Raw genomic sequence first — 55,600 nt, 5'->3', positions numbered from 1 at the left:
GCTATCTTTCTAACTTCATCATAATCTATAACTTCAGTTTCCTTATCTACTCCATAAGCTATAAAGTTAAAGTAGGTTCCTGAAATATTAACTGGGCTGCCATGGGTTAAGTGCCCACCTTGTGATAAATTCATGCCTAATACCTTATCACCAGGTTTTAATACTGCAAAATACACCCCTAGGTTGGCATTAGAACCAGAGTGAGGTTGAACGTTTGCATGCTCTGCACCAAATAATTTTTTCAACCTCTCAATGGCCAAATTCTCTACCATATCCACATATTCACAGCCTCCGTAATATCTCTTACTTGGATATCCTTCAGCATATTTATTGGTCAACTGGCTCCCCATTGCTTCCATCACCTGAAGGGAAACAAAATTCTCAGAAGCAATTAGCTCAATATGTTCCTGCTGTCTTTTGATCTCTAATTCTATAGTTTCCATTACTTCGGGATCAAAATTCTTTAAGTTTGCAAATTCCATAGTTTAAAATTCTCCTTTCATAAGAAATTCTTAACAAATCTGTTTTATTATATCTTCAATCATAGTATAATAAGGGTAAGTATGCTAATAACCCTTACTCATCTATTATATAGTTAATTTTTATCAATTACAATATTATTAATCCCTGTGGAGTGAATTTTATGCAGAAAGATATGTATATTGACAATTTCGATGCCAAAAAACTCCTTTTATTGGCAATCTTGGCAGGTAGAACTATGCTGAAAAATGGAGCTGAAACCTATAGAGCTGAAGATACCATTGAAAGAATATGCAAATCTAGAAAAGGTGTCCAATATGCAGACGCCTTTGCCACCACTACGGGAATTTTTGCCTCTCTGGAATATAACGGAGAAATGATAACTTATTTTATACGGATTAAATCTACTAAGATCGATTTAAACACTATTAGTCTAGTCAATGAATTCTCAAGAGAGTTTGTAAATTCTAACATGTCTATTGATGAAGGATTAGACAGACTTAGAAGAATAAATAGAACAAAAAACTACAAAGAAACCACAAAAGCTGTATTTGGTAGTTTAGCCTGCGCCTTTTTTTCTTTGTTATTTGGTGGCACCTTTAAGGATTTCATTTCCAGCTATATTGTAAGCTTAATAGTTTTAATATTGATTAATAAATTGAATGATTATAAATTAACTTTTTTTATAAATAATTTTATTGGTGCTGCCCTAGCCACTATTCTATCCATTCTATCCATTAAAATTGGCATAGGTAAAAATATGGACACAATAATAATTGCCTCTATAATGTCTCTTGTGCCAGGTGTGGCCATAACCAACGCCATGAGAGATACCATCTCTGGTGACTTTATATCTGGCCTATCTAGAACTATGGAAGCCATATTTTCTGCATTGGCTATTGCTTTTGGAGTAGGGGTTGTCCTAAATATGTATTTTAAGGGAGTGGTCAGATGACCCTATTAAAACTAATTATATTTGCTTTTATTTCCTCTATGGGCTTCGCCATATTATTCAGCATCCCAAAAAACTCCATACTTAAATCTGGTTTTATAGGTTCTATGGGATGGATGGTTTATTATATAATGTCCGATATATTAAACGATAGTATTATAAGCACCTTTTTTGGTGCCATTACAGTAGGTGCATTAGGTGAATTGTTTGCAAGATATTTTAAAAAGCCAGCAACCATTTTTATAATACCTGGAATAATCCCACTGGTACCTGGTGCTGGCATGTACTATACCATGTTAGCATTGATAGAAAAGGACTTTTCTATGGCAGCAAATAAAGGAACTGAAACCTTCTTCATAGCAGCTGCCATATCAATTGGCTTAATAGTTTCAACTTCATTATCAAGATCTATAAAGAGAGTTAAGGACAAAGGTTAATTCTGTTTAGTATATTTAACCATGGTTGTAATCAATTCATCTAAGATTTGGTCTCCTGCTGCCCCATCTAGATATTTCTTTAAGCAATCCTTCATATGGTTCTCTAATATGATTCCACCTACTGAGTTCATAGCGGAGCGAACAGCTGCAACTTGAATTAATATATCGCTACAGTATTTACCTTCTTCTACCATTTTTTGGATTCCCTTAACTTGTCCCTCAATTCTTCTCAATCGTTTTATTATAGCATCCTTATCCTGAGTTCCTAAAGTCAATCTAATTCCTCCTTTACAGTTCCTCCATAATTTTTACCATTTCCATTGCATTTTCATTTCTTTTCTTAATTGAGTTATCTATTATCCTCACTATAATAAAAGAAATTGTTAAAAATATAGTCCCCATTAAAAAACCTAAAATCTCATAGTAATCTAAACCAATAGATTTAAACAAATTTACTCCAATTAGGATTCCTCCTATTAACATGACGAAAGGAATCATATATACAATTAAAGCATACTTAATGATATTTTTAGATTTTGCCCTAATTTCCACAATATCTCCAACCTTAGCTCCAATTTGATTTTCCATATTAACTACTATATTTGGTGCGCTACAACCTCCACAACTGCTACATCCTCCACCACATCCAGCAATCCGTCTTACTTCTACTTCTGCCATATTACCCTTTATCCTTCTTACATAACCTAGTTGATCCACCCGAAACACCTCCAATCACTAAGTCTTTTATCACTTCAGCAGCAAGAATCAATCCTGCTACTGAAGGTACAAAGGAAACACTTCCAGGTACTGCTTTTCTAGTACCCTCTTTCTCCAGATTGATCTTAATAGGTTTTTCAGCTGACCATACCACCTTAAGTTCCTTTATGTTCCTCTTTCTCAATTCACTTCTCATTACTTTTGCTAAAGGACAAGTATGTGTGCTATAAATATCCCCAACTTGGAGCATAGTGGGATCTAATTTGTTTCCCGCTCCCATAGAAGATACAATAGGAATATTTGATCTTTTGCAGTTTTCAATTAAACTAATTTTAGCAGATATCATGTCTATTGCATCTATTACATAATCGTAATCTTTCGATAATAACCTTTCCTTGGTATCATTATTATATATATCCTTAATTGCAATTACGTCTAATTCTGGGTTTATATCTAATAATCTATTTTTCATAACCTCAACCTTTGGTAAGCCTACAGTTTTAGAGGTAGCGTGTATTTGTCTATTGATATTGGTTATATCTATTATATCATAATCTATAATAACAATGTTGCCTAAACCACATCGAACCAGTGCTTCTGCTGTAAAAGAACCTACCCCTCCTATACCAAATATAGCTACTTTAGACTTTTTAAGAATTTCCATTCCTTCTTTTCCCAACAACAATTCGGTCCTAATAAATCGACTATCCATTTTTACTCCTTTCAAACGAGTTTAATCTTCTAGATCTATTCTAATATGAACTTCTTTCAACTGCTCATCAGTAACCGTAGAAGGAGCACCCGTTAGTAAACATGTAGCTGATTGGGTTTTAGGGAAGGCTATAACATCTCGTATATTAGAACTATTGGTAAGGAGCATAACTAATCTATCAAATCCATAAGCTATACCTCCATGAGGTGGAGTTCCGTATTTAAAAGCTTCAATTAGAAAACCGAATTTATTCAAGGCTTCTTCTTCTGAAAAGCCTAATGCCTTAAACATCCTCTGTTGTAACTCTGGGTCGTTTATCCGGATGCTACCTCCTCCAATTTCGTCTCCGTTAATAACTATATCATAAGCCTTAGCTCTTACCTTCTCAGGTTCAGTTTCTAAAAGGTCTATGTCTTCATCCATAGGATGAGTAAATGGATGATGTTTTGCTACATATCTTCCCTCTTCTTCATCGTATTCAAATAGGGGAAACTCTGTTATCCACACTAATTCCAATTTTGAATCATCAATTATATTAAGCCTTCTAGCCACTTCATTTCTCAAATTGCCTAAACTATCAAGTACAACTTGAGCTTTATCTGCTACAAATAGGAGTAAATCTCCTTTTTCAGCTTCCATCCTATTTAATATGTTATTCAATTCATCTTCAGAAAGAAATTTACCAATAGGAGAAGATACTCCCTCTTCAATTATCTTTATCCATGCTAAGCCTTTAGCCCCAAAGGTTTTAACATAATCTTCTAAACTGCTTATATCCTTTCTTGAAAACTTATCACCATAACCCTTAACGTTGATTCCCCTTACTTGACCACCTGATTTTACGATGCTACTAAATACCTTAAATTGAGAGTTCCTAACTATATCTGTAATATTCACCAATTCAAATCCAAATCTTAAATCGGGTTTATCAACTCCAAATCTTTCCATGGCTTCCTTATAGGTCATCCTTTTTATAGGAAGTTCAATCTCTATACCCTTTAGTTTCTTAAATAGTCTGTACAACATCCTTTCATTTATCTCTAATACATCGTCTACATCTACGAAAGACATTTCAATATCTATTTGAGTAAATTCTGGCTGCCTATTAGCCCTTAAATCCTCGTCTCTAAAACATTTAACTATTTGGTAATACCTATCCATACCCGAAACCATCAAAAGCTGTTTCATCAGTTGTGGAGACTGGGGAAGAGCATAAAAATGACCTGGATTTACTCTGCTTGGAACTAAATAATCCCTTGCTCCCTCAGGTGTTGGTTTAGTAAGCATTGGAGTTTCTATTTCTACAAAACTATTCTCATCTAAAAAATCCCTTACTACTTTTGCTGCCCTATGCCTCATCTTTAAATTATTCTGCATAAATGGCTTTCTTAGGTCTAAATATCTGTATCTTAGCCTCATATTTTCAGAAACATTGTCATCGTCCTTTATATATATAGGTGGCGTTTCCGCTTCATCTAAAATTCTTAACTCCTCTGCCAGCACTTCTATCTCTCCTGTTGGAATATCCTTATTAATGGATTCCCTCTTCCTAACAAGCCCTTTTACAGCTAAAACATATTCGGATCTAACTATTTCTGCCTTTTTAAATACATCTTTAGATACGGTACTATCGAATACAATTTGACAAATCCCTGTAGTATCCCTCAAATCAACAAATATCAAAGAGCCTAAATTCCTTTCCCTTTGCACCCATCCCATCAAAACAACTTTTTCATCTATATGGGTTGGTCTTAATTCCCCACACATATGAGTTCTCCTTAAAGTCCCCATTTTTTCTCTCATATTATTACCTCCCTCTAAATTATAAAACCTCTCATCTCTGAATTTCAGGGACGAGAGGTTGATTCTCGCGGTACCACCCTAATTAGGTATATACCTCACTCAAATAGCATAACGCTCCACGCGAACAAAGGGTTAGTTAAACCCATTTGTTAACTCCAAGGTGTCTTCATTAAATATTAGCATCAGGTTTCCACCAGCCCTGACTCTCTATAGCTAAGGGATTTAATTACTCCTCCTCTTCATTGTTCCCTATGTTTTTTAATCATTATAAGATATATTCTTCCCAAAGTCAAGATAGGATAAGGGCCTTTCTGTTCACCATTTCTTCAACCCTTTCCAAATATTCTTCTAAGGATTTTACATTTGGTACCCTCTCAATCCTATCTTCTTCTGGAAAATAAATTTTAGATACTGCTCCCATTCCTAAACCAATTACAGTTTCTTTTTCCTCCATCATCTTAATATTATATATGCATTCCTTACCCTCTTTAGCATATCCTATATTTTCAAAATTACCCATGATTTGTTTTTGCCTATAGAGATAATAAGGAAGTAACCCCTTCTCTTTTGCAAAAATTTCAGTTTCCCTTAACATATCTTCAATTATATTTTGCCCCTTCATTTGATTCTTATATCTATCCATTGTATTAATAAATTTTGAACCCCTCTTAATAGATAAAGTGTGTACGGTCAAATTTTCAGGGCTTAATTTCCCTACGATATCCAATGTATATTGTATTTCCTTTAAGCCTTCAGAAGGTAAGCCAACTATTAAATCCATATTTATTACATCAAATCCTATTTCTCTAGCATCATAATATGTGCTAATTATATCTTGACTGCTATGCTGCCTACCTATTAGCTTCAAAGTACTATCATTCATGGTCTGAGGATTTATGCTAATTCTATCTATTCCATTTTCCTTTAACATCTTTAGCATACAATTACTTATTGTATCAGGTCTTCCAACTTCTACGGTAAACTCTTTAATGGTATCCTCATGAAAATTCTCATAAACGGCTTGTATAATCCTTTCTAACTGACTTGTAGAAATAGCACTAGGAGTACCGCCTCCAATATATACTGTTGTAATAGTCTTATTGGACATTATCTCTCCTACTCTTTCTACCTCATATATAAGCTTATCTATATAATCATCCACCTTATCCCTATACCTGTTAATATTTAAGGAAGGAAAGGAACAGTATAAGCATCTTGTAGGACAAAATGGGATACTTATATATAGGCTAAACCTATTGTTATCTAGTGGATATAGGTATTTACGCTGTTTTTTACCTATATCCAAAATCAATTGAGCCTTATTAAGATCTAATCTATATTCTTTAGTTAAAATACCAATTATTTCTTGATTTGATTTATTCTCATCTAGTAAATTATGAACAATCTTAACAGGTCTAATTCCAGTTAATATTCCCCAAGGTGCTTTAACATTAGAAATACTCAATAAAGCGTTATAAATACTTTGCTTAATTCCAATTCTTATCTTCTTTCTTATACTTGACTTATCAACCTTTACCTCATCTATGTCCACTACAGTGCTTTCTAAAATTAAATTGTTATCTTCGTAAATATCAGTCCTAGCCTCTAATTTACCATTTACTTCAGTTAATCTATTTACAACTAATAAACCTTTTTCATACTCATTTAAATCTTCTACAAATATTATTTCCTCATCAAAATAAAACACCTTTATTAGTTCGTATACTTCATTTACTAAATCGTGACCTACCAAATTGATATAAATCATATTTACTCCCCTTGATAATCTTTATAATAGTCCTTCATTATCCTTCTTATATAGGCTTTTGAAATGCCCAATTCCTTAGATATTTCATCTTTATCTAAACCTAATTCTATTAACTCGTATAAATCGTGTAAATCGATTCCATTTTTATCTCTATTAGAAAAAAACTTTAGTCTATTATTCAATTAAGCCACCTCCCAGAGTTAGCTTACCCTAAAAGATGGCTTTACATTCTATTGTTTTATAAAAGGATTGGAAGCCTTTTCATTTTTTATAGTAGATGAGGGCCCATGGCCTGGATATACTTTTGTATCATCTGGATATATTATTAAACGATTTTTGATTGAATCCATGATGGTTGCAAATGAACTCCTTGGGAAATCAGTTCTACCTATTGAGCCAGCAAATAAAGTATCCCCTGTAAATAGGCTATCGCCAATTTTTATGGTTATACCACCAGGAGTATGACCGGGAGTGTGGATGATTTCTGCCTTTAGATCTCCAAAAATTAGCTCATCTCCATCCTCAAGGAGTATATCCGCATTAAGCTCTATAGTACCCATTACCATAGTGGATGAAAAGTTAGCCATTCCATCCTTTAACATATATTCATCATCTTTATGAACTGCTACTGGTGCCTTAGTATATTCTCTAATTCCTTTGACGCCGCCAATATGATCTCCATGACCATGGGTAAGAATTATATATTTAATATTCAACCCTAATTCTTTTATATGAGACATGATATCATCTACATCTCCACCTGGGTCAATTACAATGCCCTCCTTACTATTTTCTGAATAAACTATATAACAGTTTGCAGCATAGACTCCTGCTGGTATCCTTATTACTTTCAATACTATCCCTCCTAAAAAACTTTTTTGCTATCTATTAATATGGTCACTGGACCATCATTAAGTATACTTACCTCCATATGAGCACCAAAAACCCCTTTCTCTGTCCTTATACCCTTCTCTCTGCATTTTTCAATAAATTGCTCATAAATTTCTTCTGCTAATTCTGGATAAGCTGAAGAAGTAAAGCTTGGTCGTTTTCCTTTTCTAACATCTCCATAAAGGGTAAATTGGGATACAACCAATAATTCTCCTCCAATATCCATTACGGATAGGTTCATTTTATTATTTTCATCTTCAAAAATTCTCAGCCCGAGGACTTTATCCACCATATATTCTAGATCCTTTTCACTATCATCTTCTCCCACCCCTAGGAAAACTAATAGACCTTTAGAAATTTCACCGACCACATTCCCTTTAACTTTAACATTAGCCTCTGCTACTCTTTGTACTACCGCTCTCATATATACCTTCCTTTCATTATACGGTTACTCTGTAAACATCAATTACACCTTTTAATCTTTTTATCTTTTTCATCAATTCCTTTAATTGTTCTATATCCTTAATCTCTAAAGTCATATTTATTATCGCCAACTTTTCCTTATTAGTTCTTGCATTTAATGCTAATAAAGATAGTTGGGCCTCCGTGATTTTTTGAGTAATCTCTGTCAATAGGCCTGGTCTGTCGGTTCCCTTAATTTGGATTTCAGCAGGATATTCCGCCCTTTCATCAGTATTCCAAAATACTTCTATAAACCTTTCCTTTCCTTCAATAGTTGTTAAATTAGGACAATCCTTTCTATGGACTGATACCCCTCTTCCCCTAGTAATATATCCAATTATATCATCTCCTGGTACTGGGTTGCAGCATTTGGAGAACTTTACCTTTATATTATCAACTCCTTTGATACTAACTCCTTGAGACCTATTTCTATCTCTTATAGGCAAAACTTGTTCATTGGCTTTTTCCATGAGAGTCTCAGAGTGTTTTTCCTTATGATTTTCATTAAAATACTCTTTTAGCCTTGACATGACCTGGGAAATAGTAATGCTCCCATAGCCTAAACTTGCATATAAATCTTCTGTAGTATTTAAACTAAGCTTATTTGCAATATTTTTAATCCATTCCTCTTTTAATATATCTGCTAACTTAAATCCCTGTCTTTTTATCTCCTTTTCTAATAGTTCTTTACCCTTTGCAATATTAGAATCCCTCTGTTCCTTTTTGAACCATTGGCGTATCTTGTTCTTAGCTTGGCTACTCTTTACAATCTTAAGCCAATCCCAACTTGGCCCACTACTATTAGCAGAAGTCAATATTTCAACTATATTTCCATTTTTTAGCTTGTAGTCTAATGGCACAATTCGACCATCTACCTTAGCTCCAACACAATTATGCCCCACAGCAGTATGAACCCTATAAGCAAAATCGATTGGTGTTGAGCCATTAGGTAGGTTGATGACGTCACCTTTCGGTGTGAAGACAAATACTTCATCAGAAAAGAGGTCTATCTTTATAGTCTCCATAAATTCTCTCGGATCTTTTAAGTCCTTTTGCCATTCTAATAGCTGCCTTAGCCAAGTTAACTTTTCATCAAAATTATCCGTCTTAACATTGCCTTCTTTATACTTCCAGTGAGCAGCAATTCCGTATTCTGCAGTCCTATGCATATCCCAGGTTCTAATTTGAACTTCAAATATTTCTCCTTCTGGCCCTATTACGGTAGTATGAAGGGATTGATACATATTAGGTTTAGGCATAGCAATATAGTCTTTAAATCTACCGGGAATAGGCTTCCACATTGTATGGACTATGCCCAGTACTCCATAACAATCTTTTATACTATCTACAATAATCCTTATGGCTGTTAAATCGAATATCTGCTCAAAACTTTTATTTTGATAAACCATCTTTTTATATATGCTATAAAAACTCTTAGGCCTCCCACTAATATCTCTAGGTATGTCCATCTCTTCCAATTTTTCATCTATTTCTTTTATTATCCTTTGAATATAAGCTTCCCTTTCTCTCCTGCGTTTAGATACCTTCTCCACTAAATCATAATAACCCTCTGGATCTAAATATCTCAAGGACAAATCCTCTAACTCCCATTTAATCTTTGATATCCCTAATCTATGAGCTAATGGAGCATAGATTTCCAAAGTTTCCAATGCCTTTTCCTTCTTCTTTTCCTCGCTCATATATTCTAAAGTCCTCATATTGTGGAGTCGATCAGCCAACTTAATTATTATTACCCTAATATCCTTAGCCATAGCTAATACCATTTTTCTTAAATTCTCAGCTTGATTTTCCTGTTTAGTCTTATATTTTAACCTTTTTAACTTTGTAACGCCATCCACTAAATTAGTTACTTCTTCTCCAAATTCTTTAATTAAAGTTTCATACGTTACATTAGTATCCTCCAGTACGTCATGAAGCAAGCCTGCAGCTATTGTCGTTCCATCCATGTTTAATTCTGCCAAAATCATAGCCACATTGAAAGGATGAACAAAGTAAGCTTCGCCAGAATTCCTAAGTTGCCCTCTATGTGAAGCTTCCGCAAAATTGTAGGCTTTAATAATTGTCTCTAAATTTATATAAGGGTTGTATTCTTCAATTCTTGATAGTAAATTTTCGATCATACGTTTCACCTATCTCATATTTGCACTGTTTTAATATTCAATAAATTTCAATTAACTGCGGATAGTTTGATTGTTAAATCACTAAATTACTTTTAATACTTCCTTTATAGTAAATAAAATATAACCGATTTTGCAATTATATTTTATAGCAATTATACCCCAAAATTTAAGTATTTTCATCAAATTCCTAAAAATATCTTTGTATAACTATCTATAATTATGTATTATAACCTGTAAGGTCTTATTTCCCATATATTCGTTAATATTAGGTGTATATACAATATCAATTGTTATTCTATTATCTATACCCTTATACATTTTATCCAATTCTTCCTTGCTAAACTTTTTAGATATTTTTCTTTCAAAATCTTCAATATTTCCAAAATACAAGCCATCTATGATTCTTCCTTCTCCAGTAACTAATAATAATTTTAATACATTATTATTCCTTCCAAGAATAAATCCTCTTTTTATGCCAATATTTTTAGCACCAAATAAGGGTTTTGGATTTCCTTTTCCAAAAGGTTCTAAAATCTTTAGTTCTTCCACAAGATTGAAATTAATATATTCTAAAGGCAATTGGATATCTATATATACTTTAGGAGTAAGGTCTTCTTCAGTTAAACTGGCTTGTCCATTTAATCTCTCTCTAAAATTATTTAAATTAGATTTTTCCAAAGATAATCCTGCTGCCATTGGATGTCCCCCAAAAATAGTTAAAAGCTCCTTCAACTTAGATATTTCTTCAAACATATTGTATTCCTCTATAGACCTGCCAGAACCCTTTATTTTACTTTCATCTTTTGACTGGGTCAGAAGAATAGTTGGTCTATAATACTTATCCTTTATTCTTCCAGCAATTATTCCTGCAATGCTTTCATGAACCTCCGGTTCATAAATGACGATTACCTTGTGTTCATCATATCCCTTCTGTTCTATCTGATTAATTGCTTTTTCAAATCCCTTTTCTGTCATTCTCTTTCTTTCTTCGTTTAATTTGTGTAATTCTTCTGCGTAATGATTTGCCAAATTTGAATCCTCTGTTAAAAACAGCTCGACTGCCATTTCTGCACTATCTAACCTACCAGAAGCATTGACGGAAGGGCCTAATATAAACCCTAACGAAAAGGTGTTTATTTCTTTCCCCTCTAGTCCTGTAGCCTTAATCAATGCCTTTAACCCAATATTCTTTGTATTATTTATCCTCTTAAGACCTTCTATTACTATTATACGATTTTCATCTACTAGGTCCACTACATCACAAACCGTTCCCATGGCTACAAATTCAAGTAGTTCATAAGATTCTTCGATATCTATATTAAACTCTTCATATAGAACTTGTATAAATTTAAATGCTACTCCAGCACCAGATAGATGCTTAAAGGGATATTTACAGTCCTTCCTTTTAGGGTTTATAACAGCATCTGCCTCAGGCAAAATGTATTTTTTTCTTCCCATACTATCTTCCATAAAACTTATATCATGGTGGTCAGTAACAATAACTTTTATGCCCAGTTCCTTTGCTAATTTCACCGCATCAAAAGCAGCTATACCATTATCACAGGTAATTAAAAGGTCAATTCCATCTTTTTTAGCCTCTTTTACAATTCTTTCATTTAAACCATATCCATCATTTATTCTGTGGGGGATTACATAATCTACCTTACCATTACACCTTCTAATACCCTTCAACAGGGTAAGGGTAGCTGAATTGCCATCTTGATCATAATCTCCAGCAATCCTTATTCTTTCACCTTTCAAAATGCTATCTTTAGCTATTCTAACTCCTAATTCCATATCCTTCATCAATCTTGGATTATAAAGCCTATCTAAGGTTGGACATATAAAATTTTCTATGGATTTCAAATCACTTATATTTCTATTAGCCAATATCTTGACCAACAATTTGCTTATTCCCAATTTTTCCGATATTAAGTCTAAATCTACTTTCGGATTCCTTAGATACCATTTTTCCAAAATAAATCCACTCCTATTAATTCAATTAAGTAAAATCAACATATAAAACTGCCATAATGGCAGTTTGAAATAATGCCTAATTCTCCTCATTTGCTAAAATAGAAATTGCACATTCTATTCTCTTTTTTTCCATTTCGCAACCTATTTTATAAGGTTTCATTATATCCCCATTAGTATGGTAAGCATTAGCATGACAACCTCCACTACAATAAAATCTAGCCCAACAGTTCCTACATTCTTCTTTATTAAAAATATTAGCTTTTTTAAATCGCTCTCTTAACTCTTCCTTTTCAATGCCAGTAAACACATTGCCTATCTTGAATTTCTCATTTCCAACAAATTGATGGCATGGATATAGATCTCCTTCAGGAGTCACAGCCATATATTCTGCTCCAGCTCCACATCCTACTGCCCTTTTTGCTAAACAAGGTCCTTGATCTAAATCTATCATAAAATGGAAGAATAAAAAATCCCTGTCCTCCCTCTTAATTCTAATATAGTCCTTTGAAAATTTTTCATATTCTGCTAAAACGGCTTCAATATGCTCTTCCTTTAAGGCATAATCCTTATCTGGCTCTGTTACTACTGGTTCTATTGAAATTTTTTTAAAACCTTTCTCATAGATATCTAATGCATCCTTAGAAAAATCTAAATTGTAGCTAGTAAAAGTGCCTCTAATATAGTAAGCCTTATCCTTTCTCTTATTAATTAGATTTTTAAATTTAGGCAATATTATGTCGTAACTTCCATCTCCTGATACTGTCTCCCGCATATTGTCGTTTATCTCTTTTCTACCATCTAAACTTAAAACCACATTGTCCATATGCTCATTTATAAAATCAATTTTATCATCGTCTAATAATAAACCATTGGTAGTTATGGTAAACCTAAAATGCTTATTGTTCTTCTTTTCTAGCTCCCTTCCATAATGGACTAACTCTTTGACTAGATCGAAATTCATTAAAGGCTCTCCACCGAAGAAATCTACCTCCAAATTTCTTCTATTGCCTGAGTTTTCAACTAAGAACTCCAAAGCCTTTTTGCCTATCTCAATATTCATTAAAGATCTGTCTCCTTCAAAATCTCCTTGGGAGGCAAAACAATATTTACATCTTAAATTACAATCGTGAGCCACATGTAAACATAGTGCTTTTACTATATTATCCTCATTGTATTTTATATCCATCCTATTGGCTTGCTCAGAATATAGAATTCCCCTATCTACTAAAATCTTAATTTCCTCATAAGCCTCAGTTATAGTCTTTTCGTCAAATCTATCTTCTAATAATGCAATAATGTCCTCCAATTTCTTATTATCATAATAATCTAAAATGTGATAAACAACATCTTCAACAACATGAACTGCTCCACTATTAATGTCTAACACAATATATTTATTATTTAGATTAAATTTATGAATCCTTTCTCTCATTTTATATACTCCTTCCAGAATGGTCATAAATTAAAAAGGAGTGGTTAGAACCACTGCCTTTTAGTCTATCTGTTCTCACACTTCTGATTTCCTACTGTACATGAAGTCTTGCAGGCTGATTGACAAGAAGTTTGACATTCACCGCAACCGCCCTTTAATACAGTATCCTTAAGGTTATTCCCAGATATGGTCTTTATGTATTTCATCTAAAACCCTCCCCTGCATGAGTAATACTGAAATGATTATACCATAAATGTATCCATATTTGAAGTTTTATTTTATATTTATGCCTATTACTCCTCCAATAATTCCGGTCACCAAGGCTACAAAAAATTTGCTAAGCGAATATATATCGAATACAAAAGGCTTTATAAAGAAATAATTCAAAAGTACTAATAAAACAAAATATAAAGCTCCCACAATCCCTCCATAGAGCCATCCATTTTCTTCCATCTTAATGGCCATGTACATGCTTCCAAATGTAATACTTATAATCATTATTACAGTATTCAATAAAGGTATCTTCGATTCTTTAAGAGATGTATAAGTTAATAGCAGAGAAATTATTAAAATCAGCACTAACGTTATTGTAAAAGATAGTACTAAACTCTTCCCAATGTTTATTCCTTTAACTAAGGTTTTTTCCTTCATCGAACCACCTCCCTTTTACTTTAAACTTATTAATAAGAGGTGGAATTTATTACTATATCTTATTTTGAACATATAATTGGGAGATAAAAGAGCAAAGCAATTGCAAAAAAACTTCCTTAAAGGAAGTTTTTAGCTATTTTCTTCGCTATCTTCTTTTGATTCTTTTGTCTCTTTTCTGTTGATAACTGCACCTATTGCCCAGCGGGTTACATCAATTTTAGTCTTATTAGCACCTACTTCTATGGTAATAATCTCATCCTTGATTTTTATTATTTTACCATAGATGCCACCAATAGTAATAACCTCATCACCTACTTTTAAACTCTCTCGCATTTCTCTAATTTCTTTTTCCTTTTTCTTTTGAGGCCTTATTGCAAATACATAAAAGAATATCAATATAGCAATAGGCAGAATAAGACCCCCTAAGCCTGCTCCTCCTGCATTTGCTGCTGCCATATAACATCCTCCCTTTCATAATATCTATATTATTTATTCAACATAAAATTTAAAAATCCTCTTTTATTAATCAATATATCCATAGTTTTTGTAAAATTCTTCCCTATATTCTAATAACCGGTCTTCTCTAATAGCAGTTCTAATATTTTCCATCAACTTGATTAAAAAATACAGATTGTGGATTGTGGTAAGTCTAAGACCCAATATTTCATTCACATTAAATAGGTGTCTAATATAGGCCCGAGTATAATTAGTACAGGTATAGCAATCGCATTCTGGATCTAACTTGGTAAAATCCCTAGAATATTTAGCATTCCTTATATTAATTCTACCAATGCTTGTCATCACTGCTCCATTACGGGCAATTCTAGTTGGCATTACACAATCTGCCATATCTATCCCTCTGATTACAGCTTCAAATAGATAATCTGGAGTACCTACTCCCATTAGATATCTAGGTTTATCTTTTGGTAGAAGGGGAGTTGTAAAATCCAGCATCTCGCACATTAACTCTCTAGGCTCCCCTACGCTTAATCCTCCTACTGCATAACCAGAAAATCCAATGTCAGTAATGCCTTTAACGCTTTCTTCCCTTAAATCCTTATACATCCCTCCTTGGACAATACCAAAGAGAGCTTGTTTTTCCCAGTTTTTATGGAAATCCTTGCATCTTTTAGCCCATCTAGTAGTTCGTTCCATAGATTTCTTCACATAATCATAATCTGCAGGATAAGAAACACATTCATCAAAGGCCATCATAATATCCGAGCCCAATGAATTTTGAATCTCAATTGATTTTTCAGGACTTATAAAATGGGTAGAACCATCGATATGGGACTTAAACTCTACCCCCTCCTCTGAAATTTTACGCAGATCACCAAGACTAAAAATTTGAAATCCACCACTATCAGTTAGGATTGGGCCATCCCAATTCATAAATTTATGAAGGCCTCCTGCTTCCTCAATTAGTTTATGCCCAGGTCTTAAATATAAATGATAAGTATTGCTCAAAATAATTTGAGCTCCCAAATCCTCAACCTCTTCAGGCGTCATAGTTTTTACAGTTGCTTTAGTGCCGACGGGCATAAATATGGGAGTCTCAACAATTCCATGAGGTGTTTCTAGCTCCCCAAGTCTTGCCATACATTCCTTTGACTCCTTTATAAGCCTAAACCTTACTGTCATTCTGCTCCTCCTCGTTATTTAATAAACATTGCATCTCCAAAGCTGAAAAATCTAAATTTGTTTTCTATAGCGTACTTATATGCATTAAATATATTGTCCTTGCCAGCAAAAGCACATACAAGCATCAAAAGAGTAGACTCTGGCAGATGGAAATTCGTTATCAGTCCATCAATTATTTTAAACTCATAGCCTGGATAAATGAATATATCAGTCCAACCCTTGCTTGGTATAATCTCACCTTTTTGATTGGCTACTGTTTCGAGAGTTCTAGTACTCGTAGTGCCAACAGCAATAATCCTACCTCCCTCACTTTTAGTCCTATTAATGATGTCAGCTGCTTCTTTGGAGACTTCATAATATTCAGAGTGCATATGGTGTTCTTCAATATTTTCCACTTTTACAGGTCTAAAAGTACCCAAACCTACATGTAAAGTCAAATAAGCTATATTAACTCTTTTTTCTTCAATTCGCTTTAGTAATTCCATGGTAAAATGTAGACCAGCCGTAGGTGCTGCCGCAGAGCCCTCATGTTTTGAATATACAGTCTGATACCTTTCTTTATCCTTCAATTCTCCTTTAATATATGGGGGTAAAGGCATCTCTCCTAATTTATCCAGTATTTCTTCAAATATACCATCATAAATGAATTTTACATTCCTAGTCCCATCTTCATTAATGGATAAAACATCAGCTATTAATAACCCATCTCTAAAAATTATCCTGTTATTAGGTTTAACTTTTTTACCTGGCCTTACCAGAGTTTCCCACGTATCCCTTTCAACCCTCTTAAGTAATAAAAATTCAATCTTCTCTTTTTTGCCTTCTCTACTGCCAAACAGCCTAGCTGGTATTACCCGAGTATCGTTTAATACCAAGCAATCCCCGGGATAGAAATAATCTATTATATCCTTAAATATCCTATCCTCTAATTTGCCAGTTTTCTTGTCGAGGACTAGAAGCCTAGACTCTTCTCTATCCTCAATAGGATATTGGGCAATTAGTTCTTCTGGTAAATCATAATAAAAATCTTCAGTTTTCATTGCATCATCCTCTACCTATTATTAATTGTAATATCAATTCCACTATAATAATGCTTTAATATATCTTCATAAGAATACCCAAGTTCCGCCATCTTCTTAGCTCCCCATTGACTCATACCTACTCCATGACCATATCCCTTTCCTTCTATTATGAAACTATTAACCTGTTGAGAAACACTACTATCATTTCCTACTATTCCATCTCGGTTAATAAACCTACTGGTAATACCTCTGGAAGATCTTCGTTCAAAACTGCTATCAATTACTTTTACATTATTTAAATCCACTAATTGGGGAGTTGAACTTTTACTATCAATTGCATATACATTGGAATTAACTTCTTCATAAGAACCTTTTTTTATGGTAAATAGATTGCTTTTGATTTCATTTAACCCTAATACCTCTCTAATTTCCCCTTTACTCAATGTCCTTTCTCCGGAAGTCCCTACTATTTTAAGTTTTGTAACCCGACCACTAGAAGAAGTCTCTGTAATTTTAATATCTAATATATTGCCTACATTTATACCATAATCCTTTAATTTACTATTAATTTCATCAGTAGTCATTTTATAACTCCAAGTACCATTAGGTGCATCAATGGAATACTTATCGTCAACGGAAGTTAAATAAGGATGATTATAACCCCAAGCTTCCGATGAGGCTTCTGTAATACCTCCACTATTTGAATGATATAAAGCATCTATTATATTTCCAGCATAAGTAATAATCATCCCCCTTGTCATATCTACTGCTCTATTAGTATTTTCCTGTTCTCCATCCATACCTCCGTAAACCTGACAATGGGTATTATCGCAAAGATCATATCCGTGGGCAATGTGTTTACTTCTATTTTTCAACGCATAAGTTCTGGAAGCAATGGCTTGTGCTTTTAATGCTTCCATTTCAAAAGAGGCAGGCATTTCTCTCGGAACTACACCGTATAAATAGTTTTCTAAATCGATATAATTTATAACTATTAAATTACCGTCTATTATCTTAAATTGTATAAAATCTCTGTAAAAATTATCTTCTACTCTCACCTTTCTCTCGTTAGACTTCCCAGATGTTAAAATCAATTCCTCTTCTTGATTGTATGAAAATAGAAGATTACCTTCCATATCAAAAATTCCTATGATATCTTTTTCCAATACTGCTACTCTAACATTTTCCCCTTCAAAATAATCTAAATATCCTATTAAATCCCCTTTGTTATATATTAAAAAGCCTTCTTCTCCATACAGGTTCACATAAGAGTTGGATTTTATAGGGCTTGTCAACCTTATCGCAATAAAGCTATTTTCCATAGAATTTGCATATATATAATCACTATTAAGTATTCCAACGATTAAAATTACTAGTACCAGGAAAACAAAAAGCCTTTTCATAATCTGTCCTCCTATCTTTTGATCACATTTAATAATAAAGTCAATATTATGCTAATAATTATACTAGATGCAATTGGAAAGAAAAATGTAAAATTGCCCTTTTGGATGAAAATATCCCCTGGTAATTTCCCTAAACCAAATTTCGAACCAAGGGTAAATGCTATACCTACTATTACAAAAACTATACCTAATGTCAAAAACATCCTACCAAAGGATTCCATCCTATCCCTCCTCCTCTTCCTTAAACGGTATTTTGAAATGTTCATAAGCTTTCCTTGAAACTACCCTACCTCTAGGAGTCCTGTTTATAAATCCTATTTGCAATAAATAGGGTTCATAAACATCTTCAATAGTAGTTCTTTCTTCACCAGTAGCTGCGGAAAGAGTATCCAATCCTACAGGCCCACCGTTAAAGCTTTCTATCATGGTAAGAAGTATTTTCCTGTCAACTTGATCTAAACCAAGTTCATCCACTTCTAACATCATTAACCCTTTCTTGGCTACATCCCAAGTAATAATTCCATCCTCCATAACCTGGGCATAATCCCTCACCCTCTTTAACAATCTATTTGCTATCCTAGGTGTGCCTCTAGACCTTTTAGCTATCTCCATAGCTCCTTTATTGTCAATGGGAATATTTAATATTTTGGAGGATCGCTTAACAATCTCTTGTAAACTATATTTATCGTACAATTCCAAATTTAGCATTACTCCAAATCTATCCCTCAATGGAGATGTTAATAAACCTGCTCTTGTTGTAGCACCAATTAAGGTAAACCTTGATAAATCCAGTCTAATAGACCTAGCACTAGGTCCTTTTCCTATGATAATGTCTAGAGCAAAATCCTCCATAGCAGGATACAGTATCTCCTCTACAGATCTATTTAATCTATGTATTTCATCGATAAATAATACGTCGTCTTCTCCCAAATTGGTCAATATGCTAGCCAAATCACCTGGCCTTTCAATGGCAGGACCTGAAGTTATTCTAACATTTACTCCCATTTCATTAGCAATGATATTAGCTAGAGTAGTTTTTCCCAACCCAGGTGGACCATAAAGGAGTACATGATCCAAAGGTTCTTTCCTTTCCTTTGCGGCTTGTATGAATATTTTTAGTTTTTGCTTAACTTTATCTTGCCCGATATATTCCTCCAACCATTTAGGCCTTAAATTAGCCTCTATTTCCCTATCTTCTTTTTGAATTAAACTAGAAACAATTCTTTCATTTCCATTATCCATTTGCTATAACCTCTCCTTACTATTTAGAAAGCCTTTTCAAAACTTCCCTAATAATATCCTCAGCGGCCATTCCCCTTGTATCAATTTTATCAATAACCTTTAATACCTCTCCTTTGGAATAACCTAGAGACATTATACCATGTATAGCCATTTCTATCTCATCATTTTCTAACTCAGGTTCCTCATTAATTACAATACATTCTTTATTTATTCTATCCTTTAATTCCAAAATAATCCTAGATGCAGTCTTTTTACCAACTCCTGGAGCGTTACAAAACTGACTAGAATCGTTTTTAATAATTGCTAACTTTATTTGATTTGGTGTAAGACTAGAAAGAATGTTCAAACCCACCTTTGGTCCAATTTTAGAAACTAGCAATAATAGATTAAACATTTCCAATTCTTCTTCAGTCGTAAAACCATAGAGATTAATTCCGTCTTCCCGTAAGCTAAAATGAATATACATGGTCACATTTTGACCAATAACAATATCTATAAGTGAATTCTTTGAAGTATATATCTTATAGCCTATGCCATTATTATCTAATACTACATAATCATCCTTAGTGTTGACGACTTTTCCCGTTATATATTCATACATTTTATTCAACCTCTTTATTTCATTTTAAACATGTCCTTATAATTTAAACAACTACTATGACAAATTGCTACAGCCAATGCATCAGCTGCATCGTCTGGCTTAGGTATTTCCTTTAAATTAAGAAGTATCTTAACCATTTCCTGAACTTGCCTCTTTTCAGCCCTACCATAGCCTACTACAGATTGTTTTATTTGCAACGGAGTATATTCATAAACCTCTAAACCCTTATTTATTGCTGCAAGTATTTCCACACCTCTAGCTTGTCCCACTTGAATTGCTGTCTTTACATTCTTATTAAAAAACAATTCTTCTACTGCTAAATCCGCTGGATTAAACCTATCTATAATAGAAGATAATTCGTCATAAATTAACTTTAGCCTTTGAGGAAAAAAAATATTTGAATCAGTTCTAATAACTCCATAGTCCAGCAACCTATATCTATTTCCTTTATACTCAATTACCCCATATCCTACTATAGCAAGTCCAGGATCAATGCCTAATATTATCATTTTTTTCCCCTTTCAATAATATATCATATATACATATTACCACATTTTAAATAGAAAAACTAAGTTAATAAACTAACTTAGTTTAACTAATAAAGTTTTCCAACACATCTGATAATTCTTCTAAACTATCCACTCTTATTCCCTCTTTTAACTTTTTCTGATCTATTTCTTTTAAAAGGGTTATAGGATAATCATTAAAAACCTTATCTAATACTTCCATGCCGTATTCATCTATCTTATATATGGCAACCTTTCCATCAGACTCTCCGATTATATAGTGGTTAGTACAAAGATGGTCTTTTTCTTCCCTTAAAATGATACGACTAGTAGTAAAATGGACTATCCTTACATTGGGAAAATTTTCTTTCATATATTCGCGGTATTCTTTTTCCGTCATATTTATTATATTTTCATCTAAATCATTAATTATTGTTATGTTATGATTACAAGCTTTATAATGAATCTTCTTCTCTATATAGACATTTGGTGAAATCCGTTCTTCTTCTTTTAATATCTCTAAGTTCAAAGGATCTACCCCTTTGCCATTATGTGAAATTAAATTGTCATTTTTCGCCTTTCCACTCATAATCTTATATCCTAATATAAAGCTAACTAAAAATAAAGCAGTACAAAATAAAAAGATTAAAATAGCATTCTGCTTTTTCATAAATATCCCTCCAGTATTATCTAGAGGAATATTTTTCCCAATTTACAACATTTTATACATGCATATTATCTAGAAATTTCTCCTATTTTAAAACCAGCCTTTTCTATCTTTTCTATAAGTCCAATTACATCCTTTGTGTCCACCCGGATTATTACCCTATATACATCTAATACCTTAGCATCAACTGCTGCAAAATTGATTATATTCACATTTTCTTTCCTAATGACTTCAGTAAGCTTTGCCAGTTGTCCAGGAATATCTAGCATATTTACTACAATTCTAGTCCCCTTATCCAATCCAAATATTTCCGAAAATGCATCGAAAATTGAGCTATGAGTTAAAATACCGGTAAACTTGTTTTTCGAATCGAAAACTGGTAAAAAAGGAGTCCTCCATTCCTTTAAAAGATATGAAGCATTTTCTATGTAATCATCTTCTTTTATGGATCTAAAATTAGTACTATATAAGTCCTTGACCTTTGTATTCTTCAAAAATTCATTCTTATCTCCTTGGTTATATTCAAAATAATTTCTGTATATAGCCTCTTTCATTAGATAACCTTTAAATTCATCACCTTCTAAAACGGGTAAAGACATAAAATCTCCTTCTTGGATTTTCTTTAAGGCTGTATAAATATTATCTTGTAAATCCAAAGTAACTAATTTTTCCCTTCTTAGCATGTGATTTTTTACATACATCATAATCCCCCCAATTTATATATACCTATTAAGAACCCTATCATTTATTCCAAACCAGCTTGCTTCTTTATATAGATTTATGGCATTTTTAATTATTATATCTACTATCATTTTGTATAGGTCTCTTATTTCCTTTGTAGATAGATAAGATTCCTCTTTTATATTAGGTTTATTGAAATTATATTCTATCTTCAGCTGTTTATCAATATACATATTTAAATTATATATCTTACTTTTTATAACCCTTTCACAGTATGTAGTTATAAAGTCTGTTAGATGTTTTTTCTCCTCATTCTCCCTATCTATATCTTCACAAATTTTAATTTTTAATTTTTTTACTTCATCTATAGAAACATTGTAGTGGAATAAAAAGTTTCTTTCATACAGCATATCTATAGAATAATGTTCTATAGCTTTATCTTCCAATATATTAGCCCATTTATTATTGTAAAATCCGTTTTTATATCCTTCTAAATATATGGTCAATTCTAGCCTATTTATATCTTCATGGATTAACATTGTAATGTTATTAGATATAAGTTGTCTATCTTTTCTTGGAAACAAAAGCCTTCTTACCCTTCTCCTAATCTCCTTAGTACAAACATACTTAGGAGAAATATTTGTCATTCTCGTTTCCAAATCGTATAAATTCAGGAGGATATGTATTGAGTTTATATCGCCATTATACAAGAAATTATATCTTAGCCCGTTATAGATTTGCCAAAGTTCAGCTTTTGCCAATACCAAAATAATCCCTCCCCATAGCAATTGTTTCCAAAACTCTGGAGGATTAAACCATCTTTTTCTTTTTAATTTTGACACTTAATTATATTATACTACAAGAAACGATATTTCTGGGATTAACTTTATTATTTTTATTAAAAATCTAATTAATATAAATAGAAAAATAAAAAGCATTGAAACCAGTCCAATGCTTGGTTTAAAAATAATTATTTAGTATTACTTTTGTTTAACTCTTCCTGTTTTAACAATATGGATATTATAGTATCATAATCTAATCCTTTCGTCAATTTATAATCTCCTACCCTGAGCCTTTTATCTATCCCTTTTGCCTTTCCATACTTTAAAAAATCTTCTGCATCATTTATTATGCCTGCCTTTTCTAGTCCTCTGGACACCTTAATAAGGGAATCTCCATATTTTATAGAAAAGGTTATCTCCTCTACATCTTCGATTGCTATTTCATTATAAATTTCCTCTTCTTGAGTTTTCCCTCCCTCTTGAGTTTCTATTTCTTCTTCAATCCGCAACTCTTCAGCTTCTTTTTCATTCTGAACATGATTTTGAATATCTTCTTGGTTAGTAGTAGCAGTAATGTTAATATTATCCTTTATGAAAACCATTCCTAGTTCTTTTGCCTTCTCTATTATTTCTTCATCTGTGTACTCTCTATATGTCCATTGAGGATAAAAAGTATATACAGCATTTGTAACAATAATTCCTATACCTAATCCCAATAATAAATATGGCAACCTATGCTTTTTAAACATTTCAAAACTCCTTACCTTTTTTACTCTATTTTACAACATATTTTGACTAAAGTAAAAATATTTTTTCCTTTTCACATTCTTCAATTATACTATCCGTCCAAACCGAAGCTTGAACTTGCCCAATATGTCTTTTTTCTAGGAAATACATACATATTCTAGACTGGCCAATTCCCCCACCAATAGTAAGAGGTAGCTCCCCTTCTAGCAACATTTTATGATAGATAAACTCCTTCCTTTCTTCTGCATTTGCAATTTTTAATTGTTTTTCTAATGCAGCACCATCTACCCTTATCCCCATGCTAGATAATTCTAAAGCCTCACCTAAGATGGGATTCCAGAACAGAATGTCTCCGTTCAATTCCCAATCATCATAGTCAGGTGATCTGCCATCATGGGGAAAACCAGATTTTAATCTGCAGCCTATTTTCATCAAGAAAACTGCTTTATATTCCTCACAAATTAAATGTTCTCTTTCTTTAGGGCTTTTGTCGGGATATCTATCTTCCAACTCTTGTGTTGTTATGAACTTTATCTCTTCCGGTAGTTTAGCTTTCAAAAAAGGATATATTCTATTAATTCTTTTTTCTGTAGCTTTAAATACTTCATATATATCTTTCACCACTTTTTTAAGATATTCTTCATTCCTATTTTCTTTTGAAATTACCTTTTCCCAATCCCATTGATCAACATATATAGAATGGGTTCGGTCAAGAACTTCATCAGGTCTAATCGCATTCATGTCCGTATAAATCCCTTCACCTATCTTAAAACCATATCGTTTTAATGCGAATCTTTTCCATTTTGCTAAGGATTGAACTATTTCTATTTCCTCATTATATTTTCTCATTTTAAATGATACAGCCTTTTCTACCCCGCTCAGATAATCATTTAAACCTGACTCGGGTCTTACAAATAGTGGAGCTGATACCCTAATTAAATTTAACTTTTTGGCCAATTGCCTCTCAAAATAATCCTTGATAATTTTTATAGCTATTTGAGTTTCCTTAACATCTAATCCTCTCATGTTTATCCCTCCTGAATAATTAAAATAAAAAACCTTTCATCCTAAAGGACGAAAGGTTAACTTCCGCGGTGCCACCTTAATTAGCAAAAGGCTCTCTTTAGCCAGTACAGAATAATTCAATAAAGAATCATTCGATACTGCATAGTTGATAACGGACTATACCCGTCTAAGCCTACTCTTTACAATAGCAAATTTCGGTTAGATGCTTAGGGATGTTCTTCATCATTAATTCCGTGCCGGATTCCCACCAAGTACCGACTCTCTGAAACTTCCTTAATGACTACTCTTCCCATCATCGCTTTCACCATATTAATAAGGTATTATATTCAATTTAACCATATATGTCAATAGGTTATTTTTATTTTTTGATCAAAGAATTGAATAAATCGTTAGTTTTTCTTTCCCTTTCTCTTGTCTCCTCTTCGTTAATAACAAATCTATCTTTTATATATTCTACTACATCCCCTTCTTTTAGATTATCAGGAAAAAGTACTCTATCAAACTCTAAGACCCCGCCATCGCTCAATATTTCAATTACGACCCGATCCTCCTCAAACCTATCAACTATACCTTTCACCTAATCTCCCCCTATTTAATGCAATTTTTATGAGGTCTATAACCCATGTTTTCTGCCTCCACAATGGATGTAAAAAATATACGGTTTTCCTCAATTGGTAATGAGTTACATTCTATACTATGGAGTACCTTAGTGTTTTTATTTCCAATATACATTATTGCAACAGCATTCTCTTTTCTTGCAATCTCCGTTTCATAAACCCAGCGTTGTCCATCTGATATAAATACTATATCTCCTAATCGGTCAGTTCTTAAAATCTTAGTGCCTATTTTATTTAATCTCTCTAAGGTTTCCCTATGTGGATGCCCATAGGCATTCTCCCTCCCTACGCTTATTATTGAATACTTAGGATTAACCTTTTCTAAAAAGTCATCATTAGTAGAAGTTCTACCGCCATGATGACCTACCCTTAATAGATCTGCTTTAAGGTCTAAACCACTATCTATCATATCCATTTCCGAATTTTTTTCCGCATCTCCAGCTACAATTAATGAGTTATCGAAAAAATCTATTTTAGAAACAATTGAAAAATCATTTGTTGCATCATAATCATCTCTATTAGGAGCTAAAAAATAAAATTTTAGTTGTTCTTCATCTATTAGGTAATCTCCAGCTTTGACTATATCTATATTTAAATTTTGCTTTTTAATCGCCAACAATAATTCCTCGAATACAACCGTATTAGCCGTTTTATTGGGCATATACACCTTTTTAATTTTAAAATTCTCCACTATCTGGGGTAGGCCTCCTATATGGTCTTCATGGGGATGGGTGACTATTAAATGATCTATTTCTTCTATACCTAATACCTCAATATATTTGACTACCTTATCTTGGGCACTTCCAGGCCCTCCATCAATTAGAGATACCTCACCATTGGGGAGCTGTATTAAAGTCGAATCTCCTTGTCCCACATCAATAAAATGGATTTTAAGTAGATTTTCATAATCCTCAGAGGGTATTGTATCCGTAACTACATTACAACTCGTTGTAATTATGAGAAACGCCAATACTAAGAACAGTATGCCTATCCTATTTTTATTCACCAATTTTCCTCCTTAAATTATTACATATCCTTCTCCTTAGAAAAAATCCTCCCTATCCACAGATAAGAAGGACTAAAATTCAAAAGCAAAATCTTTATATCTTTCTTCATTATATGCTTTAACCGTATCAATTATAAAATAAGAAACTTTCAAATTCAGTGATAATGCAAAATTCAGATCATTGGCAAATCCAGTCTTAAGTGAATATTCCTCAATTACATCTTCTATATATTTCTTTAACAGTACCTTAAGCTTAATGACTCGGTTCTGAAACATATCTATATCATCTATAGTTATTACATTCTTTTTAAAATTGTGATTCATTGCATAATCATTTAGCCCTGACTCATACTTAATATGCTTAAACATGCTGTTTACATAAGTCCATCTTTCTGCATGTGGAAGGCAGACAAAATCACTTAAATAATGGGATATGATACCAATTTTTTTGCTTAATAATTTAATTGCTAATGGGTCAGCCGCTGAATTGAAATCTACAAATCTGCTTAAAAAAATTAATTTAATTATTTCATTTACAATATAATTAAGACTCTCTTTTTTATAATGTCTGTGTAGTCTAAATTGTGGTAATATGTCTGGTGCTACTGAACCCCATAACAGTTTATTCTTATCTAATTTAATCCCATAGATATCATAAATATTATCACAGATGTTGCAACCTATAATCTTATGTGTATCGCCAAAAATGATAAACACATCCTTTACATAATTTTTAAAACCTTATTCGATATTATAATATAAGGATTAAAAAGTCAATATCAAAAATTGGCATAACCTATTAAACCATTAAAAATATCTTAAATTAGCCATTTAGCTTTTTGTCCAAAATTTCCTTATATATTTGGTAGTTATCTTGGTTAAACAATACAAAATATACTTCTTCAATAAAATTCTCTTTGGCAATAAAATCCATTACAGCTCTAGTTGCCACCTCTGCAGCATCTAGTTTTGGGTAATTATAAACTCCAGTGGAGATAGCAGGAAATGCTATGGTTTTTAAATTATATTCTTTGGCCAGCTTTAGAGAATTATAATATGCATTATATAATAATTTTTCTTCTCCACTTGTTCCATCTCTGTACACAGGTCCAACGGTATGTATTACGTATCTACTAGGCATATTTCCTGCAGTTGTAATTCTTGCCTCTCCAGTAGGACAACCCCCTATTTTTTTGCATTGTTCTAGGATAGTAGGTCCTCCTGCCCTATGAATGGCACCATCCACTCCTCCACCTCCTAATAAGGTGTTGTTTGCTGCATTCACAATAGCATCTACTTCCATCTTAGTTATGTCACCTTGAATTATATTAATCTTTGTTTTATTATAAATATACATCTGGCATCCCTCCTATATTAATTATACCTATTCTGTGCAAAAATCAAAAATTGATTTATAATAGGTAGGGACATTAATTATAGACATTGCCAAAATCAATATATCAGGAGGTATTAAATTGAAATATAAAGACGTAGTAGAAGCTATTTTTGTAAACAGACCTAACCGTTTCATAGCCAATGTAATATTAGATGGTAAATTAGAAAAGGTTCATGTGAAAAATACAGGCAGATGCAAAGAGATCTTGACAGAAGGTACTAAAGTATATCTGGAAAAATCTGATAACCCCAATAGAAAAACCAAGTATTCTCTAATAGCTGCTTACAAAGGCAATTTACTAATCAATATCGATTCCCATATTCCCAATGAAGTAGTATATTCTAGCATAAAAGAGAATAAGATAAAAGAACTTATGGATATTGATCTACTAAAAAAAGAGGTCACCTATCGAGGGTCAAGATTTGACATTTATTATGAGAAGGGAAAAGAAAAAGGATTTATTGAAGTAAAAGGAGTCACTTTAGAAATAGATGGACTTTCCCTATTCCCTGATGCACCTACGGAAAGAGGAACCAAACATATAATGGAAATTGTTGAATCTATAAAAGAAGGATATAATTCATATATATTTTTTTTGGTTCAAATACCCGGTATAAAGTATTTTAAGGCTAATGAAGAAATGGATAAAGCTTTCTCAGATGCCTTACTTTATGCAAAAGAAAAAGGAGTTAATATATTAGCCTATAACTCCTTAGTAACTGAAGATGAAATATTGCTAGGTGAGCAAATAAAGCTATTAATTTAATTTAATTACCTCGGATATGGCAGGCCAAATATCCTCCGTTTCGAATCCCTTTCTCCAGGATGCTATTCCAGCCAAATTATACTTATTCACCAATGATGATTTCAGTTCTATGGAATTAGCATCCTCTAGCCATATCTTGTAAATGATCCCATCAATAGAAGTTTCGCCATAGTATTGACTGCTTCCTTCATCCCATTCCAATTCTATAGTATTTTCTCTGATAAACTTATTTGCTAATTCCATCGACAAAGCTTGGGAAGAAATTTTAGCTTCCCCATCAATTTCTTCTATCTTCCACAATCTAGTGTAGAATGGGATTCCTAGTATTAATTTTTCATTAGGCACCTGAGCTAACACATCCTCAATAGACTTTTCAACCCAATTGTATTGGGCAACAGAACCAGCAACAGGACTTGCTGCCCAGTGCTGGTCATAGGCCATCAAAATCAAATAGTCTACAACCTCCGAAAGCCTCCCCCTGTCAAAGCTTAAAGACCAATTCTCTGATGTGGAAATTGGGGTAATATCCATAGTAACCGTCATTCCCTTTTCCCTAAAAACTGGATATAATTCTCTAACAAACTGGGTCAATATATCTTTATCTTTTAAATATACATTTTCAAAATCTATATTTATTCCATCTACATTATAACTCTGGTAAAGCTTCAATATATCCTCAATTATTTCTTCCCTTAATTTGCTACTGGAAAGTAGTTTATGGGTTAAGTCTGGATTAAAACCATTATTTATTAATGGCCAAATCTCATAGCCTAATGATTTATATTTATTGACGTATTCATAATTTCCCTTATCTAATATATCTCCCTTCTCATCAACAATGGAAAACCAAGTAGGAGATATTACGTTTAGTCCATGAATTGGCTTTACTTCATCAATTGTCACCATTTTTCCATGAGTATAATCCCAAGTTAGATTTATAATTCTACCATTCCAATTTGATTTAGGTTCCTGTTCAACTTTATGAATATTAGTAGTAAGGTCTATTTTCAAATACTTTTTCTCCATATATCCAATTATTCCTTCAAAAGTCCTTACCTTATACCAATCCTTTAATTCTTCAAATACTACTACTGCTGTGCCAACTGGAAGGTCTTTTAATAGTATTGGAGATTTCTTGTCAAAGCTTAATCTAATATCCCCACCTTCCATAATTACTTCTCCTAAAGGATATCTATAATCTGGATGTTCTATAATAACTGCATTAGTTTCTTCAAAATAATTAATATTAAAACCATAGTGCAGAATTAATATTTCATCTGGAATATAGATTCTATCCTCCACCTTAATTATTGGGTGCTTTGTTAAAAATTCCCTATGATTTCTAGAACCTTTATTTTCTCCAATAATGAATCTTAAAACCTTTTCATTATCAGTAAAAATTACTATTTCATCTTTTTCATCATAATACAGGTTTGGGTCTAAATTTTCCTTTAAACTATCTAATAAAATATATATGGCACCTTCCTGTAAAATGACTGGATTATCTTCAATTAATAGCTTGTCCCCAATAACAAGATAGATATCATCTGAAATAGAGATAACCTCTTGATTCTCAGCATTCAAGTATATGAAATAAAAAGAGGTTCCAACTATATATAAAACCAATAATATAACGAGTAATTTCTTCATCAAATCACATCCTTTACCCCTTTTTACTTTCAGATTTTATAATTATAACACATACATTAAAAAAAGTAAGTAAAATATGCTGTCATTTATAATAAACTGCTATGTTGAAGTTGCAAATAAATGGGCCAAGAATAATCTTGACCCTTCCTCAACTATCTATCTACTTTCATCTTTGTTGCCATAGGATCTGATAATATTTCATATCCACCCATAGCTGACATGCTTATAATCATAGCATTAATAATTTTTAATAATATCCCTTGTATTCCAGAGCCTGTATCTCCAAATATGGAGATGAGAAATAATGCAATAATAAAAGTATAAAATCTAACGAAAACATCACTAAAATATTTCTTTATAAAAGGTTTGGTAAATTGTACTATTAAAGAGGTCCCAGCAACTAGTCCTACAAATGAAGTCAATGTATCGGCATTCATCAATTCATTATACATATTATCTCCCCCTAAATCCTAATAGATTATAATCTTATTCTATTGTATTCTAGGAGGACTTATTAATATGCGTGGTTTTACTCCAATTAATAGATGTAATGCTTTAAAAAGACTTTATTAAAAAATCTATTATATCCTTAGCCTTAGGAGGACAGCCTAGCAAACTATTTTTTAATCCTTTAGTACAGTTACCTATTCCTATGCCATTACCTTCTATGTCTTTATATCCCTGACCAATGTATATTTTACCATCCATGTTATTTAAATATCCCATTTCTTTTAATCGATCCAGTGCATGAATTAAACTTCCATAGCAAGCAGAACAGGCCATGTTTTCCTCCACATTTGCTGTAAGCTCCTTAACTAGCCTAGTCTTTGGTATAGTCATTGGAGTTGAATCTTTATTCAATTCTATTATATTCTCATCTAATAGTTTGGTATTCCCTACTCCGATTTCTTCTGCCATCTTAATATATGGAATATCCTCTAAATCATAACCTAATAATTGGGCTACATAGCTATCAATCAACACTGGGTCTTTCCCTACTATTACCCTATTCATCTGAACGGGATTTCCACCTTCTTCAAAATTTAAATCACCTATTATACCATCTACTACTATTAGGTCTTGTTTAAGTATTTTGTTTAGATAAGCAATAGGTTTATGAAGACCCATAGTATGGAAACGCCTTTTCTCCTTGTTTGGAATACAGCCTTTCATATTCTTTAACGCGCATGTGATATTAGTTTGACAATGACCCTTTAACACAGGCATATTTATTAGGTAATCCACTTCCATAATGCTATCGCAAATAGAAAAGGTCATTCCATTTAACTCATAATCAGTGAAACTGTCTTTCTGTAAATCTATTAAGGGAATGTTATACTTTTTTGACAATTCTTCATAACCACATACTTTAAATGCTAGCTGTGTTTTATCTCCCACCCAAGCTCCCTCAAGTATAGCTAAATTATTATATCCTTTAGATTTTAGATATTCCACTACACCCTCAACCAAATTAGGGCAGGTAGTAGCACCTGATGTGGAAGGTTTAGCAAGGACTAAATTGGGCTTTATTCCTATTAGGGCGTCCTTATTTGGTATTTCCTTTTCTAAATCTATTTTGCTTAAAATTTTCTTAACCATTAGCTTTGGTTCATTCCCATATATAACATATAATGTACTGGGTTCCATATTTTTCACCCTTTCTTAACCGAATATATTTATTATATATTATATCATCAATTCCATCTTCTTCATAAAACAAGGGACTAAATGTCCCTTATCCATCTAACTCTTCAGTTAATTCAATTATTTCATCTATTATTTCCCCAATATATTCTATAGTGTTTAATAATGGTTTTTCTGTTGTAATATCCACACCAACTTTCTTGGCAAACTCTATTGGAGTATAGATTCCTCCCGATTTCAAAACTTCAAGCCAATCATCTATAGCCTTTTGTCCTTCTGATAAAATCCTCTTATTCACTTCTGTGGCAATGGTTAGCCCTGCACTATAAGTATAGGGATATAATCCCATATAATAATGGGGCTGTCTCATCCAAGTTAGCTCTGCCCCTTCATTTATTATGACCACATCTCCCCAGAACTTTTCCAATACCTTTCTCTTAAACTTATTTAATAATTCAGCATGAATAGGGCCTCCATCATCGATTATCCTATAAACTTCCCTTTGGAAGGCTGCCTCTAATAAGTGGGTTACAAAGTTGTGGTAATAGGTTCTAGATATAATGATAGATAATACCCACCTTTTCATCCTTTTATCTTCCGTATTCCTCATCAGGTAATTGGCCATAAGCATTTCATTCATAGTAGATGGAGCTTCTATTAAGTATTTAGAAGGTCTAGTATTAAATATGTTATTATGCTTATGCGCTAAATAGAAATGGCCTGCATGACCTAATTCATGGGCTAGAACGAATACTTCCTTCATCATTTCAGTCCAAGAAATCAGTATAAAAGGATGGCTACCATATGGGCTTGAGCAAAATGCTCCTGTGGACTTCCCTTTGTTTTGAACAAAATCTATCCATCTTTCATCAAAGGCCCTCTTTACCATATTGAGATAATCTTCTCCAAACAATGATAAGGCTTCCTCCACGTAGGTTCTAGCTTCTTCTATACTTATTTTAGGTTCAAACTCTGGATCCACTGCCAGCTTTAAATCCATAAAAGTCATTTCATCTAGATTATGAATTTTTTGAATTAGCTTTGCGTATTTTCTCATATGGGGAGCTAGCCCTTCCATAATCAAATCAATTTGCCTGTCATAAAGCTCCCTATCCACCTTTTGTGAAAATAATAGGCTATCAAATACTGAATCAAACCCCCTTAGATTAGCAATTATTTTCTCTTTTTGAACTTGAGTTTGGTAAACAGTTGCTATAGTATGCTGATACTTCCTCAATTTCCTTGCAAAAGCCTTAGCCGCTGCTCGTCTAAGCTTTGTATCCGTTTCATACTCCCATTTTTCTTCAAAAAGCACAAAACTTAAAGGATATTCTTCTCCATCAACTGTAAAGTTTTCAAAATCCATATCGGCCAATTTGGTTCTGTTATAAATTTGATAAGGTGCATCTAATATATTGGATAGAGCAGATAAAGTCTTTTCTACTTCTGGGGACAAGGCATGTGGCTTTTTATCCATAATTTCCTTTAGAAATAATTTATTATCTTCCGATACTTCCATGGCCTTTCTTATTAATTCCTCGTCCAATTGAATGATTTCCGATTCAATAAAACTAAGACGGCTATTGATTTCTGATATAATGCTAGCAGTTCTCATCTGCCTAGTTTGTGCCTGTGTATTTGTTTGGTCCACTGCTAAATATAGATATGAATATGAACCTAATAATCCCCCCAATTCAAATATAACCCTTAATTTGTCTAGACAATCATTAATTGTTTTAGGGTCCTTTAGTTTTCCTTTGAATTCCTCCTCAGCTTCTTTAGAAAGGCTTACTAGTTCCTCTAGCTTTTTTTCGTATTCCTCTTCTGTTTTGAATATGGATGATAAATCCCAAGTATATCTCTCATCCACATCCTTTCTGTCTAAAAGACTTATAGCCAAATGAACCCCCCCCTTATAATATTTAGAGTATCTAAACAAATTATATTATAATAGTCAGGGTAGTTCAATAAAAATAAGGAGATTATCCTTAATCTACTTATAGATAATCCCCTTTCCATTATCTTAATGGACTTACATATTTCCTGTTTTTAGTTCTCCTATTGAATTCATTCTTTGCTTTTTCAACTAGACTAGAATCATTCAGTAGATCGTAAGCTACTGCTGTAAATATTTTTGCAGCGTAAAGCATTCCCTTAACACCTAAAGACGAACCTGATGCTGAAGTAGCTTGCCATGAATGAGCTGGTACTCCCAAGGGCCAGGTGGCTGTTAAGAAGAAATTCATAGGCATTATCCATGACACATCTCCACTATCAGAAGAACCCAACATGACAACTTTTTCAACTTTTTCCTTCTCTAATACTTCTCGATGAATAAAGAGTTTTTCATCATCTTCTATGGATATAAATTTCTTAATTTCACCTTCTACCAATTTGGGGTTTAAGGTTCCTTGTATGTCCTTTGCAAATTTCAATTCTTCATCAGTATATGCTGGCAAATCCACTTCTAACATATTTCTATATGTTAACTCGAATAATACGTCGTTGGGCAATATTTCATAGGTACCACCAAGTATTTCATATTCCACTTCCGTTTCAGTCATCATAGCTGCTCCTTTTGCTACCTTAATAAGCCTTTCAGTTATTTCCTCTACATCCTTCCTATAAGGTGCTCTAACGTAATACCAAGATTCTGCCTCTTTAGGAACAATATTAGGTGCTCCCCCAGCATTAGTTATAGTGTAGTGGATTCGAGCTTCTTGAATAACATGTTCTCTTAAGTAATTGGCACCCACATTCATTAACTCTACCGCATCAAGAGCAGATCTACCCGATTCAGGCGATTGAGCTGCATGGGCTGAAATCCCATGGAATCTGAATTTTATAGAATTATTCGCAAGAAAAGCTTCTCTCATGGCAGTATTTATGTTCATAGGATGCCAACTAAGTGCTATATCACATCCATCAAAAGCACCTTTCTTTATCATTTTAACCTTTCCCACTAAAGTTTCCTCTTCGGGACAACCATAAAACCTTATAGTTCCTTCCTTTTTGCTTTCCTCTAGATACCTTTTAACTGCTAGAATACCTTTTAACTGCTAGAGCAGCGCCTAATGCTGCAGCTCCTAATAAATTGTGTCCACAACCATGACCAGGACCTTTTTCTTCTACCGGATTATATTTGGTATCCAATTTTTGAGACAATCCAGGTAGCGCATCGTATTCTGCTAATACTGCAATAACTGGTGGGCCCTTTCCAAACTCTCCTATAAAAGCATGTTCCATATCAGGTATTTCTTTTATTTCGAATCCGTTAGATTTCAATATTTTTTTATATCGATTGGCTGAAGCTTTTTCCATTCCAGAAACTTCAGGGTTGTTCCAAATTTCTAAACATATTCCTGTTATATCATAACTAATGTCATCTATATACCTAATTACACTTCCTTTATTCATTTGCTTCCTCCTCATTAAAAGTTTTCCTCAATAAACATAATAGCTATTGATGCAAATGCAGAATTAACATAATTAAACTAGATAATTTTTCAGATAAAACTTATGAGATACTAGAGTTATACCCAATATAATAGACCTAATTCAATTTTTGCTAAAGAAAATTTAACGTGTAAATTAATAGCGACTAAAATTCTAAATGTAAATATAATATTTGTATTTTAAAGTAAAATAATTCTTATGTTAATATCTATAATAATAAATTTATATCTAATTTAACTAGTCTAATAAAAAAGGGACAGTTCAAAAACATGCCCCTTAATTCTCAATATTCCAATACTTTAGATAAAAATTCTCTGGTCCTAGGATTCTGTGGATTTTCAAATAATTCTAGTGCATCGTTTTCTTCCACTATTTCCCCATCAGCCATAAATATTACCTTATCTGCTACTTGTTTTGCAAATGCCATTTCATGGGTTACTACAATCATAGTCATACCCGTTTTTGCTAAATCCTTCATAACATTTAACACTTCTCCTACCATTTCAGGGTCTAGAGCTGATGTTACTTCATCAAAGAGCATGATTTCTGGGTCCATAGCAAGGGACCTAGCAATAGCTATTCTTTGCTTCTGTCCCCCTGACAGAGAATTTGGGTAGACATCTTTTTTATCAAACAAATCCATAGTTTCAAGTAGTTTTAAAGCCTTTTCTTCCGCTTCCTCTTTAGTTAATTTTTTAGTCAAAACTGGAGCTAATATAATATTTTCTAAAACCGTCTTATGAGGAAACAAGTGGAAATGCTGAAAAACCATACCTATTTTCTGTCTTATCTTGTCTATATTCTTGCCAGAGTTGGCAATATTCTCGCCATTTATATATATTTCTCCCGATGTTGGTTCTTCTAAATAATTAATGCATCTTATTAGAGTACTCTTACCAGAACCAGAAGGCCCAATTAAACCCACTACTTCCCCTTCCTCTATTTCTAAATTTATATTTTTCAATACATGTTTGTCTTTAAAATACTTATTCAAGTTTACTATTTTAATCATTGTGAGCTAACCTCCTTTCCAGTACACCTATTAGTCGAGATAATGTAAAGGTAAACATAAAATACGTTACTGCAACGATTATCAACGGATTGAAAGGCTGAAAGCTCGTACTTTGTACTATTTTTGATGTATACATTAAATCTGCAACGCCTATTGTTGAAGCTACCGATGTTTCCTTAATTAATGTAACAAATTCATTTCCCAACGCAGGCAATATGTTCTTAATGGCTTGCGGTAATATTATATACCTCATAGTTTGTCCACTAGTTAATCCTAAACTTCTACTTGCTTCCCTTTGACCCTTGTCCACCGATTGGATCCCTGAACGGATTATTTCCGCTACATAAGCAGCACTATTTAAGGATACTGCTATCAAAGCCGCTAAAAAGGCATTTATATTTACCCCTAAAATAACATAACTTCCAAAGTAAACTAAAGCGATCTGTACCATCATAGGTGTACCTCTAAAAGCTTCTATATAGATACTTGAGAAGAGTTTTAATATTTTTACTTTGGATAATTTTAAAAGGCAAAGAATAGAGCCTAAAGTTGTACCTATGATAAGGGATAAAAAGGATAACAATAGTGTTATTTTAATTCCTATTACATAGTAATCTCTATATTCTATAAATAATTTTACTACGTCCAAATCTCTTCCTCCTTATATTTATCTATTCTAGATCGTTTAATTCATTTGCTTCAATTACCCACTGTTCCATTAACCCTTCAGCCTTTGCCTTTGCCAATATTTCATTTATTTTCTCAGTTAATTCATCATTTCCCTTCTTTATTGCTACGGCTATCCCTTCTGAACCACTGTCAATAACTAATCCTTCAACCAACATTAGATCATCATTAGATTTAGCAAAGGCTTTAGCAACAGTAGTTTCCATAATTGCACAATCTATTTTATTAGTCTTTAAGTTCATTACTATATCAGGATTTGTATTTAAGCTTATTACATTTGCATCCTTTATTTCCGTTTCAGCAATCTTTTCCTGAGTTGTACCAATTTGAACACCTATGCTTTTTCCATTTAAATCCTCCATAGAAACTATATTGGATTTATCATCCTTCCTTATTAATACGGAATGGGTTGATTCATAGTAAATATCGGAAAAGTTAGCTTCCTTTGCCCTTTCAGGATCTGGATTCATAGCAGCAATTACTATATCTAACATGCCAGCAGACAATCCTCCTAATAGCTTGTCAAAATCCATATCTTTTATCTCCAATTCTACACCTAATTCATTAGCAATATATTTCCCTATTTCTATATCAAATCCAACAATTTCATCTTCTCCATTTATCATCTTATGAAATTCAAAAGGTGGATAATCAGCACTAGTTCCCATTATTAATTTCCCCTTCTTTTTAATCCCTTCTAAGGTATAGCTTTCAGGCTTAGAGTTATCATTTTCCACATTCGCATGATTCCCACCACACGCTACTAGTAAACTTGTTAGCATTACAATTATCATTAATAAACTTAATTTCTTCTTCATTTTCAACACCTCTCTAGATTATTTTATTAATTAAAAAATCTCGTCTCCAATTATATTAGAGACGAGATTACCCGCGTTACCACTCTAATTGGTTTTATTACAAAACCCAGCTCAATTCAAATAACGCTTTAAATGCGAAATAAGATACTCACCTTAAATTTACCAAAGGCTTTGTCCTATTTGTCTCAACAGCTCTTTTCACCATATTTTCAATTCACTGGCTCTCACCTAACCCAGTTTCTCTGTAAAATCTACTAATATGGCTACTCTCTGCATCATAGACTTTAAATATTAAATTTTAAACATTATTACAAGTTAAATGAACGCTCATTATATTCAGATTATCATTAAAAAACTCGTCTCATAGCTAGAGACGAGTATATGCCCGCGGTACCACTCTAATTGTGTTTTACTAGTAAAACACAGCTCAAATCAAATAACGCTTTAAATGCGGGATAAGATACTCACCTTAAATTTATCAAAGGCTTTGTCCTATCCATTTCAGCAACTCTTTTCGTTATGCTTTCCATCTACTGGCTCTCACCTAACCCAGTTTCTCTGTAGGATGTACTCAACATAACTACTCCTTTGCATCCTCAATTTTTTCTGTTTTATATATTATAAAATATAATACATAGGATTTAAATATTTGTCAAGGATTTTTTAATTACAAAAATATTTCACATTATAACGATAAGTTAGTTTCATTTAAAATATTTCCATAATAATCTAATTTAATATTATCTATAACTGGATTATTGATTTCATCAACTAAAACGTATTTTAACTCTTCATATAATTTTTTTGGCTACATTCAAATCTGTAAGATCTGTCTTTTTGTCAATAGCAGCACTATATACATAATTCTTTCTTCCTATTTTAAATTTGCTAATTCATCAATATTTTTTTCTCATCCTCTTGACCTAAAGGCCTAGAGTCGATGTATATAACTTCCATACTAGCATAGTGATTCCTAGTAAATATATTATTCCTACCATTTTCAAGACATCTTATTATACTTTTTTGTATTCATACCAATTTCAGCTAAATCATAATAAAACTCGTAATTTTATTTTATCTAATAAGGGATTTGTATTTTCAATGTTTAACTCCATAGTTTTGATAGTAAGTTTTAAGTACGATAAAAGATCTGATTTTAAACTATTGAAACTTTCTTGAGAAAGATTTAATCTAATACTTATATAACTCATCATTTCATCTGTGGCTGTAAAAAGCTTGTTTTTTATGTCATACATATTTACTCCGTGAAAATAATTAGGCTTTAAATTTGCTGGTATAAGATGAAATGTAATATTTGCTACCTCAGCTTCTGAAATTGAGACGTTATATATTTTTCAGGATTTATTGCTATTTCTTTCGCTAACACATACTCTTTATATGTTTGAAGCAGTTTTAATTCCTCTATAGGTAATTCTATTTCTTGATTATTTAATAGCATATCTATGCCAATAGCAATATGTATTAGCAATGAAATATAGGAACTATCTGGTATCCAAAAATCATATACTTTCTTACTCATTTTTATAGCATGTTTTATAGCTTCAATATTCATATCATTCTATTAATTCCTTTTCCTCGTTATCTACATCAAACCACATACCCATTCCAGATTTTTTATAAAAGGCAATATTTTCTTCTTTCAACCAACTTTCTACTACCTCTATTATAGTTCTAATACTAACATTACATCTAGTTGCAAACCCTTTAACTGTAATAGAAGACTTCACTTCAATCAAATCAATTATTATTATTGAACTCTGCCTCTAATTTAAAACATATATAGCTTTTTCCCTACCTTTTAATACAAAATCTTGCTATATAACTTTTCTAAAATCTATTCATCATTCATATACTATGATATATCAATATTACAAAATATAAATAAAACTTTTTTCACATTTAATGATGCAATTCTTAACTTATGTTAATATTCTTGATAAAAATAATCCCTCATCAAAAAAGAAACCGATAGTTTATACTACCGGTTATACAATATTAATCTAATTAATTTTCATTTTTTGATTTAAAATGTATTCCACCTCTTTTAAATTGTTCCTTGCATAATTCACTACTTTTTCCGCTTTTACAATCTTATTATTTTCATCTACAATCTTCACGCTACCCTTAATAGGTTTTGTCTTCCAAGATTTTGCATATTTAAACTCATCTAATTCTCCCCACAAATATGGAACAGGTAAAAATCCAGCAGCAAAAATCTTATAGAATCCCTCTGCTGAATATGGGTTTTCTACATGGCTTTCAATTCCAGATATAATAGTTTTAGCAGAATCTAACAGCTCTAACATTCGTTCTTCAACATCCCTATTTTTGCTCATATCCTCTATTTTCCCTTTGCTTCTTAACTCTCTATATTTTTGTAATGAATATTGAGTAATTTTTATACTTTCATTGATAACATCTGGAGTTGCCAAATGAGAAGCTTCAGAATAACTAACTACATGGATAATTGGCGGACTTGTTTCATCCAAAGGTTCTATATCATCCATTAAGGCAGTTACTGCAGCTAATTGCATCTTAGCTTCATCTAAATTCGGTTTAAAATAGTCTAAACCCGCTCTTGGTTGTAATATCACTCTGAAATTTGAATCTTCTAAACTTTTAACTAAAGTCAGCATAGCTCTTGACTTAGCCAAATCCTGAATTCCCCAAGTGTACCTTGGAGTATTTAGCATATTCTGTAATATCAAAGTTTTAACTCCTATTTTCTTAGCAAGTTTCGCAGCTAAATAGGCAGATACAATGTAAGTTACATCATCTGCTCCTCTGAACGCAAAGTGGTGAGGTATATTTGGCTCAAAAGGTTTATTAGTTTCAGCTATAAATTCTAAAGTTTCAACATGTTGTTGTAAATTGGTATATAAATCATAAGGCCCCCTTCCATCTAATTTATTAAACCACCACAAAGATAAGGCGTGCCAACATATATTTATGGTTTCCTCATATATTCTAGCCAATTGGGGGATATTTTTAGTTCCTGCATAAGTTCTCAATAATAAAGGTCGAGATGCCTCCCAGATCATTCTATACTCTTCAAGTGAATTGATGGGAACACCTCCTCCATTCGGCTTATCTCCCCAGTCTTCACCAAAATTGGACTGGGAAAGTTGGGAAGTACCAATGGATAGAATATCTAAGTATTCAGTTTTAGCTAAGTATTTCGCCCAAGATATGAACTCCTTAACTGATTCCATCCTATCTTTTGAGGAAGAATATGGGCCAACATGAGCACGCATTAGAGGAATAAAAGGTTTACTAATATTAGAGTTTAGCCTTTTTACTACGGTATCCTTTGAAGTTCCATATTCGTCATATGTAGCGCGATTAACAGGCTTAAACCCTTGATAAGATTGTGAGTTTATTATATCTTTGCCGAATTCCATTCTAAGATCGTCATATAAACTTCCTTCAATAATGTCTCTTGGAATTCTTGCCTCAGGAACTCCCATTTTAGCTAAAGATTCTTTAACCGTTTCTCCACCAATAAAGGTTTTAATGAATCCTTTATATTCTCTCTCTATTATCTCACAAGTCTTTGGTAAGCCTGCAAAAAAAATTGTCTTAATCTGACCTTCTTGATATGATAACATCTCCTTACTCTTGAGGGCATTCATAAAATAGCCTACCATATTCACTGCTTCATCTTGATCTAGCCTATAACTTAAGCCTATCCGTGTTACATTGTTTTTATTAATCCAATCGAGCACCTTTTCTTGATTGACCTCATATTTTATATTGTTCATTGCCTCCGCAATATCTTCACCTGCAATAAGTACTGTATACCCACATTCACGCAATAGTTCAGCAGCTGAATTAATACCTAGGGTATGAGCATCTAGGGATGGTTTTATAAAAGCAAAAATATCTCCATCTACTGCTAACACATTATACCCTCCTTTACAAAGTATTTATATCACTTTAAAAACCATAGTAAATATAATTATACTTGTAAAATACCCAAAATATCAATATATTAACCAAAGAAAATTATTATAACGCACAAAAGGCCTCTGATTATCGCAGAAGCCTTTTATTTCCAGCTAATGAATAATTGTTAAAAGTCATCGTCATAGATTTCTAAGCACAACATAAATTCTACCTTTCAAATTCTCTACTTCAGTTCCCTCTTCTACTCTAATCCTCCATAAGGATAGTTCCCCTTCAATTTGATTTGTTAATATGCCATTTAAATAAACTCCTACTACATCTTTTACATATTCATCCTTAATCTTTATATTAATATAACAATTTTGGGTAACTTCACTTTTTATCATATATACATTTTCAACTTCCTCTGGCCAATTTATAACTAACTGTTCAATCACTCTAATCATAGTTTCCACTTTTAACTCCAATTTTCTATTGTTTTCAATTCCATCTGGTAATATAAATGTTCCAATTGCCTTATAATCTCCTAATTTAAATTCGTTATAATTTATTACATTCCATTTTAAATTTACTTGGTGAATATTCCCCTTACTATCTAGTATTGTAGTAGCTTTGGGTAATAAATTAATAACCTCTTCTAAGCTTGTACCAATTTCAACAATAATACTACCCACCTCAGCAATTTTTACTATATCAACTGATTCTTTAATTTCAGGTTCTTTTGACCTCTTAATACCTGATCTGTAGTCCTTCCAACTGTCTTCATTAGAGTAGTTTTGGGATATTAGATCACTTACTGGTATTGGTACTATTACTGCTACTCCATTAACCACCTTGAGTTCATGAGTATATTTAACCTTTCTATTAACTTTATACTTTTCCTTACCTAAAATGTCTCTTAGCTTAAACAAATTATCAGATATAGCAAGTTTATAGTCTAATATTTCCCCCCTATTAGTTTCTATATATACATCTTTCCCCATTTTTGCAGCTATTCCTATGTAATACCTTATTGCATCATATAAAATATGTACACTTTCCATAGAACTTTTGACCGCATTCTCATAATTCGAATAAACCATATTTCCATCTTCATTTTCAAAATAGATATTTACCATGGCTTCATTTAAGTCATCTGCAAGTACAAAAGTTGGCATCACTATTAATAACATAACCATTATAGATAATATTTTTTGCAATTGCTCTTTCAATAAATAAATCCTCCCCTCATTTTTATTATTTTGCCATAAAAAACTAGCTTTATTTTTTATAATAAGGTTATTATTATAAAATATTTTATTAATCACACTCCAATTAATTTGTAATAAAATGTCAACTATATAATAATTATTTCCGCCTTTTTATTATATTTTCCAATATTTCATTTCTTTAAAATGGAAAATATTTTTATTTTAATTTTATTTAGATCATTTTTTCATCTAATAAACATTCAAATATGTGATAATTGTCAAAATGTCATTAAATAAACAACCCCTGGATTAATCCAGAGGTTGTTTTTTACTCAATTGGCTTTTTCAAATTTCCTACCATAATTGCTGTAATTAAAGACCCTATTAATATGCTTAGAGCATACAATAACACTCCTTCAACAGCATTTGGTATTGGAAGTACAAAGATTCCCCCATGGGGTACAGCAAGCTTAACCTTAAAAAGCATAGTCAAAGCCCCTGCTACCCCAGAACCCACCATTAATGAAGGTATTACTCTTATAGGATCTGCAGCCGCAAAGGGGATAGCACCTTCAGTTATAAAAGAAATTCCTAATATCAACGAAGCTTTTCCAGCTTCTATTTCTTCACTGGTAAACTTCTTTTTATACAATATAGTTGCAATCCCAATACCTATAGCAGGTGTCATCCCCGCAGCCATTACTGCAGCCATAACGGAAGACGATTGCCCAGCTGCAATAGTCCCTACTCCAAAAGTATACGCAGCTTTATTAATAGGACCTCCCATATCAAATGCCATCATAAAACCAAGAACAAGTCCAAGTATAATTGCACTACCTTCTTGAAGATTGTCTAACCAGTTTGTTAATCCTTCATTCATTGCAGCAACTGGAGTTCCAATTACATATATCATCAACAGACCTACCATTAATGATGATAACAAAGGTAAAACTAGTACAGGCATAAGCCCTTCCATAGTTTTAGGTAACTTTATCCATTTTTTTAGTAAAACTATAATATATCCAGCTAAAAATCCTGATACAATTCCGCCAAGAAAACCTGCACCTATTTGGCTTGATAGCATTCCTCCTATCATTCCTGGTACTATCCCAGGTCTATCAGCTATTGAATAAGCTATGAATCCAGATAATATTGGGATCATAAGTGCAAAAGCTGCTCCTCCACCTACGGTGTTTAATGCCCACGCCAAAGACCCTTCATTTTCACTTGCATGTATTCCAAAAGCGAAAGATAAGGCTATTAAAATACCGCCTGCTACAACAAAAGGTATCATATAAGATACTCCTGTCATTAAATGTTGATAAGGTCCCTTTTTACTCTGTGTTCTTCCTTCGTGAATGATAGAAGACCTTTCAATATCTTCTTTTTCCTTTTCCAATCTTATAGCCTTCTCAATTAAGGTTTTAGCATCCTTAATTGCATCCTGAACTGTAGCTTCTACAATAGGTAATCCTTCATATTTTGTCTTGTCAATTTTAGTATCTGCAGCAATTATAATCGCATGTGCATTTCTAATTTCTTCTTCTGTTATTTCATTTTCTACACCAATGGAACCATGAGTTTCTACCTTGATTTCAACACCTGCCTCTTTGGCAGCCATTTGTAAAGCCTCTGCAGCCATGTAGGTATGAGCTATCCCTGTAGGACAAGAAGTTACAGCTAATAGTTTCATTTTATATCCCCCTTTCATTTATTTAAAAGCTTGCACTATATCATTATAGTTTTGAGCTTTTATTAACTTTTCCCTAACTTGACTATGCATAAGCTTTCTAGATATATAACTCAACACTTTTAAATGAACATCATCGGATTTAAATGGGACAGCTATTAGAAATACTAAATTAACTGGTTTGCCATCCATAGAATCAAATTCTATACCTTCTTTGCTTATTCCAAGAGCAATAGATGGTTCTAACACAGCATTACTCTTCCCATGAGGTATACCTATACCATAACCTATACCAGTAGAAAACTCTTTTTCTCGTTTCATAACTGCCAGTTTGAAATCCTCTTTGCTATTAATTACACCATCTTGATATAATATCTGGATCAATTCATCTATAGCCTCTTCTTTACTTCTTCCTACCAAGTTAAATGAAATTCTCTCTGGTGTTAACAATTTCTCAATATTCATAGTATCCTCCTTTTATCATAAAGGTTTTACAATTATTTTACTTGTTATTTCTTTAATCCTCTCAATATCTGGTATTTCTGTACCTGCTGTCATAACCTTAGCTGTACCACAAGCTATTGCTAATTTAAACACTTCATAGTCTGATAAACCATTCTCTATCCCATAAGCCATTCCAGCTACCATGGCATCTCCTGCTCCAACAGTACTTTCTATGGGTACTTCAAGCCCTTCAGAAAAATATATATTTTTAGCAGTTACATATACTGCCCCCTCTCTGCCTGAAGAAATAAGTACTTTTTCTATTCCCTTGTTTATCAAATCCCTACCAGCTTTTACTATAGAACCTATATTTTTTTCATCTATATCCACTAATCCTTTTAGCTCATAAACATTTGGTTTTATAGCATATGGAATAGCTTCTACACCTTCAATTAAAGAATTATTATCTGCATCTAAAATCACCTTTACAGATTTTCCTTTTAATAAATTGATTAAATCTCCATATATACTATCTTTAATACCTTCAGGTAAACTACCAGATAAAACTACTAAATCCCTCTCGTCTACCAGCGATAGAAAATAGTCAATAAATTTCTTCAATTCTTCATGAGTAACAATGAAACCCTTATCATTAATATCTGTAACAGTTCTATGTTTTTTTTCAACTATCTTTATATTAGTCCTATTTTCTCCTGATACAAGATAAAAGTCTGATTTAATATTTAAGCTCTCTAAATAATTTAGAAAAAAGTTAGAATTCTCATTTCCCAATATACCTGTGCACACACTATCTATGCCAAGTACCTTCAATACTTTAGATACATTAATACCTTTTCCGCCTACGTCTTTTCTTGTATTTATGCTTCTATTTACCTTGCCTCTCTGATACTCATCTATTACTACTGTCTTATCTATAGCTGGATTCAATGTTACAGTATAAATCATATTATCCTCCCTTATCCTTAATACAATAAATTAACCCCTAGATTCCGGAAATATTCCATTTCCTCTTCATTTCTTTTTTTGTTGGTTATTATATAATCAATGTCTTTAATATCACATATCCATGAAAAATATACCTTACCAAATTTTGATTCATCAACTAATAGATAAACCTTATCTGCCACATCAATCATAGCTTGTTTTACCCCAGCTTCCTGTAGTGTAGGTGTAGTTACTCCAAATTCTAAAGATATACCATTTGCCCCCAAAAATACTTTATCTACCCTGAATTGCTTAATAACCTTCTCAGTAATAGAACCTACTTGAGCTTTTGTATTACTCCGTATAATTCCCCCGGTATTTATTAGTTGAATATCATCTCTGTTGGACAATTCATAAGTTAATGCTATGGAGTTTGTTATGACAATTATATTTTTAGCTTTAATAAACTTGGATATGTATAAGGTAGTAGTTCCAGAATCCAAAATTACAGTATCTCCATCTTTTATCTGTTCTGCTGCAATTTTTCCTATTCTTTCTTTTTCCTCTGCACATTTATCTTGCTTTTCTACAAAAGTAGCTTCCAATTTGCTGATTGTAGATACAGCTCCCCCATGTGTTCTAAGAATAAGCCCATGCTTCTCCAATTCATTTAAATCTCTCCTAATGGTTGATTCTGATACATTAAACCTTTTAGCTAATTGAGATACCTTAACGCTATCCCCTCTATTAATAATTTCTGCAATCTTCATTCTACGTTCTTCTGCAAACATACTTTCTCCCCTTTTGAATATATTTGCTCGTATTTCTTTCAAGTACTTGAATAATTGTGCTTGTTTATGATTGCTTATGATTGATTTTATTTAATATTTTTATATTTGTCAAGAGATAAAAAGAAAATTATCAAAAAAATTATTAGTTTTAATTTTTTATTTTAAATACAGTTAATATATTAAATATAAGCTGTTATCGAAGATTATATTATGGGTTGATTAATCTATAAGAGATGCTTAATTGTGAGAAAATGTATAATATAAAGTGGTTATACAAACAGGCCTGGAAGGAATAAAGTTCCATAAATTTAGTAGCAGATATGACAGTTAATATAGTGATAACAATCATAATAAATATAGCTATTGGTAAAGATCCAATAGCTATATTCACTAGTTAACACCACACTATTTAAATTAAGATAGCACTACAATGAATGCAAACAAAAAATTTAAAATCTACAAACTTCTATTGCCCCTCCCCCTATGGCGTAAAATCTTCCTACACCTATGATGTTTATGATATTCAGCAAATTAGAATCTTCTATTGGCTCATCAAATCTAACCATGCCTACATAGCTTTCTTGTATTATCTTACCTGCCCCTATACGTAGTGGGTTGTTTACTTTAAATTTTATCCCATCAAACTGGTAAGTTATATTTATTTCATCTATGGTATCATCCGTAATGTTATAAATCTTGTTTAAAGAATCTAATTTATTCTTTTCTTTAACAAATATATCTTCTTTAATATCTATTGGAGTCAATATCCTAATGCCAATTATTTTCCCAGCCTTTTCTACTATTTGGGATTGATCCGTATTTCTATTTATAATAACAAATTTATAACTCTCCCTATAAAGGCCTCTTGCCTCGAATTCTTAAATTATGAAATCAATAAAATCCATATGTTTTATTGAATCTCCAAGAAAAGTAAATTTCAAATCTAGTATATTTTCGGCTTTCATAATCTTTTTAGAAAATAAAGGTCTTTTAACTATAATGGGTAGATTTTCAATATATTTAAAATCTACAGCAGTCAAGTAGCTATACAGACATTTATAATTATGACCACAGCTTATACATTCTTCTTTTCGATTAATGCATAATATACCTTTCAACCTACTGAATATGGTCTTAAAAAATACAATTTCTGGTTCTTCTTTAAAACTTATCTCTTCCAAAAATTTAATTCTATAGTTAATAGTCTTTATATTTAGCATATTACCTATCAACCTTTTCGAGTATGGTAAATCCTAGTAGCTTTGGAGAAACTGCTGAATTAACAAATTTCTTTGTCTTTGGAAATTCATAATTCTTATTGTATTTATAAGGTATTGCGATATTTTTAATTTTCCTTACATAATAAACCCTGTCCAATTTTTTGATCGCTAAAGCTATTGTATTTGACTTATAGCCTTTTCCCTTGCCTATCCTAAGAACCGGTTTATCTAGGTTGTTTATCGAATCTAACTCTTCTAATATTTCAATTACTTCTTTAGAATTGAATGCAGGATGTTTATTTTGCTTAAAATACTCCAACTCATCTTGGATTATATCCTTTGAATATTGATATAACACCCTTAGCAGTTCTTTTTCTTCAAAATACCTGATTATATCCTCATTAAACCTATGGGACACTTTTTCATTTACTCTAATTTTAAAATCGAATTCTTCGGTGCAATCTCCTGGTTCTATAGCTTCTATAACATTACCAAGAATGAAATTATCGATATTATATATAGTTTCCTGATAAATTCCCAATCGATTTTGGGTCATATTCATATCCTTGACTCCTAAGAATTTAAACGGGTCCCTTTGAATGTCCTTATTAATTCCATAATTTTCTTACATCTCATATAGAATATAATCATCTATTGTATAACAACTTCCCTCTTTGCTATATAAGTAATTTACAGCTTCCTTAATATAATCAATCCCTTTATTGAGTAGATAATCGTACATAATGGCAGTTCTAATAACTCCTTTTATAGTTAAGCCAGGTATATAGCTGCCCAATATATTAGCCATTGTTCCATATATTTTTTGTCCAGATAGATTGCCTACATAATTGTCTGCTACCAGCTTATATTTTTCCACTACTGAATCTTCAGCTATATTTTTATTTATATAATAATCTAAAGTCTTATTATACTCCTTCCTTTTGCTATCTGAAGTGGCAAAATTCCTAAGTAAATCATCATTTAGTAATTTATTATATTTCACTGAACTGATCACATCTAATTCATCAAAAATTAATACCTTATCATCCTCGATCATGTAGTTCATAGCTCTTATAACTTCACCGCTATGTATATGGGTTGGAGACAATATCCTAAGTATATATGCCATTCCTATCACCTACCTTATAAGAAAAAAGCTAAGCCATTATGTCTTATTTTCTTATCCCCAATCTCCTTAACTATAGGAAGTCTAGCATACATATCTTTATACTGCTTTAATACCAGTTTTGATCCTTCCCCTATATAGCCAACCTGAATCTTTACTATATCTTCCCCATGAAATTCATGTCTAGATTCAACCATACATTGTTCCATGATGATGGAATAAAAGCTCTTATCCCAATGGACTTCTTCGTAGTAAGGAATATATTTGGATAGAAGTATGTTTTCTTCCATGTATTTTTCATATTTAAACTCACTTTCAAAAGACACTTTAAAGCTATTTGCACCAACACTTTTGTCTCCACCAATTCCAGTGTCCGACATATACTTAAAGACGGGTAAAAAATAATTTATGTTTTCAGTTTTCATCAAAAAATACAATTTGCTATTTGGAGTAATATAGATTCTTTTATAATAGAATAATTGACCTTCATCGGTAGTTCCACTCAATCTGTTTATAAAATTCCTCCTAACATTTTCTTCATAATAATCTATAGATGGAATTTCTTCGCCTCTATAATGGAGTATATTCCTATTAAGCTCATATTTATCATTTTGGGAAATTATCCCTTCTACTAAGTCTAGTCTACCAATCTCACCTTTTAAATAATCTCTGAATAGGGCTTCTGAAAAATATTCTATCTTTTTCAAGGATTTGCTTCTCACAGCTAATTGACTACCTTTTACTCCTACTCTATTCCCTATTTCAATAATCTCGTCTAATTTAGCCCAGTTCATTATTGATGCTTTAAAAGGCCCATCCATAAAAGATGAAGAAACTATAAATCTGCTTTCATGTTCCTTAAAGTTATCTAAAAGCTGTTCCAACTCTTCTTCTCCATATAGCTCTCTGATAGCCCAACAAATGACTCCAAATATAGTTTGGGAATCAGGAAAAGCAGTCATGAATCCATAGGGGATAATGTTAATTTTATATATGCGCACAAGCATCACCCCTAATTATATTGTTTTCTCAATTATTTCTTCATCTTTTTCTCCTAGATAGTAATCCCTATCCCTAACGTAAATTCTTACATTTTTGAATTCTATTTTGACAGCACCTCTAGAACCCATCCCCCCCAGATAACTATCTTGTAATAGCCTCATCCCTTCAATGATAAGGGCTAATAGTTTTTCGTTCTCTTCTACATACTGGGTTAATACAATTTCTCCTTCAAATTCTGCTCCCTTTGGAACTCTTTCAAAGAACCTAGGTGTTGCTTTAGAAGTTAACCAATCTATATTATTTTCTGCCTTTATTTCAGTAAAAATATTTTCCCCTAGCTGTAATTGTAGCATCTGTTTGCTTTCCTCAGTAAGATAGGCATCTCTAACTATGGCACGAGATACTAAAATATTCTTTTGCTTCTTATCGTTTTTAGCATTTGGTATACTACCTGGTGAAACTCCAAATAATTTGCATACATCGTATTTAGGATCATTCAAAACTTGTCCACCACTTTCAATAAGTACTTCAGGAGCTTCTTGCCATTCTAATAAGCTTCTCATCTTCCCTTTCAAAGATGAACCTGATATATAAGGCTCTCCTGTTATAGGATTTTTAACGACTGGATTATCCATGCCTCCTATATCGAAAGATATGTTTCCTGCTTATATTTGAAGCCCTGTTTTACATTCAAGGATATATTTAATAATATACCTTAAATTTTCTAATATGTAGGGAAAGTAACCTGAATTGTTGAATATTGCTAAGTTTTCAGCATAAGATACTAATGTATTAATAAAATCAATCTTTAATATAGGGGTAGGTTCATTTTGGTCAAACCTATTTATTTTCAGTTCAAAAGCGCCATAATATACCATAATATTTGAAATATCCTTAATATGCTTTAATACCATTAAGGAAAAAGCTATTACTACAGGCATATGCCTAAAAGCATGAGTTATATCAAGTACCACGTCCCTATTATCATTTGAAATTTCGGTCATCATCTTATTCATGTATATCTCAAAATCTAAGGGATCTACCACAATAAGCCTAATACCTGATAAATGTTTTTGGAGTTCTTCCTCCCATTTAGAAAGCAAAGACTTGGAAATTTCTTTGTTCTCTTCATTATAGATCCTATCATAAAGCTCAATCATTTCGTCATGATATTTTTTCCTCTACAACATAAAGTAATTCTGACCAGTTGGATTTGCTGGTACCAAATATTAGCCATTTATCGATATCATAACCTTGCCCTATCAACACTTTATATAGAGCAGAACCAAAAAAGAAGTGTGGATAGTTTCTTGAGTTTCATTAAAATAATACTTAGTCCCTATATATCCTTTTGATTCTTTCAGCAAATTCCCTTTACCAATTAGGGAAATTAAAGCAATCTTCCTTGCCACAGAATCACCTTCCTAAGCCATTCACTTATACCTTTTATATTAACTTCACACAGCCAAACCCTTGGCTGTTCTTACTGCCCAAACCCGTATCCACCCCTAATTGAAGGAGTAGAGAATCTCCTTTCATTAAAAATTTCCCAGTATATCCTTTTATTATAAATTCCTTGTAATTTACAACAGCTAACTTAGATAATCCAATGGGCTTAATTTTTACTTCCCCCTCTGGAGGTTCTTTTGAATAAAAAGCCCTATACTTATTTTTAAGATTGTTAGATATAATCTTAGAAAATTCCTCTTCCTTTGGATTAAAGAAATAGGTAAATTTCCTGCCATCCTTCCTTAATAATGTGCTATACACTGAAATTGGTGATAGGGCATATACTCTTATTTCTTCACTGTTGACTATTTCCCTTTCTATAGCCAATTCTCTCACTTCTAGATTATTATTTCCCAATCGAACCCTTTGGCACCTCAAAAAACCATTTCCAATTGAATTTGAAAACTCATCGTAATGGGACGAAATGGTAAGTTTAACAGGTCCATCAAATATAATTAAATCATTTTTTTTATCAAGTGTATAACTTCCTTTTAGTCTAGAAAAAGAAAACATCTTAAATGTCCTTTTTTGGTTTTGGAAGCCCTTTTCATGAAGAAAATAGGCCAATTCAGCATCTAATATACTATATATCATTCCCTGGACCATATGATTATATTGTATTGGTAATACTACTTTGTCAGAATCAATAGGATAAAAAGTAATGATTTCTTTCATTATAAACCTCCAAAAAAAAATAATAGAATTAAGGAACTATATATTGATTCTACAAAAAATCCTTAATTCCTTTATTTTTCTGCAAACTATTAATTTAGATAAGCAACAACTGTTAAAGTCACCCTGATGGATTCAATAAACATTGGAATTGGATCTCTTACTTCTGCCTCTTCCACATAGACGGAAATAATTACTTCATGCCCACCTTTTAATTCAGGAGTTATCATGGTTCCCCAACATTCTGAACTGTATTGCCTATATTTCGCCATTCTTAACTGGGCCTAATATTCCCATCGTACCTGCACCTCCTCAATATCTCTATCTAAGTATTTTCTAATTAAAACGAAGATAAAAATAAAATAAGTTTTGTATCAAATATTTTAATTACCTTAAACATAGCACCTATTTTATACTTCCATGCAAATATTTATTAGCTACATCTCTTTAATTGTTTGCTATTAATTCTATAATTGACGTTTGTTCTATTTTTTTTAATGGATAAATAATTGATAGTATGATAGATGAAGCACATAACAAAGCATTAAAGACAATTAGCGTTAGTAGCCATTGCCATTGAAGTCCCCATTTATCAGTAATAAGCCAATTATAAATTGTTTTATGCAGGCCTATCTCTTTAAATTGCTGTTCATCAAAAGATAATACTTTATAGCCTATATTCTCACCATCAACTAAAAAATCTGTACATTCTTTATTTCCATATACAGTTGAAATTTCATTTAACTTTTCTAGTTCCTTTATTTGTTTATGTTGTAGTCCTCTATCAGATTCATCTATAGTTACAGTAATATCGGCCATGGAAGGATACAAAATAGGTATTGCTTGATGAAAAAAATCTAATATACCTTGAAAACAAAAAATCAATATTATGCATACTGCAAATGAACCTGTTAAAAGGAAAATATTCTTTTTTCTACTTAGAACATGCATTATTCCTAAACTCATCTCAATGGAAGAATTCTTCAATAATGTAATATTCGGCTCATACGTCTTATCTTGTAATCCTTTTATCGCTATTATAAATGTGGTTTTGGATGCCTTTTGAGCAGGATATTCATATCATTGTTATGCCAACGATTGTTCTAACCACTATACTATTAATATTAATTGAAATAAAGGAATTTCAGAGAAAAAATCGCTATTGATTTCTTTTAGTAGGAGATATATGCCCTATGAAACAAACTGACCTATTACTAAACCCATTGGAATAGATTTTAAACCTTTGTAAAATCCTTGTAATATAACTAGACATCTAATTTGTTTTTTTGATGCTCCAATGCAACGCAACATTCCATAATAAGTTATATTATTTAAGATTTCTAAGTTAATCATTAAACTTCAAGCTGTTAAAACAAGAATTATTATAATTAAAGTTAAGATATAAAATTGTTTCATAATTTTATTTGTGCTAGTCCCTATTAAACCTAATAATATCGTGTTTTCAGAAATTTCTTCATTTTTAAACCTATATCGGTCTTTTATATCCCTAATGGAACTTCTTATAGAACTTTCATCCTTAAATTTTATTCTAATAGAAATGCTATTTTTATTTGCGGTAATTTCATTAGTGCCTAAAAAACAATTGGTTTATCGAGAATATAACCAATCCCTCCCGGTAGTATCCAGCCTGCATATTCAATATCTTCTCTTTCGGCAATTTCTTTTGCAACCCCATCATTTAAATTTCTTAACATAATATGATAATCGCCATAAGTTTTTTGCTGTAAATTAACTTGAGATTCCAATGTCATTTCAGCGGTTGCAAAAATTAAGGATACATTTGTATATGAAGTTTTTTATCTGATTAGCGTCGAACTACCCCCTCCATTAATCTACCTTGATATTACCATATTCCTTATTTTTTATCAAATATAGGTTTTCCAAATATTTCCTATCGATGTATTACTGTTTCTCCTAAATTTAATGTTCTACCCCTTTTATCCATTGATTCAAAAGAAACAATGCCCCTAACTTTCCATCCTTTCAGTGAATATATCTGCTAAAAGAGAGATAAAGTTCTTATTCTATTTTAAATATCATTTGCTATAAAATAAAAAAGCCTTGTAAACTTAATAGTTACAAGGCTTATATTGGTGTACCTAGGAGGACTTGAACCCCCAACCTCCTGATTCGTAGTCAGGCACTCTATCCCGTTGAGCTATAGGTACAAATGTTAAACTTGTTGGAGGCGGCACCCGGATTCGAACCGGGGAATAAAGGTTTTGCAGACCTCTGCCTTACCACTTGGCTATGCCGCCTGATAAATGGAGCGGGTGAAGGGAATCGAACCCTCGCAACCAGCTTGGAAGGCTGGGGCTCTACCACTGAGCTACACCCGCATACTACTAATAACAAACTATATAAATTTATAATAACTCAGAAACACAAGGTTCCTGAGTTTCATTGTATTATGGAGCGGAAGACGGGATTCGAACCCGCGACCCTCGCCTTGGCAAGGCGATGCTCTACCACTGAGCCACTTCCGCAAATACTATATTGGTGGAGGAGACTGGATTCGAACCAGTGAAGGCTGAGCCAACGGATTTACAGTCCGTCCCCTTTGGCCAACTCGGGAACTCCTCCATTATGGAGCTGGTGAGAGGACTTGAACCCCCAACCTACTGATTACAAGTCAGTTGCTCTACCAATTGAGCTACACCAGCATGTGGCGACCCGGAAGGGACTCGAACCCTCGACCTCCAGCGTGACAGGCTGGCATTCTAACCATCTGAACTACCGGGCCATATCCAATTGATAATTGGTTTTATGGTGGGCGCAATAGGGCTCGAACCTATGACCCCCTGCTTGTAAGGCAGGTGCTCTCCCAACTGAGCTATGCGCCCATGGTGACCCTACGGGGATTCGAACCCCGGTTACCGCCGTGAAAGGGCGGTGTCTTAACCACTTGACCATAGGGCCACATTTGGTAGCGGCGAACGGACTCGAACCGCTGACACTGCGGGTATGAACCGCATGCTCTAGCCAACTGAGCTACGCCGCCACATTAACTAAACATGAATGAATGGTTGCGGGAGCCGGATTTGAACCAGCGACCTCCGGGTTATGAGCCCGACGAGCTACCAGACTGCTCCATCCCGCGTCATTTCCTATATTGATTATTGGTGGTGCCGAGGACCAGAATCGAACTGGTACGGTCCCAAAGGACCGCAGGATTTTAAGTCCTGTGCGTCTGCCTGTTCCGCCACCCCGGCACTTTCTTGGCTCCCAGGGTGGGACTCGAACCCACAACCTACCGGTTAACAGCCGGGT

Annotated in this window: 61 protein-coding genes, 12 tRNA genes, 2 pseudogenes and 4 other annotated features; of the genes and pseudogenes, 3 read left to right on the top strand and 72 right to left on the bottom strand. The window is 32.7% G+C overall.

All coding sequences use genetic code 11. The annotated features are described in order from the left end of the window. Positions 1-482, bottom strand: a pseudogene (locus tag BLV68_RS13475) (serine hydroxymethyltransferase); the annotation flags it as partial. A 161-nt stretch (positions 483-643) separates the two neighbouring features. On the opposite strand from BLV68_RS13475, the gene BLV68_RS13470 reads away from it, so the two are divergent. Both BLV68_RS13470 and BLV68_RS13465 read left to right on the top strand, forming a co-directional pair. Then, on the top strand, positions 644-1,435 hold the full coding sequence (locus BLV68_RS13470; protein WP_093754688.1) for a threonine/serine exporter family protein: 792 nt from the start codon (positions 644-646) through the stop codon (positions 1,433-1,435). Continuing rightward, positions 1,432-1,869 (top strand): threonine/serine exporter family protein, encoded by a 438-nt coding sequence (locus BLV68_RS13465; protein ID WP_093754686.1) that lies wholly within the window; start codon positions 1,432-1,434, stop codon positions 1,867-1,869. The genes BLV68_RS13470 and BLV68_RS13465 overlap by 4 nt, the downstream gene beginning before the upstream one ends. Here BLV68_RS13465 and BLV68_RS13460 read toward each other — a convergent pair. The 30 genes from BLV68_RS13460 to BLV68_RS13315 form a co-directional block, all read right to left on the bottom strand. Next, positions 1,866-2,144 carry a metal-sensitive transcriptional regulator gene (locus BLV68_RS13460; RefSeq protein WP_093754684.1) on the bottom strand — a complete coding sequence of 93 codons (279 nt, stop codon included), beginning with the start codon at positions 2,142-2,144 and terminating at the stop codon, positions 1,866-1,868. The two genes, BLV68_RS13465 and BLV68_RS13460, sit on opposite strands and share 4 nt — an antisense overlap. Positions 2,145-2,157: 13 nt before the next feature. Further along, positions 2,158-2,586: a SoxR reducing system RseC family protein gene (locus tag BLV68_RS13455; RefSeq protein ID WP_093754682.1), complete on the bottom strand. Its 429-nt coding sequence runs from the start codon at positions 2,584-2,586 to the stop codon at positions 2,158-2,160. Then, positions 2,549-3,298: a tRNA threonylcarbamoyladenosine dehydratase gene (locus tag BLV68_RS13450; protein ID WP_093754680.1), complete on the bottom strand. Its 750-nt coding sequence runs from the start codon at positions 3,296-3,298 to the stop codon at positions 2,549-2,551. The genes BLV68_RS13455 and BLV68_RS13450 overlap by 38 nt, the downstream gene beginning before the upstream one ends. A gap of 21 nt (positions 3,299-3,319) precedes the next feature. Beyond that, positions 3,320-5,101 carry an aspartate--tRNA ligase gene (gene aspS, locus BLV68_RS13445; protein WP_093754678.1) on the bottom strand — a complete coding sequence of 594 codons (1,782 nt, stop codon included), beginning with the start codon at positions 5,099-5,101 and terminating at the stop codon, positions 3,320-3,322. Between the two features lie 43 nt (positions 5,102-5,144). Continuing rightward, positions 5,145-5,353: a binding site (T-box leader), on the bottom strand. Between the two features lie 37 nt (positions 5,354-5,390). Beyond that, positions 5,391-6,869: a coproporphyrinogen dehydrogenase HemZ gene (gene hemZ / locus BLV68_RS13440; RefSeq protein ID WP_093754676.1), complete on the bottom strand. Its 1,479-nt coding sequence runs from the start codon at positions 6,867-6,869 to the stop codon at positions 5,391-5,393. A 2-nt stretch (positions 6,870-6,871) separates the two neighbouring features. Continuing rightward, positions 6,872-7,051, bottom strand: a complete 180-nt coding sequence (locus BLV68_RS13435) for a hypothetical protein (RefSeq protein ID WP_093754674.1) — start codon at positions 7,049-7,051, stop codon at positions 6,872-6,874. A 48-nt stretch (positions 7,052-7,099) separates the two neighbouring features. Continuing rightward, positions 7,100-7,723, bottom strand: a complete 624-nt coding sequence (locus BLV68_RS13430; RefSeq protein WP_093754672.1) for an MBL fold metallo-hydrolase — start codon at positions 7,721-7,723, stop codon at positions 7,100-7,102. An 11-nt stretch (positions 7,724-7,734) separates the two neighbouring features. After that, complete coding sequence (gene dtd / locus BLV68_RS13425) at positions 7,735-8,184, bottom strand: D-aminoacyl-tRNA deacylase (RefSeq protein ID WP_093754670.1); 450 nt, start codon at positions 8,182-8,184, stop codon at positions 7,735-7,737. Positions 8,185-8,200: 16 nt separating this feature from the next. Beyond that, entirely contained in the window at positions 8,201-10,363 is a 2,163-nt protein-coding gene (locus BLV68_RS13420; protein ID WP_093754668.1) for a RelA/SpoT family protein, read from the bottom strand. A 207-nt stretch (positions 10,364-10,570) separates the two neighbouring features. Beyond that, the gene (recJ, locus tag BLV68_RS13415; RefSeq protein WP_093754666.1) at positions 10,571-12,340 is read right to left on the bottom strand and encodes a single-stranded-DNA-specific exonuclease RecJ; all 1,770 of its coding nucleotides are present in this window, start codon (positions 12,338-12,340) and stop codon (positions 10,571-10,573) included. 76 nt (positions 12,341-12,416) lie between these two features. After that, positions 12,417-13,772 (bottom strand): thioether cross-link-forming SCIFF peptide maturase, encoded by a 1,356-nt coding sequence (gene scfB, locus BLV68_RS13410; protein ID WP_093754664.1) that lies wholly within the window; start codon positions 13,770-13,772, stop codon positions 12,417-12,419. A gap of 65 nt (positions 13,773-13,837) precedes the next feature. Then, positions 13,838-13,978 carry a six-cysteine ranthipeptide SCIFF gene (gene scfA, locus BLV68_RS13405; protein WP_093754662.1) on the bottom strand — a complete coding sequence of 47 codons (141 nt, stop codon included), beginning with the start codon at positions 13,976-13,978 and terminating at the stop codon, positions 13,838-13,840. Between the two features lie 67 nt (positions 13,979-14,045). Continuing rightward, positions 14,046-14,423, bottom strand: coding sequence for a TIGR04086 family membrane protein (locus BLV68_RS13400; protein ID WP_093754660.1), 378 nt, complete (start codon positions 14,421-14,423; stop codon positions 14,046-14,048). Between the two features lie 129 nt (positions 14,424-14,552). Then, the gene (gene yajC / locus BLV68_RS13395; protein WP_093754658.1) at positions 14,553-14,879 is read right to left on the bottom strand and encodes a preprotein translocase subunit YajC; all 327 of its coding nucleotides are present in this window, start codon (positions 14,877-14,879) and stop codon (positions 14,553-14,555) included. A gap of 66 nt (positions 14,880-14,945) precedes the next feature. Further along, entirely contained in the window at positions 14,946-16,064 is a 1,119-nt protein-coding gene (tgt, locus tag BLV68_RS13390) for a tRNA guanosine(34) transglycosylase Tgt (protein ID WP_093754656.1), read from the bottom strand. A 14-nt stretch (positions 16,065-16,078) separates the two neighbouring features. Further along, entirely contained in the window at positions 16,079-17,104 is a 1,026-nt protein-coding gene (queA, locus tag BLV68_RS13385) for a tRNA preQ1(34) S-adenosylmethionine ribosyltransferase-isomerase QueA (RefSeq protein ID WP_093754654.1), read from the bottom strand. Between the two features lie 11 nt (positions 17,105-17,115). Then, the gene (locus tag BLV68_RS13380) at positions 17,116-18,489 is read right to left on the bottom strand and encodes a SpoIID/LytB domain-containing protein (protein ID WP_093754652.1); all 1,374 of its coding nucleotides are present in this window, start codon (positions 18,487-18,489) and stop codon (positions 17,116-17,118) included. A gap of 11 nt (positions 18,490-18,500) precedes the next feature. Further along, positions 18,501-18,710 (bottom strand): DUF2905 domain-containing protein, encoded by a 210-nt coding sequence (locus BLV68_RS13375; protein ID WP_093754650.1) that lies wholly within the window; start codon positions 18,708-18,710, stop codon positions 18,501-18,503. A gap of 1 nt (position 18,711) precedes the next feature. Further along, positions 18,712-19,731, bottom strand: coding sequence for a Holliday junction branch migration DNA helicase RuvB (gene ruvB / locus BLV68_RS13370; protein ID WP_093754648.1), 1,020 nt, complete (start codon positions 19,729-19,731; stop codon positions 18,712-18,714). 19 nt (positions 19,732-19,750) lie between these two features. After that, a complete protein-coding gene (gene ruvA, locus BLV68_RS13365) occupies positions 19,751-20,332 on the bottom strand; it encodes a Holliday junction branch migration protein RuvA (protein ID WP_234949929.1) in 582 nt (193 codons plus the stop codon). Between the two features lie 14 nt (positions 20,333-20,346). Beyond that, the gene (ruvC, locus tag BLV68_RS13360) at positions 20,347-20,841 is read right to left on the bottom strand and encodes a crossover junction endodeoxyribonuclease RuvC (protein WP_093754644.1); all 495 of its coding nucleotides are present in this window, start codon (positions 20,839-20,841) and stop codon (positions 20,347-20,349) included. 82 nt (positions 20,842-20,923) lie between these two features. Next, positions 20,924-21,508 (bottom strand): BofC C-terminal domain-containing protein, encoded by a 585-nt coding sequence (locus BLV68_RS13355; RefSeq protein ID WP_093754642.1) that lies wholly within the window; start codon positions 21,506-21,508, stop codon positions 20,924-20,926. A 65-nt stretch (positions 21,509-21,573) separates the two neighbouring features. Further along, the gene (locus BLV68_RS13350; RefSeq protein WP_159428705.1) at positions 21,574-22,206 is read right to left on the bottom strand and encodes a CBS domain-containing protein; all 633 of its coding nucleotides are present in this window, start codon (positions 22,204-22,206) and stop codon (positions 21,574-21,576) included. 15 nt (positions 22,207-22,221) lie between these two features. Continuing rightward, positions 22,222-22,953 carry a hypothetical protein gene (locus BLV68_RS13345; RefSeq protein ID WP_093754638.1) on the bottom strand — a complete coding sequence of 244 codons (732 nt, stop codon included), beginning with the start codon at positions 22,951-22,953 and terminating at the stop codon, positions 22,222-22,224. Positions 22,954-23,156: 203 nt separating this feature from the next. Further along, positions 23,157-23,717, bottom strand: a complete 561-nt coding sequence (locus BLV68_RS13340) for an MltG/YceG/YrrL family protein (protein ID WP_093754636.1) — start codon at positions 23,715-23,717, stop codon at positions 23,157-23,159. Positions 23,718-23,763: 46 nt separating this feature from the next. After that, the gene (gene asnA / locus BLV68_RS13335) at positions 23,764-24,741 is read right to left on the bottom strand and encodes an aspartate--ammonia ligase (protein WP_143035290.1); all 978 of its coding nucleotides are present in this window, start codon (positions 24,739-24,741) and stop codon (positions 23,764-23,766) included. A 41-nt stretch (positions 24,742-24,782) separates the two neighbouring features. Beyond that, positions 24,783-25,046, bottom strand: a binding site (T-box leader). A gap of 53 nt (positions 25,047-25,099) precedes the next feature. Beyond that, complete coding sequence (locus BLV68_RS13330) at positions 25,100-25,318, bottom strand: DUF3006 domain-containing protein (protein ID WP_093754632.1); 219 nt, start codon at positions 25,316-25,318, stop codon at positions 25,100-25,102. 11 nt (positions 25,319-25,329) lie between these two features. Beyond that, positions 25,330-26,364 carry an MBL fold metallo-hydrolase gene (locus tag BLV68_RS13325; protein ID WP_093754630.1) on the bottom strand — a complete coding sequence of 345 codons (1,035 nt, stop codon included), beginning with the start codon at positions 26,362-26,364 and terminating at the stop codon, positions 25,330-25,332. 72 nt (positions 26,365-26,436) lie between these two features. Then, positions 26,437-27,081 carry a zinc dependent phospholipase C family protein gene (locus BLV68_RS13320; protein ID WP_093754628.1) on the bottom strand — a complete coding sequence of 215 codons (645 nt, stop codon included), beginning with the start codon at positions 27,079-27,081 and terminating at the stop codon, positions 26,437-26,439. A 106-nt stretch (positions 27,082-27,187) separates the two neighbouring features. Beyond that, positions 27,188-27,721, bottom strand: coding sequence for an O-acetyl-ADP-ribose deacetylase (locus tag BLV68_RS13315; protein ID WP_093754626.1), 534 nt, complete (start codon positions 27,719-27,721; stop codon positions 27,188-27,190). 118 nt (positions 27,722-27,839) lie between these two features. Between BLV68_RS13315 and sfsA the strand changes: the two genes are divergently transcribed. Next, positions 27,840-28,526 carry a DNA/RNA nuclease SfsA gene (sfsA, locus tag BLV68_RS13310; RefSeq protein ID WP_093754624.1) on the top strand — a complete coding sequence of 229 codons (687 nt, stop codon included), beginning with the start codon at positions 27,840-27,842 and terminating at the stop codon, positions 28,524-28,526. On the opposite strand, the gene BLV68_RS13305 is transcribed toward sfsA, so the two are convergent. The 41 genes and pseudogenes from BLV68_RS13305 to BLV68_RS13110 form a co-directional block, all read right to left on the bottom strand. Next, the gene (locus BLV68_RS13305) at positions 28,518-30,176 is read right to left on the bottom strand and encodes a glycosyl hydrolase family 18 protein (protein ID WP_093754622.1); all 1,659 of its coding nucleotides are present in this window, start codon (positions 30,174-30,176) and stop codon (positions 28,518-28,520) included. The genes sfsA and BLV68_RS13305 overlap by 9 nt on opposite strands. A gap of 152 nt (positions 30,177-30,328) precedes the next feature. Then, complete coding sequence (locus BLV68_RS13300; protein WP_093754620.1) at positions 30,329-30,628, bottom strand: hypothetical protein; 300 nt, start codon at positions 30,626-30,628, stop codon at positions 30,329-30,331. Positions 30,629-30,731: 103 nt separating this feature from the next. Beyond that, a complete protein-coding gene (locus BLV68_RS13295; protein WP_093754618.1) occupies positions 30,732-31,823 on the bottom strand; it encodes a DUF362 domain-containing protein in 1,092 nt (363 codons plus the stop codon). Between the two features lie 88 nt (positions 31,824-31,911). Next, positions 31,912-33,720, bottom strand: a complete 1,809-nt coding sequence (pepF, locus tag BLV68_RS13290; RefSeq protein WP_093754616.1) for an oligoendopeptidase F — start codon at positions 33,718-33,720, stop codon at positions 31,912-31,914. Between the two features lie 118 nt (positions 33,721-33,838). Next, positions 33,839-34,819, bottom strand: coding sequence for a peptidase dimerization domain-containing protein (locus BLV68_RS13285; protein WP_327192052.1), 981 nt, complete (start codon positions 34,817-34,819; stop codon positions 33,839-33,841). A 34-nt stretch (positions 34,820-34,853) separates the two neighbouring features. Beyond that, complete coding sequence (locus tag BLV68_RS15875) at positions 34,854-35,237, bottom strand: zinc-binding metallopeptidase family protein (protein WP_200773795.1); 384 nt, start codon at positions 35,235-35,237, stop codon at positions 34,854-34,856. Positions 35,238-35,559: 322 nt separating this feature from the next. Next, positions 35,560-36,288 carry an amino acid ABC transporter ATP-binding protein gene (locus BLV68_RS13280; RefSeq protein ID WP_093754614.1) on the bottom strand — a complete coding sequence of 243 codons (729 nt, stop codon included), beginning with the start codon at positions 36,286-36,288 and terminating at the stop codon, positions 35,560-35,562. Then, a complete protein-coding gene (locus BLV68_RS13275; protein WP_093754612.1) occupies positions 36,281-36,937 on the bottom strand; it encodes an amino acid ABC transporter permease in 657 nt (218 codons plus the stop codon). The genes BLV68_RS13280 and BLV68_RS13275 overlap by 8 nt, the downstream gene beginning before the upstream one ends. Before the next feature lie 22 nt (positions 36,938-36,959). Further along, positions 36,960-37,793, bottom strand: a complete 834-nt coding sequence (locus BLV68_RS13270; protein ID WP_093754610.1) for a transporter substrate-binding domain-containing protein — start codon at positions 37,791-37,793, stop codon at positions 36,960-36,962. Between the two features lie 54 nt (positions 37,794-37,847). Further along, positions 37,848-38,081 (bottom strand) — a binding site (T-box leader). A 78-nt stretch (positions 38,082-38,159) separates the two neighbouring features. Next, positions 38,160-38,399, bottom strand: a binding site (T-box leader). Positions 38,400-39,111: 712 nt separating this feature from the next. Then, complete coding sequence (locus BLV68_RS13260; protein ID WP_093754606.1) at positions 39,112-39,366, bottom strand: PRD domain-containing protein; 255 nt, start codon at positions 39,364-39,366, stop codon at positions 39,112-39,114. A 1-nt stretch (position 39,367) separates the two neighbouring features. After that, positions 39,368-39,541 (bottom strand): hypothetical protein, encoded by a 174-nt coding sequence (locus tag BLV68_RS13255; RefSeq protein WP_159428704.1) that lies wholly within the window; start codon positions 39,539-39,541, stop codon positions 39,368-39,370. Positions 39,542-39,814: 273 nt separating this feature from the next. Beyond that, positions 39,815-41,716, bottom strand: a complete 1,902-nt coding sequence (locus BLV68_RS13250) for a cobalamin-binding protein (RefSeq protein WP_093754602.1) — start codon at positions 41,714-41,716, stop codon at positions 39,815-39,817. 183 nt (positions 41,717-41,899) lie between these two features. Further along, positions 41,900-42,931 carry a hypothetical protein gene (locus BLV68_RS13245; RefSeq protein WP_093754600.1) on the bottom strand — a complete coding sequence of 344 codons (1,032 nt, stop codon included), beginning with the start codon at positions 42,929-42,931 and terminating at the stop codon, positions 41,900-41,902. A 307-nt stretch (positions 42,932-43,238) separates the two neighbouring features. After that, positions 43,239-44,603 (bottom strand): PTS fructose transporter subunit IIC, encoded by a 1,365-nt coding sequence (locus tag BLV68_RS13240; RefSeq protein WP_093754598.1) that lies wholly within the window; start codon positions 44,601-44,603, stop codon positions 43,239-43,241. An 18-nt stretch (positions 44,604-44,621) separates the two neighbouring features. Then, on the bottom strand, positions 44,622-45,065 hold the full coding sequence (locus BLV68_RS13235) for a PTS sugar transporter subunit IIA (protein WP_093754596.1): 444 nt from the start codon (positions 45,063-45,065) through the stop codon (positions 44,622-44,624). Positions 45,066-45,080: 15 nt separating this feature from the next. After that, positions 45,081-46,010, bottom strand: coding sequence for a 1-phosphofructokinase (gene pfkB, locus BLV68_RS13230; RefSeq protein WP_093754594.1), 930 nt, complete (start codon positions 46,008-46,010; stop codon positions 45,081-45,083). Positions 46,011-46,027: 17 nt separating this feature from the next. Next, the gene (locus BLV68_RS13225; RefSeq protein WP_093754592.1) at positions 46,028-46,780 is read right to left on the bottom strand and encodes a DeoR/GlpR family DNA-binding transcription regulator; all 753 of its coding nucleotides are present in this window, start codon (positions 46,778-46,780) and stop codon (positions 46,028-46,030) included. Positions 46,781-47,229: 449 nt separating this feature from the next. Beyond that, on the bottom strand, positions 47,230-47,544 hold the full coding sequence (locus BLV68_RS13220) for a hypothetical protein (protein WP_093754590.1): 315 nt from the start codon (positions 47,542-47,544) through the stop codon (positions 47,230-47,232). Positions 47,545-47,658: 114 nt separating this feature from the next. Further along, positions 47,659-48,000 carry a hypothetical protein gene (locus BLV68_RS13215; RefSeq protein ID WP_093754588.1) on the bottom strand — a complete coding sequence of 114 codons (342 nt, stop codon included), beginning with the start codon at positions 47,998-48,000 and terminating at the stop codon, positions 47,659-47,661. A gap of 1 nt (position 48,001) precedes the next feature. Continuing rightward, positions 48,002-49,129: pseudogene (gene csm5, locus BLV68_RS16035) on the bottom strand (type III-A CRISPR-associated RAMP protein Csm5). Between the two features lie 14 nt (positions 49,130-49,143). Further along, complete coding sequence (gene csm4, locus BLV68_RS13200; RefSeq protein WP_093754582.1) at positions 49,144-50,127, bottom strand: type III-A CRISPR-associated RAMP protein Csm4; 984 nt, start codon at positions 50,125-50,127, stop codon at positions 49,144-49,146. 15 nt (positions 50,128-50,142) lie between these two features. Beyond that, the gene (gene csm3 / locus BLV68_RS13195; RefSeq protein WP_268807643.1) at positions 50,143-50,772 is read right to left on the bottom strand and encodes a type III-A CRISPR-associated RAMP protein Csm3; all 630 of its coding nucleotides are present in this window, start codon (positions 50,770-50,772) and stop codon (positions 50,143-50,145) included. Positions 50,773-50,793: 21 nt separating this feature from the next. Continuing rightward, positions 50,794-51,288, bottom strand: a complete 495-nt coding sequence (locus BLV68_RS13190) for a CRISPR-associated DxTHG motif protein (protein ID WP_093754578.1) — start codon at positions 51,286-51,288, stop codon at positions 50,794-50,796. 102 nt (positions 51,289-51,390) lie between these two features. After that, positions 51,391-51,540 (bottom strand): hypothetical protein, encoded by a 150-nt coding sequence (locus BLV68_RS15515; RefSeq protein ID WP_159428703.1) that lies wholly within the window; start codon positions 51,538-51,540, stop codon positions 51,391-51,393. 34 nt (positions 51,541-51,574) lie between these two features. Continuing rightward, positions 51,575-52,312: a CRISPR-associated endoribonuclease Cas6 gene (cas6, locus tag BLV68_RS13185; RefSeq protein ID WP_200773794.1), complete on the bottom strand. Its 738-nt coding sequence runs from the start codon at positions 52,310-52,312 to the stop codon at positions 51,575-51,577. 89 nt (positions 52,313-52,401) lie between these two features. Further along, positions 52,402-52,581, bottom strand: coding sequence for a hypothetical protein (locus BLV68_RS13180; RefSeq protein ID WP_093754576.1), 180 nt, complete (start codon positions 52,579-52,581; stop codon positions 52,402-52,404). 175 nt (positions 52,582-52,756) lie between these two features. After that, positions 52,757-53,260, bottom strand: coding sequence for a hypothetical protein (locus BLV68_RS13175; protein ID WP_093754574.1), 504 nt, complete (start codon positions 53,258-53,260; stop codon positions 52,757-52,759). Between the two features lie 240 nt (positions 53,261-53,500). Next, complete coding sequence (locus BLV68_RS16360; protein WP_093754572.1) at positions 53,501-53,662, bottom strand: FtsX-like permease family protein; 162 nt, start codon at positions 53,660-53,662, stop codon at positions 53,501-53,503. 239 nt (positions 53,663-53,901) lie between these two features. After that, positions 53,902-54,024 carry a hypothetical protein gene (locus tag BLV68_RS16150; protein ID WP_268807641.1) on the bottom strand — a complete coding sequence of 41 codons (123 nt, stop codon included), beginning with the start codon at positions 54,022-54,024 and terminating at the stop codon, positions 53,902-53,904. A gap of 397 nt (positions 54,025-54,421) precedes the next feature. Continuing rightward, positions 54,422-54,498: transfer RNA gene (locus BLV68_RS13165), tRNA-Arg, on the bottom strand. A 15-nt stretch (positions 54,499-54,513) separates the two neighbouring features. Further along, positions 54,514-54,588, bottom strand: a tRNA-Cys gene (locus tag BLV68_RS13160). 7 nt (positions 54,589-54,595) lie between these two features. Next, positions 54,596-54,669, bottom strand: a tRNA-Gly gene (locus tag BLV68_RS13155). Between the two features lie 72 nt (positions 54,670-54,741). Further along, positions 54,742-54,816, bottom strand: a tRNA-Gly gene (locus tag BLV68_RS13150). Between the two features lie 11 nt (positions 54,817-54,827). Further along, a tRNA-Tyr gene (locus tag BLV68_RS13145) sits at positions 54,828-54,913 on the bottom strand. Between the two features lie 4 nt (positions 54,914-54,917). Beyond that, a tRNA-Thr gene (locus tag BLV68_RS13140) sits at positions 54,918-54,993 on the bottom strand. A 3-nt stretch (positions 54,994-54,996) separates the two neighbouring features. Next, positions 54,997-55,073 (bottom strand) — tRNA-Asp (locus BLV68_RS13135). 24 nt (positions 55,074-55,097) lie between these two features. Continuing rightward, positions 55,098-55,173 (bottom strand) — tRNA-Val (locus tag BLV68_RS13130). A gap of 1 nt (position 55,174) precedes the next feature. After that, positions 55,175-55,249 (bottom strand) — tRNA-Glu (locus BLV68_RS13125). Positions 55,250-55,254: 5 nt separating this feature from the next. Further along, positions 55,255-55,331 (bottom strand) — tRNA-Met (locus BLV68_RS13120). 22 nt (positions 55,332-55,353) lie between these two features. After that, positions 55,354-55,430: transfer RNA gene (locus tag BLV68_RS13115), tRNA-Met, on the bottom strand. Positions 55,431-55,453: 23 nt separating this feature from the next. Next, positions 55,454-55,542: transfer RNA gene (locus tag BLV68_RS13110), tRNA-Leu, on the bottom strand. Positions 55,543-55,600 lie beyond the last annotated feature (58 nt).

It is taken from the genome of Tepidimicrobium xylanilyticum (assembly GCF_900106765.1).
Classification (GTDB): Bacteria; Bacillota; Clostridia; order Tissierellales; family Tepidimicrobiaceae; genus Tepidimicrobium; species Tepidimicrobium xylanilyticum.
The sequence above is the reverse complement of the archived record's forward strand: the minus strand, read 5'-3'. Positions and strand labels throughout refer to the sequence as shown.

Coding starts and splice junctions, on each gene's coding strand:
- BLV68_RS13470 (WP_093754688.1), top strand. CDS start 644: ATGCAGAAAGATATGTATATTGACAATTTCGATGCCAAAAAACTCCTT.
- BLV68_RS13465 (WP_093754686.1), top strand. CDS start 1,432: ATGACCCTATTAAAACTAATTATATTTGCTTTTATTTCCTCTATGGGC.
- BLV68_RS13450 (WP_093754680.1), bottom strand. CDS start 3,298: ATGGATAGTCGATTTATTAGGACCGAATTGTTGTTGGGAAAAGAAGGA.
- aspS (WP_093754678.1), bottom strand. CDS start 5,101: ATGAGAGAAAAAATGGGGACTTTAAGGAGAACTCATATGTGTGGGGAA.
- hemZ (WP_093754676.1), bottom strand. CDS start 6,869: ATGATTTATATCAATTTGGTAGGTCACGATTTAGTAAATGAAGTATAC.
- dtd (WP_093754670.1), bottom strand. CDS start 8,184: ATGAGAGCGGTAGTACAAAGAGTAGCAGAGGCTAATGTTAAAGTTAAA.
- BLV68_RS13420 (WP_093754668.1), bottom strand. CDS start 10,363: ATGATCGAAAATTTACTATCAAGAATTGAAGAATACAACCCTTATATA.
- scfB (WP_093754664.1), bottom strand. CDS start 13,772: ATGAGAGAAAGGATTCATAAATTTAATCTAAATAATAAATATATTGTG.
- scfA (WP_093754662.1), bottom strand. CDS start 13,978: ATGAAATACATAAAGACCATATCTGGGAATAACCTTAAGGATACTGTA.
- BLV68_RS13400 (WP_093754660.1), bottom strand. CDS start 14,423: ATGAAGGAAAAAACCTTAGTTAAAGGAATAAACATTGGGAAGAGTTTA.
- yajC (WP_093754658.1), bottom strand. CDS start 14,879: ATGGCAGCAGCAAATGCAGGAGGAGCAGGCTTAGGGGGTCTTATTCTG.
- tgt (WP_093754656.1), bottom strand. CDS start 16,064: ATGACAGTAAGGTTTAGGCTTATAAAGGAGTCAAAGGAATGTATGGCA.
- queA (WP_093754654.1), bottom strand. CDS start 17,104: ATGAAAACTGAAGATTTTTATTATGATTTACCAGAAGAACTAATTGCC.
- BLV68_RS13380 (WP_093754652.1), bottom strand. CDS start 18,489: ATGAAAAGGCTTTTTGTTTTCCTGGTACTAGTAATTTTAATCGTTGGA.
- BLV68_RS13375 (WP_093754650.1), bottom strand. CDS start 18,710: ATGGAATCCTTTGGTAGGATGTTTTTGACATTAGGTATAGTTTTTGTA.
- ruvB (WP_093754648.1), bottom strand. CDS start 19,731: ATGGATAATGGAAATGAAAGAATTGTTTCTAGTTTAATTCAAAAAGAA.
- ruvA (WP_234949929.1), bottom strand. CDS start 20,332: ATGTATGAATATATAACGGGAAAAGTCGTCAACACTAAGGATGATTAT.
- ruvC (WP_093754644.1), bottom strand. CDS start 20,841: ATGATAATATTAGGCATTGATCCTGGACTTGCTATAGTAGGATATGGG.
- BLV68_RS13355 (WP_093754642.1), bottom strand. CDS start 21,508: ATGAAAAAGCAGAATGCTATTTTAATCTTTTTATTTTGTACTGCTTTA.
- BLV68_RS13350 (WP_159428705.1), bottom strand. CDS start 22,206: ATGTATGTAAAAAATCACATGCTAAGAAGGGAAAAATTAGTTACTTTG.
- BLV68_RS13340 (WP_093754636.1), bottom strand. CDS start 23,717: ATGTTTAAAAAGCATAGGTTGCCATATTTATTATTGGGATTAGGTATA.
- asnA (WP_143035290.1), bottom strand. CDS start 24,741: ATGAGAGGATTAGATGTTAAGGAAACTCAAATAGCTATAAAAATTATC.
- BLV68_RS13315 (WP_093754626.1), bottom strand. CDS start 27,721: ATGTATATTTATAATAAAACAAAGATTAATATAATTCAAGGTGACATA.
- BLV68_RS13305 (WP_093754622.1), bottom strand. CDS start 30,176: ATGAAGAAATTACTCGTTATATTATTGGTTTTATATATAGTTGGAACC.
- BLV68_RS13300 (WP_093754620.1), bottom strand. CDS start 30,628: ATGTATAATGAATTGATGAATGCCGATACATTGACTTCATTTGTAGGA.
- BLV68_RS13295 (WP_093754618.1), bottom strand. CDS start 31,823: ATGGAACCCAGTACATTATATGTTATATATGGGAATGAACCAAAGCTA.
- BLV68_RS15875 (WP_200773795.1), bottom strand. CDS start 35,237: ATGAATAAAGGAAGTGTAATTAGGTATATAGATGACATTAGTTATGAT.
- BLV68_RS13280 (WP_093754614.1), bottom strand. CDS start 36,288: ATGATTAAAATAGTAAACTTGAATAAGTATTTTAAAGACAAACATGTA.
- BLV68_RS13270 (WP_093754610.1), bottom strand. CDS start 37,793: ATGAAGAAGAAATTAAGTTTATTAATGATAATTGTAATGCTAACAAGT.
- BLV68_RS13260 (WP_093754606.1), bottom strand. CDS start 39,366: ATGAATATTGAAGCTATAAAACATGCTATAAAAATGAGTAAGAAAGTA.
- BLV68_RS13240 (WP_093754598.1), bottom strand. CDS start 44,603: ATGAAACTATTAGCTGTAACTTCTTGTCCTACAGGGATAGCTCATACC.
- BLV68_RS13235 (WP_093754596.1), bottom strand. CDS start 45,065: ATGAATATTGAGAAATTGTTAACACCAGAGAGAATTTCATTTAACTTG.
- pfkB (WP_093754594.1), bottom strand. CDS start 46,010: ATGATTTATACTGTAACATTGAATCCAGCTATAGATAAGACAGTAGTA.
- BLV68_RS13225 (WP_093754592.1), bottom strand. CDS start 46,780: ATGTTTGCAGAAGAACGTAGAATGAAGATTGCAGAAATTATTAATAGA.
- BLV68_RS13215 (WP_093754588.1), bottom strand. CDS start 48,000: ATGCTAAATATAAAGACTATTAACTATAGAATTAAATTTTTGGAAGAG.
- BLV68_RS13190 (WP_093754578.1), bottom strand. CDS start 51,288: ATGATTGAGCTTTATGATAGGATCTATAATGAAGAGAACAAAGAAATT.
- cas6 (WP_200773794.1), bottom strand. CDS start 52,312: ATGAAAGAAATCATTACTTTTTATCCTATTGATTCTGACAAAGTAGTA.
- BLV68_RS13180 (WP_093754576.1), bottom strand. CDS start 52,581: ATGGCGAAATATAGGCAATACAGTTCAGAATGTTGGGGAACCATGATA.
- BLV68_RS13175 (WP_093754574.1), bottom strand. CDS start 53,260: ATGCATGTTCTAAGTAGAAAAAAGAATATTTTCCTTTTAACAGGTTCA.
- BLV68_RS16360 (WP_093754572.1), bottom strand. CDS start 53,662: ATGATTAACTTAGAAATCTTAAATAATATAACTTATTATGGAATGTTG.
- BLV68_RS16150 (WP_268807641.1), bottom strand. CDS start 54,024: ATGTTAAGAAATTTAAATGATGGGGTTGCAAAAGAAATTGCCGAAAGA.